The organism is Heliobacterium chlorum (assembly GCF_014502795.1).
Classification (GTDB): domain Bacteria; phylum Bacillota; class Desulfitobacteriia; order Heliobacteriales; family Heliobacteriaceae; genus Heliobacterium; species Heliobacterium chlorum.
Genome location: NZ_JACVHF010000026.1, coordinates 1 through 40,636 on the forward strand (window position 1 = coordinate 1; position 40,636 = coordinate 40,636).

44 protein-coding genes and 2 pseudogenes are annotated in these 40,636 nt (G+C 42.3%); 32 read left to right on the top strand and 14 right to left on the bottom strand.

Features of this window, described 5'->3' with window-relative positions:
- The first annotated feature begins 872 nt into the window (after positions 1–872).
- The gene (locus H1S01_RS21675; RefSeq protein ID WP_341479123.1) at positions 873–1,106 is read left to right on the top strand and encodes an RNA-directed DNA polymerase; all 234 of its coding nucleotides are present in this window, start codon (positions 873–875) and stop codon (positions 1,104–1,106) included.
- A gap of 44 nt (positions 1,107–1,150) precedes the next feature.
- On the top strand, positions 1,151–2,116 hold the full coding sequence (locus tag H1S01_RS16655; RefSeq protein WP_243237398.1) for a reverse transcriptase domain-containing protein: 966 nt from the start codon (positions 1,151–1,153) through the stop codon (positions 2,114–2,116).
- Here the strand turns inward: H1S01_RS16655 and H1S01_RS16660 are convergent.
- Both H1S01_RS16660 and H1S01_RS16665 read right to left on the bottom strand, forming a co-directional pair.
- On the bottom strand, positions 2,097–2,735 hold the full coding sequence (locus H1S01_RS16660) for a hypothetical protein (protein ID WP_188041534.1): 639 nt from the start codon (positions 2,733–2,735) through the stop codon (positions 2,097–2,099). The two genes, H1S01_RS16655 and H1S01_RS16660, sit on opposite strands and share 20 nt — an antisense overlap.
- 128 nt (positions 2,736–2,863) lie before the next feature.
- A complete protein-coding gene (locus H1S01_RS16665) occupies positions 2,864–3,343 on the bottom strand; it encodes a hypothetical protein (protein ID WP_188041535.1) in 480 nt (159 codons plus the stop codon).
- A 202-nt stretch (positions 3,344–3,545) separates the two neighbouring features.
- Here H1S01_RS16665 and H1S01_RS16670 point away from each other — a divergent pair, with 202 nt between their 5' ends.
- On the top strand, positions 3,546–4,721 hold the full coding sequence (locus H1S01_RS16670; RefSeq protein ID WP_188041536.1) for a tyrosine-type recombinase/integrase: 1,176 nt from the start codon (positions 3,546–3,548) through the stop codon (positions 4,719–4,721).
- A 46-nt stretch (positions 4,722–4,767) separates the two neighbouring features.
- On the top strand, positions 4,768–5,064 hold the full coding sequence (locus H1S01_RS16675; protein ID WP_188041537.1) for a hypothetical protein: 297 nt from the start codon (positions 4,768–4,770) through the stop codon (positions 5,062–5,064).
- Positions 5,065–5,317: 253 nt separating this feature from the next.
- On the opposite strand, the gene H1S01_RS16680 is transcribed toward H1S01_RS16675, so the two are convergent.
- Entirely contained in the window at positions 5,318–6,421 is a 1,104-nt protein-coding gene (locus H1S01_RS16680) for a DUF726 domain-containing protein (RefSeq protein ID WP_188041538.1), read from the bottom strand.
- A gap of 138 nt (positions 6,422–6,559) precedes the next feature.
- Between H1S01_RS16680 and H1S01_RS16685 the strand changes: the two genes are divergently transcribed.
- From H1S01_RS16685 to H1S01_RS16745, 13 genes are all read left to right on the top strand, one after another.
- Positions 6,560–7,015, top strand: coding sequence for a DNA methyltransferase (locus H1S01_RS16685; RefSeq protein ID WP_207732390.1), 456 nt, complete (start codon positions 6,560–6,562; stop codon positions 7,013–7,015).
- Complete coding sequence (locus H1S01_RS16690) at positions 7,015–7,230, top strand: hypothetical protein (RefSeq protein ID WP_188041540.1); 216 nt, start codon at positions 7,015–7,017, stop codon at positions 7,228–7,230. The genes H1S01_RS16685 and H1S01_RS16690 overlap by 1 nt, the downstream gene beginning before the upstream one ends.
- Positions 7,230–7,766 (top strand): AAA family ATPase, encoded by a 537-nt coding sequence (locus tag H1S01_RS16695; RefSeq protein WP_207732391.1) that lies wholly within the window; start codon positions 7,230–7,232, stop codon positions 7,764–7,766. Before H1S01_RS16690 ends, H1S01_RS16695 begins: the two co-directional genes overlap by 1 nt.
- Positions 7,767–7,778: 12 nt before the next feature.
- Complete coding sequence (locus tag H1S01_RS16700; RefSeq protein ID WP_188041541.1) at positions 7,779–8,120, top strand: sigma factor-like helix-turn-helix DNA-binding protein; 342 nt, start codon at positions 7,779–7,781, stop codon at positions 8,118–8,120.
- A gap of 2 nt (positions 8,121–8,122) precedes the next feature.
- Positions 8,123–8,488, top strand: a complete 366-nt coding sequence (locus H1S01_RS16705) for a hypothetical protein (protein WP_188041542.1) — start codon at positions 8,123–8,125, stop codon at positions 8,486–8,488.
- An 87-nt stretch (positions 8,489–8,575) separates the two neighbouring features.
- Positions 8,576–9,040 (top strand): nitrogen regulation protein NR(II), encoded by a 465-nt coding sequence (locus tag H1S01_RS16710; RefSeq protein ID WP_188041543.1) that lies wholly within the window; start codon positions 8,576–8,578, stop codon positions 9,038–9,040.
- Positions 9,041–10,125: 1,085 nt separating this feature from the next.
- Positions 10,126–10,758: a transposase gene (locus tag H1S01_RS16715; RefSeq protein ID WP_188041544.1), complete on the top strand. Its 633-nt coding sequence runs from the start codon at positions 10,126–10,128 to the stop codon at positions 10,756–10,758.
- 93 nt (positions 10,759–10,851) lie between these two features.
- On the top strand, positions 10,852–11,235 hold the full coding sequence (locus H1S01_RS16720) for a hypothetical protein (RefSeq protein ID WP_188041545.1): 384 nt from the start codon (positions 10,852–10,854) through the stop codon (positions 11,233–11,235).
- Between the two features lie 502 nt (positions 11,236–11,737).
- Positions 11,738–16,186 (top strand): S-layer homology domain-containing protein, encoded by a 4,449-nt coding sequence (locus H1S01_RS16725; protein WP_188041546.1) that lies wholly within the window; start codon positions 11,738–11,740, stop codon positions 16,184–16,186.
- A gap of 438 nt (positions 16,187–16,624) precedes the next feature.
- Positions 16,625–17,257: a transposase gene (locus H1S01_RS16730; RefSeq protein WP_188041544.1), complete on the top strand. Its 633-nt coding sequence runs from the start codon at positions 16,625–16,627 to the stop codon at positions 17,255–17,257.
- 93 nt (positions 17,258–17,350) lie between these two features.
- The gene (locus tag H1S01_RS16735) at positions 17,351–17,734 is read left to right on the top strand and encodes a hypothetical protein (protein WP_188041545.1); all 384 of its coding nucleotides are present in this window, start codon (positions 17,351–17,353) and stop codon (positions 17,732–17,734) included.
- A 419-nt stretch (positions 17,735–18,153) separates the two neighbouring features.
- Complete coding sequence (locus H1S01_RS16740; protein WP_188041547.1) at positions 18,154–18,411, top strand: hypothetical protein; 258 nt, start codon at positions 18,154–18,156, stop codon at positions 18,409–18,411.
- Positions 18,412–18,843: 432 nt separating this feature from the next.
- Positions 18,844–19,200, top strand: a complete 357-nt coding sequence (locus tag H1S01_RS16745; protein ID WP_188041548.1) for a hypothetical protein — start codon at positions 18,844–18,846, stop codon at positions 19,198–19,200.
- A 10-nt stretch (positions 19,201–19,210) separates the two neighbouring features.
- On the opposite strand, the gene H1S01_RS16750 is transcribed toward H1S01_RS16745, so the two are convergent.
- On the bottom strand, positions 19,211–19,753 hold the full coding sequence (locus H1S01_RS16750; protein ID WP_188041549.1) for a hypothetical protein: 543 nt from the start codon (positions 19,751–19,753) through the stop codon (positions 19,211–19,213).
- A 525-nt stretch (positions 19,754–20,278) separates the two neighbouring features.
- On the opposite strand from H1S01_RS16750, the gene H1S01_RS16755 reads away from it, so the two are divergent.
- The 3 genes from H1S01_RS16755 (at position 20,279) to H1S01_RS16765 (ending at position 22,483) form a co-directional block, all read left to right on the top strand.
- The gene (locus H1S01_RS16755; protein ID WP_188041550.1) at positions 20,279–21,463 is read left to right on the top strand and encodes a tyrosine-type recombinase/integrase; all 1,185 of its coding nucleotides are present in this window, start codon (positions 20,279–20,281) and stop codon (positions 21,461–21,463) included.
- 229 nt (positions 21,464–21,692) lie between these two features.
- A complete protein-coding gene (locus tag H1S01_RS16760) occupies positions 21,693–22,052 on the top strand; it encodes a DUF4829 domain-containing protein (protein WP_341479124.1) in 360 nt (119 codons plus the stop codon).
- A 38-nt stretch (positions 22,053–22,090) separates the two neighbouring features.
- Positions 22,091–22,483, top strand: coding sequence for a hypothetical protein (locus H1S01_RS16765; RefSeq protein ID WP_188041552.1), 393 nt, complete (start codon positions 22,091–22,093; stop codon positions 22,481–22,483).
- A gap of 537 nt (positions 22,484–23,020) precedes the next feature.
- On the opposite strand, the gene H1S01_RS16770 is transcribed toward H1S01_RS16765, so the two are convergent.
- Positions 23,021–23,329 (bottom strand): zinc-ribbon domain containing protein, encoded by a 309-nt coding sequence (locus tag H1S01_RS16770; RefSeq protein WP_188041553.1) that lies wholly within the window; start codon positions 23,327–23,329, stop codon positions 23,021–23,023.
- A 250-nt stretch (positions 23,330–23,579) separates the two neighbouring features.
- On the opposite strand from H1S01_RS16770, the gene H1S01_RS16775 reads away from it, so the two are divergent.
- The 3 genes and pseudogenes from H1S01_RS16775 to H1S01_RS16785 all read left to right on the top strand — a co-directional run bounded on the left by H1S01_RS16775 (position 23,580) and on the right by H1S01_RS16785 (position 25,550).
- On the top strand, positions 23,580–24,314 hold the full coding sequence (locus tag H1S01_RS16775; RefSeq protein ID WP_188041554.1) for a zinc ribbon domain-containing protein: 735 nt from the start codon (positions 23,580–23,582) through the stop codon (positions 24,312–24,314).
- Positions 24,315–24,402: 88 nt separating this feature from the next.
- Positions 24,403–24,612 (top strand): annotated as a pseudogene (locus tag H1S01_RS22580) (aldehyde dehydrogenase family protein); the annotation flags it as partial.
- A 296-nt stretch (positions 24,613–24,908) separates the two neighbouring features.
- Positions 24,909–25,550 (top strand): DNA-3-methyladenine glycosylase I, encoded by a 642-nt coding sequence (locus H1S01_RS16785; RefSeq protein WP_188041555.1) that lies wholly within the window; start codon positions 24,909–24,911, stop codon positions 25,548–25,550.
- 432 nt (positions 25,551–25,982) lie between these two features.
- Here the strand turns inward: H1S01_RS16785 and H1S01_RS16790 are convergent, their stop codons facing one another.
- Complete coding sequence (locus tag H1S01_RS16790; protein WP_188041556.1) at positions 25,983–26,600, bottom strand: CBO0543 family protein; 618 nt, start codon at positions 26,598–26,600, stop codon at positions 25,983–25,985.
- A 397-nt stretch (positions 26,601–26,997) separates the two neighbouring features.
- Here H1S01_RS16790 and H1S01_RS16795 point away from each other — a divergent pair, with 397 nt between their 5' ends.
- Positions 26,998–27,837 carry a 4Fe-4S binding protein gene (locus H1S01_RS16795; RefSeq protein ID WP_188041557.1) on the top strand — a complete coding sequence of 280 codons (840 nt, stop codon included), beginning with the start codon at positions 26,998–27,000 and terminating at the stop codon, positions 27,835–27,837.
- Positions 27,838–28,125: 288 nt separating this feature from the next.
- Here the strand turns inward: H1S01_RS16795 and H1S01_RS22585 are convergent, their stop codons facing one another.
- Both H1S01_RS22585 and H1S01_RS16800 read right to left on the bottom strand, forming a co-directional pair.
- Entirely contained in the window at positions 28,126–28,689 is a 564-nt protein-coding gene (locus tag H1S01_RS22585) for a CBO0543 family protein (RefSeq protein ID WP_423751934.1), read from the bottom strand.
- A gap of 1,605 nt (positions 28,690–30,294) precedes the next feature.
- A complete protein-coding gene (locus tag H1S01_RS16800; RefSeq protein ID WP_188041558.1) occupies positions 30,295–30,663 on the bottom strand; it encodes a winged helix-turn-helix transcriptional regulator in 369 nt (122 codons plus the stop codon).
- A gap of 224 nt (positions 30,664–30,887) precedes the next feature.
- Here H1S01_RS16800 and H1S01_RS16805 point away from each other — a divergent pair, with 224 nt between their 5' ends.
- The 7 genes from H1S01_RS16805 to H1S01_RS16835 all read left to right on the top strand — a co-directional run bounded on the left by H1S01_RS16805 (position 30,888) and on the right by H1S01_RS16835 (position 35,066).
- Positions 30,888–31,421 (top strand): NAD(P)H-dependent oxidoreductase, encoded by a 534-nt coding sequence (locus tag H1S01_RS16805; RefSeq protein WP_188041559.1) that lies wholly within the window; start codon positions 30,888–30,890, stop codon positions 31,419–31,421.
- Between the two features lie 191 nt (positions 31,422–31,612).
- Positions 31,613–31,873, top strand: a complete 261-nt coding sequence (locus H1S01_RS16810) for a hypothetical protein (RefSeq protein WP_188041560.1) — start codon at positions 31,613–31,615, stop codon at positions 31,871–31,873.
- A 390-nt stretch (positions 31,874–32,263) separates the two neighbouring features.
- On the top strand, positions 32,264–33,031 hold the full coding sequence (locus H1S01_RS21680) for an exonuclease domain-containing protein (protein WP_243237399.1): 768 nt from the start codon (positions 32,264–32,266) through the stop codon (positions 33,029–33,031).
- 115 nt (positions 33,032–33,146) lie between these two features.
- Entirely contained in the window at positions 33,147–33,485 is a 339-nt protein-coding gene (locus tag H1S01_RS16820; protein ID WP_188041561.1) for a DNA methyltransferase, read from the top strand.
- Positions 33,478–33,813 carry a DNA-methyltransferase gene (locus H1S01_RS16825; RefSeq protein ID WP_188041562.1) on the top strand — a complete coding sequence of 112 codons (336 nt, stop codon included), beginning with the start codon at positions 33,478–33,480 and terminating at the stop codon, positions 33,811–33,813. The genes H1S01_RS16820 and H1S01_RS16825 overlap by 8 nt, the downstream gene beginning before the upstream one ends.
- 112 nt (positions 33,814–33,925) lie before the next feature.
- Positions 33,926–34,177 carry a septation regulator SpoVG gene (spoVG, locus tag H1S01_RS16830; protein WP_188041563.1) on the top strand — a complete coding sequence of 84 codons (252 nt, stop codon included), beginning with the start codon at positions 33,926–33,928 and terminating at the stop codon, positions 34,175–34,177.
- A 166-nt stretch (positions 34,178–34,343) separates the two neighbouring features.
- Positions 34,344–35,066: a nucleotidyltransferase family protein gene (locus H1S01_RS16835; protein ID WP_341479125.1), complete on the top strand. Its 723-nt coding sequence runs from the start codon at positions 34,344–34,346 to the stop codon at positions 35,064–35,066.
- A 175-nt stretch (positions 35,067–35,241) separates the two neighbouring features.
- Here H1S01_RS16835 and H1S01_RS22590 read toward each other — a convergent pair whose 3' ends face one another.
- On the bottom strand, positions 35,242–35,544 hold the full coding sequence (locus tag H1S01_RS22590) for a DUF5658 family protein (protein WP_423751935.1): 303 nt from the start codon (positions 35,542–35,544) through the stop codon (positions 35,242–35,244).
- Between the two features lie 139 nt (positions 35,545–35,683).
- Between H1S01_RS22590 and H1S01_RS16840 the strand changes: the two genes are divergently transcribed.
- Positions 35,684–36,016 (top strand): hypothetical protein, encoded by a 333-nt coding sequence (locus tag H1S01_RS16840; RefSeq protein ID WP_188041565.1) that lies wholly within the window; start codon positions 35,684–35,686, stop codon positions 36,014–36,016.
- A gap of 820 nt (positions 36,017–36,836) precedes the next feature.
- Here H1S01_RS16840 and H1S01_RS16845 read toward each other — a convergent pair.
- The 5 genes and pseudogenes from H1S01_RS16845 to H1S01_RS22595 all read right to left on the bottom strand — a co-directional run bounded on the left by H1S01_RS16845 (position 36,837) and on the right by H1S01_RS22595 (position 40,633).
- On the bottom strand, positions 36,837–38,099 hold the full coding sequence (locus H1S01_RS16845; RefSeq protein WP_188041566.1) for an Nramp family divalent metal transporter: 1,263 nt from the start codon (positions 38,097–38,099) through the stop codon (positions 36,837–36,839).
- A gap of 222 nt (positions 38,100–38,321) precedes the next feature.
- Positions 38,322–38,942 carry a CBO0543 family protein gene (locus H1S01_RS16850; protein ID WP_188041567.1) on the bottom strand — a complete coding sequence of 207 codons (621 nt, stop codon included), beginning with the start codon at positions 38,940–38,942 and terminating at the stop codon, positions 38,322–38,324.
- Positions 38,929–39,564 carry a CBO0543 family protein gene (locus H1S01_RS16855; protein WP_188041568.1) on the bottom strand — a complete coding sequence of 212 codons (636 nt, stop codon included), beginning with the start codon at positions 39,562–39,564 and terminating at the stop codon, positions 38,929–38,931. The genes H1S01_RS16850 and H1S01_RS16855 overlap by 14 nt, the downstream gene beginning before the upstream one ends.
- A 446-nt stretch (positions 39,565–40,010) precedes the next feature.
- A pseudogene (locus H1S01_RS22080) lies at positions 40,011–40,331 on the bottom strand (tyrosine-type recombinase/integrase); the annotation flags it as partial.
- A complete protein-coding gene (locus H1S01_RS22595) occupies positions 40,262–40,633 on the bottom strand; it encodes a site-specific integrase (RefSeq protein WP_423751936.1) in 372 nt (123 codons plus the stop codon). The pseudogene H1S01_RS22080 and the gene H1S01_RS22595, both read right to left, overlap by 70 nt.
- Positions 40,634–40,636: the final 3 nt, after the last annotated feature.

Below are 40,636 nucleotides of genomic sequence, written 5' to 3' on the forward strand. Positions count from 1 at the left end.
TCCGTACTTCCACAGGCCAGGTATACCCGTTCTATACTTGCTGCATTCAGCATCGAACCAATAGCGTCTCTACCACTCGGCTGAGCAGCACCGGATCAAACCCGGGTTTAACCTCGATACAGGCTTTTCCTAATTGGATCACGATAGGGCTTCCTAGTCATTCCGTGAGGCTCTGGCCGCTCGATTGATAGGCAGCCACTCGTGCACCCCACTCTTTTCGCAATTCTTCTCGTGTCATATAAAAAACATCCCCGTTTCGTTTTCTGGGGATGATTATCTCATGAACCTTTTTTCCTTACTATGTGGGAACTATTAGACGCTTAGTGTGTCCTGAAGAGCGACTACGCCGAAAGGAGGGCAGACGGTAGTCAATCATGCTTTGTAAAAGATGAGGGGAGGCCCCTCAGAATCGGTATTCAGGTACAGATTCTAAACCACCATTGGGTGCTGCAATCAAAAGTTGTGGTGCTGAGCGCAAATGGAAAAGGCCAATTGATTGGTCAGGTAAGTGCCATGAAGCTGAACGAAAGTGAAGAACTGACGAAGCGTCGTTATGATAAAGTGTGGTCAAAACCAGAGGCATTAAGCGGCCGCTGGGACAAAGTCTGACGGAAACCTGATTACTGGTCAGATGACCGCCGGCGTAGAGGTTACAGGAGCATGGCGCAGGCTTTTACAAGGAACAGGAGAAGTCTGAGCCTCGATGAGAATCGAAAAACCCGAGCGCCAAAACGACGAGGGTGAAAGTAGAAATGCGAGGCCCAGATGCGGAAGAACCCATAGTAGTGATGAATCGGCTGTAATGGCCCAGGAGCGAAGGGGTTCTGTTATCCATACTTCTTTGATAGAACAACCAGAAATGGGAGGATTCCGTGGAAGAAGGAAAGTCGTTTGAGATTTCGAAACATCAAGTGCTGGCGGCGTACAAACGTGTAAAAGCGAATCAGGGAGCCCCCGGAATTGATGGAGTGGATTTTACAGAATTCGAGAAGAACCTAAAGAACAACCTCTACAAGATATGGAACAGAATGTCATCAGGGAGCTACTTTCCAGATGCGGTCAAGGGCGTAGAGATACCGAAGAAGAATGGAAAATCAGGCTTTTAGGTGTACCCACCATCGCCGATAGGGTTGCCCAAATGGTGGTACGAATGAATTTTGAACCACTAGTGGAACCGATCTTCCATGAAGATTCCTTCGGATACAGACCAGGTCGCTCAGCAACCGACGCGATCGGTATGACACGCCAACGATGCTGGAAAATGCCGTGGTTAATTGAGTTTGACATCAAAGGGTTATTCGATAACATTGACCACGAACTGATGATGAAAGCCGTCCGACGACACACCCAGAGTAAATGGATGATTCTCTACATAGAACGATTTCTCAAGGCGCCCATCAAGCTGCCAAATGGAACGGTTCAGGAGAGAACATCCGGCACGCCACAGGGAGGCGTCATTAGTTCCGTACTTGCAAATCTCTTTATGCACTACGCATTTGACCATTGGATGAAAAGGAAGAAGCCCAGAAATCCATGGGCGAGATATGCCGACGACGGGGTAGTGCACTGCTGGAAGAAAACAGAAGCCGAACAACTGCTAAAAGAACTAGAACTCCGAATGAGAGCCTGCTTACTGGAAATACACCCGGATAAGACCCGAATTGTATTTTGTGGAGCCGGAAAGGACAGAAAAGCTGATGAACACGAAGAGTTTACCTTTTTAGGCTACACTTTTCGCAGGCGGTATGTCAAAAACAGACAAGGAAAGTTGTTCATAAGCTTCACTCCAGCGGCAAGCAAAGCGGCGGGACAAGGACTAAGAGATCGCATACGGAATCTACGTATGCAAAACAAAGCCGTCTCCATAGAGATATTCGCTTGGCTAATCAACCCTGTAGTACGTGGTTGGTTCAATTACTTCTCGAAATATGCCCCTGGTGTGGCAAAAAGAATCCTTACTTACGTAAATCTCACTCTTGCCAGATGGGTAAAGTCAAAGTACAAATCGATGCATGGGAGCATGATTAAGGCAATGAAGTTTCTTAAACGTATTGCCACAAGCAATCCCAACCTTTTCTACCACTGGCAGATAGGGCTTAAGCCCGCGATTGGATAACAAGAGCCGAATGAAGGGAGACTTTCACGTTCGGTTCTGTGAGAGACCGGGGATGAAACTCCCCCGGTCTACTCGACCGAGGAACCAGTACTCGCCCATTTTCAATAATCGGTGCCACGTCCGATGTAATTTGGTTTCCATTAAACATGATTCGTATCGGTGCGTCTGGATTTACTGGTAACAGTTTTTGATTATCTAATTTAACAAGTTCTTCAACAATAGTATTGGCTTCCTGCTCTTCCAAAACCTCTTCAACAATAGTTTTTCCATTCTCAGTTCGGGTGGTTATACTGGATATGTAGGCTTTACCATCGACCACTCGTATTTGTCCGCGTGTCTCACGGACCTCCCCGTTTTTTAAGGTGGTAAGGTCTGAGGTAGGTTGGGATTTGGGTATCACATTAGACAATGATTGACCAGCACGTTTTACTTCGTCGGGCATGGTCTCCGACCATTCGTCAATCAGTGCTCCGGAGGCGTCATATTTCTTATATTGATTACCCCGTTTTTGTAGTCGTTGTAAGAATCGGTATAACCTATGCTTGCCGATTCTGCCAGTATAGGTGTTGTGACGAGGAGAATTGCTGCAATGAGGAGCATAAAAGTTCGCTTGAAACACATGGGTATTGTTTTCCCCCTTTTGTTCGGACGAAGTATTATCGGGAAACCTATCTGCTTCCTAAAAGGGCGACGGTGTTATGCGAGATTTTGAGGGGGTGGATATAAAATTATCATTCGTAAAAAGATTTATTCTGACATTTCTTTGAGTTTAAGCGATAGAAGCGTTAGATCGTTAAATTTTTTTGTTCTTGAAGCTATTTCAGTTAACTTAATTATTATATCTTCAAAATAGTATACATTAATTTTTTTTTCGGAAAATCTCTCTTCCCATTCTTGACAACAAGATCCATTCCCGAAATAGTTTTTCGTTGTAATGAATACTCTAACTAATGTAGATTTTTCTGAGAAATCTTCACCTATTATACTTTTTATTTTTTCCAATCTCTCAGAATCGTAAAAATTATCAATTATTTCATCAAACTTATTTGCGTAGATATTTGAAGTACCCGTATGGCATTTTATTTCACAATCCCAAATTTTTAGTTTCTTAGGCTTTATTGCCAATATATCAATATCGTGGTTTCTTTGACCATAATATACGTTTTTCAAACAAAAAAAATCTTTTGACTCCAACCAAGATTGAGCTATATTTTCACTTAAGTTCATGAGATTACATCCATCCTTTTTATTTTTTTTGTATTAATTCTTCTTTCAACTAAAAGTATATCAATTATATGGATGGAGTAAATACTGCCTCATAAAAATCTTATATGATTCGGACTTCACTTCCCGCCCCACTAGAGATAACCTACACCTGCTTCCTAGAAATCAGTCGATCTGAAACAGCGAAAGGAGTAGGTGTTTCTTTATGATCTCTCAACGCAACAAGCCCGGCCAGGGCTCCGTCTACCAACGCAAAGACGGCTACTTTGTAGCCCAGGTCCACATCGGTCAAGATGATAGTGGAAAAGCGAAATACGCTCGTAGAACTTTCAAAACTGAGGGCGAAGCCCTACAGTGGCGTGACCAAGCTTTAGTTGAGTACCGGCAAGGCATCTTCGTGATTCCCACCACAATAACCTTCGGCGACTGGCTGGACATCTGGCTTGAGCGATATGTAAAGCCAAACGTGCGTCCTAAGACCTGGGAATCCTATGAGTACATCACCCGGCTTCATTTGAAGCCGAAGTTGGGTAACGTGAAGGTTCAAGCCTTGCAGACAACGCAGCTTCAGAAGTTATTAAATGAAAAAAGACAGTCCGGCCTAGCGACGAGAACGGTTGAACTGATTCTCACCACCGCAAGAACTGCCATTAAACAGGCAATCCATGATGAACTAATCAACAAGAACGTTGCTGACCACGTCCGCAAACCCAAACCATCTCCTAAGCAGATCAGCGTATTCACTGTAGATCAAATGAAGGAATTTATGTTTGTTGCCGAAGAGGACAGGCTTTGGATCGCCTTCAAACTGCTGCTCGGAACGGGAATGAGGGTAGGGGAGTTGCTGGCTTTGAAGTGGGGCGATATCAATCTCGAACGTGGTCACATAGACGTTACCAAGGGGACTGTGCTAGTCAAAAACGAAAACGGCCCCAACAAGACCCATCAGATTATCCAAGAGCCCAAAACGAAAAACGGCTATCGGAGGATTCCGATAACCGAGGATTTGGTGAGGCAGTTGAAACGATGGCACTTTCTTCAATATGTAGAGAAGAGAACGGCAGAAGAGAAGTACGAGGATAGTGGTCTGGTTGTTACGACAAAAGAGGGAAGGATGGTCAGCCAACGTAATCTGGCCACAAAGTTTCATCGGTTGCTGGCCAAAGCTGAGATTCCGAAGACCAATCTGCATTCATTACGACATACCTACGCTACCCGGTTACTTGAAGCTGGTGTTCATCCGAAGATTGTGCAGGAGTTATTGGGCCACGGGAGCATTAGGATTACGCTGGACACCTATAGCCACGTGCTCCCCGACGTTAAGAAACAGGCAATTGATAAGATTGAGGGGATGTTAAGCCCGAGGAAAATGTTAGGATAGTTTTGTAATCAGAGGCATTGACTATTTAATTAGATGCGAATCAAAAGTGGCTTCTCAGACTGACGGATCTAACTACCTAGATAAATATAACGCCATTCATAAATTTTTTGGTGAAATTCTCAAAGGACGAGCTATTTTTGGAGCACAAAACGAAAGTAAACTTGAAGTTACATATGGATTTTTAATCAAAGAACCGGACTTTAACTTTTTTAATCAGTATTATCGTATTATCAAAGCTGACTGGAATATCTTCGGTAAAGCATTTAACTGTAAGTATGTTGTTATTTTTAGTGAGAAAAATAAGGAACTTCGTTTCGTTAATTGGCATAATTGCTGGAATTGAAAAGAATAATCCATTCCAACCGGCTCTGGCCCCTACAGCCTCGCCGGTTTTTTTCTTTTGCCGTGTCGGCAATGGGGAGGGCGAGAACCCCGTGTCCCGTAACGGGCCATTTCACCCAAAGTTTCACAGAGATACCCCTTCGTATAACATACTGGGTTTCATTGTGTTTATTTTATAAACGATTAAATAATGGAGTACAGATCCTTCGATTCAGTCACAAAGTGGTAAAATATTGTTTGGACAATTAAAGGTATTAAAATGTTACAGTATCTAATATTCTGCCCAGTTTTGGTTTATAATCCATGTGGCTGTTTACTATGCAAGAAACATTGTAGTTGACTACATTGCTTTTTTTACACGATATTTCTCCTAAACCTATAGGAGCACTTAGATTAGCATTGGCGGAACGATATAAAAACCTTAAAATTGAATCATTTAAAGAATAATAATTATAAATTTTGCCACTGACGGATTTTGAGAGCCTTTCCCATTCACTAGTTCGTCTCTCAACGGCACCTCCAAAAAGGTGAACTTCCTTTATATATTGTTCACTTCTCGTTGATAACGCCTGTAGTAAATAATAAATTACCCTACTTCCCAATGAGTGTCCCATTAAAATGTAACCATTGTTAGATTTGACTCTTGAAATTAAATCGGCAAGTAAAATACCGGTCATTGATGCCTTCACCATCGCACAATGCCAAGGATTAGCGATTACTTCGCCTACAATAGAAGACCACTTAAACATGTTTAAATTTGCCATTTTCGGCATCTTATTAACAAATCTTTTGAAAGTAGAGATCTTAAATGCCATCTCACCTAAGTCCTTGTTTGATTTGGACTCCCAAGTAACGAAGTAACAGGGGTTATTAGGATACTTATCTTTAATTCCGATTAACCAATCGGTACAACTTTGGTTTTTCTGGGATAGAAACCCGTTTATAAAAATTATTGCTGGACCTTCACCGTCACGCACTTTTTGGATGTTAAAGTCTTTAACGTTCCCAATATAATTGTTACTAATTATAGCGCCTTGTTTTGCTCCAAGTGCTGCACCAGTAGCAGTAATGAATGCAATTCCACCTGCAACTCCAAATCCACCGCTTGATATAGAACCGAGACCTAAGGCGGCCAAGGATGCATTCGTTAATGCTGCTCCATATAACGAGCTAATTGCTGTTCCTGTAGATGCTGTTCCTAATAATCCCGCAGAACCTAATGAAGTAGCAATAGTTGGTGCCGCTGCACCAGCACTAAGACCGAAAATAATGGCTCCACCTATTAAACAACCCGTGATAGTTATGGTCTTTTGGATATTAACTTTATCTCTCTTGAATATTATTGAATAATCTTTCAAATCAGCTAAATGACAATTAAGTTTATCAAATGTTGCAATAGAACCATCATGTTCTGCACAAAACTCGTTATTCCAACTGTTAGATGCTGATTTAAGAAACTCATGATACCAAGTGCGGTCAATATCCGAGACTGTAGAGTGCCATCAGATCAAACAGAGGAAGGTAGATTCCCGGCTAACTGCGTGACTACTGATGATGACGATTGGTACAGCCACTTCTTCAACATCACTCCCAAAGAAATTTCAAAGAAGTCCAGTAAGAAAGACCGCAACAGCGACTGGCAGGGTAACGTTATCGACCTCGAAGAACGGCGCACCTATCCCGGCACAGGCCGTGGCGTCATAAACAGCAAGTATACCATGGACGGACGTGAACGAAAGCCGGTAAAAAGTCGTAACCATCACCCGACCGTAAAGCCGGTCGAACTTATGGCATGGCTGATTAAACTGGTGACTCCGCCCGGAGGCATCGTACTTGACCCATTCGGAGGAAGTGGCAGCACTGCAGTCGCAGCTAAAAAGAACGGATTCGACTTCATCTTAATTGAACGCGAAAAAGACTATGCCGAAGTGGCAAGAGCGAGGGCGTGCTAATGGGGAACGTGATTGATTACAGAAAGGCTCTGGCGTTGGCAGAAGGGGAGGCCCAGTTGTTCGTTACTTTTATGAACAACATTGCCGCACAACGCAAAAAGCACCATTTTTCACAACAAGACATCGAGTATTATCAACGGCTGGCGAAAAGACTTAACCACCTAAAACAATGGGAGACCATCGATAAACAACATTCTGAAAGGAAGATTGCATAATGAAAATCGTTTTAACAGGAAAAATGCGTTCCGGTAAGGATGCCGCTGCCAATTACTTGGTGAATCATTATGGCTTCAAGCAGTTTGCCTTCGGTGGTGCCATTCGTAACCTCTGTAAAGAACTGTTCCCCAACGCTGATGAAGACGGAAAACCCCGTGAGCTTTATCAAAATGTCGGACAGGCATTAAGGGACATCGACCCCGATGTATGGGTGAACTATGTACTACGGCAAATCGAAAGAGAAACTGGCCCAGATGATGATATCGTTATCACCGACCTTCGCCAATGGAACGAATACTTCGCTTTACTGAAGTCAGGATTTTATGTTGGAAGAATCAATTCTTCTGCGACAACCCGTATTCAGCGGATGAAACGACTGGGCGAACAGATAGAACTAGCCCAGTTTAATCATGAAACTGAAAAGGCTGTTGATGACTTTGGCGTGAACTTCGAAATCACCAACGAAGGCTCCCTACGAGAGTTGCACTGCTTAATCGACAATGCTTTACTTCATATCAAAGAGGAGGCGGCTTAACTGGGGAAAGTAATGGATTTCTCCGCAAAGGAACGGCGACTAGACGAAGCCTACCCATTAGATAGCGAACGAGGAATCTACGCTTTGCTTACTCAACTGCATCATGTTCGGGAATCAAGATTTCTTCGTGGTGATTATGACGCAAGTTTGTTATTGCTGGATTTATCGCAATCCATTGAAGAAGCAAACTTGACTCACCGCCAGAAGCAGGCGTTGAAGCTGGTGTTCATCCACGACTTCATTCAAAAGGACGCGGCTCACTGGATGAACATCTCTCAACAGGCTGTCAGTGAACACGTTCGAGCGGCTATTCAACGGATCGCTCAGGTCAATGAAGAGAAAGAGGTGGCGTGATGATGTTCACGACAGAGGCCAATTATAAAGAGTCTTTCGCAAAAGCAGTGGCCCACCTGTCTACTCAAGATATGCCGGTTCAATGGCGGATTAAAGCAGTGGACGATCTGATTGAGGTGTATGTGAGGCAGGTCGGTGAGGTTCCCGATGGCGATCAACTGGAACGCCTGACTAACTACATCCTTCGGGATTCGAAGAACCAACCCGATAAGGTCAGCAACACAGAGTACCCGGTGTTCAGCGAATGGCAGCAGAAACATCGCTCCCGACGGGAAGTTCCATTGGAGTATGTCGGTGGGTTGCCCGTTGAAGCTAAACGAGTGGGAATCCGGTTGAAGCATCGACATAAACAAAAGAGGATCGCTTAACGGCGGTCCTCTCCCATCTAATTTCGATTATTTATCTTTTTCACATCAATACACAAATTTCTATAAATTGTAATTATAAAAGGAGGGGTGGTTATAAAACAAACAGTACAAAAGGAATTAGACCGATTAAAAGACGTTATATCCGAACAATCGAGATTTATTTCAGAAATTGAGGAAGCGGAAAGCATAAAGTTGACTATTTTAGATTCTTTGCCTATGTACATTGCCGTATTGAATAAAGACGGATATGTAACTTTTTCAAATGATGAATGGGACTCTAACGCGGGAATAAATCGTATTTGTAATCTTTTTGGGGGGATAGGAACTAATTATTTAAGAAAACTTAGAGAAGCGGTTAGCGACGGGGATCAAGAATTAGAAGCGATTTTTAATGGAATAAACTCGGTGATTAATAGAGAAAAAGAGATATTCAACCATGATTATATATGTAAGACTCCAATAGAACGTATTCAGTACAAGATAGTCGTGAGTCCACTTAAATATAATAAAGACGGAGTCGTAATGGTTCTTCATAAAATCTCTCACGATTAAAAAGCCCATCAGATAGCCAACAACAGTCCCCCGGCAACGGGGGCTGTTTCGCTCTTTGATAACTAAAAAAGCCCACGCCAAATAAGCGACGGTCGTGAGATTAAAGAACCCTCGCTTGATAAATGGTCGGACGTAGACTCTGGTATTGCTGGGAGGACTTCGCTGTTGGTCGTGAGGACAAACTGCCCCTCAGATTATCGGCTGAAGTCACCTATCGGCTGTTTGGCAGACTGGCCTCTCGACGGTATGGGCGAAGTTCACTGCTGACTTATCGGCAAAACTGCCTTGTGCGTTGGTTTAGGTAACGTGGCCGGACTTCGCCAAGTGGCACTGGACTTGTTTGCCGAACGGTAAACCTGCAATTAGTTCTAAAGACTATATTTACTTAGAGAATTTTGCAGGTTACGCTGCCATCGTGATCCTCCGGGGTTCTGCACCTATGATCACCATGGCCACCCAAGATGGAACCCATAGTCCAACCGTGAACCAACGCTACCCATATTCGATTTTCGTAGAACTGGGAGTTCCGATTATGGCCCATATATCAACCTCCCTCGTTTTGTAAGTAATGGTGGGACGATATTCTCCAGATGGGCAGACCTCCTCTGTGGAATGAACTTGATTCGTCGCTGTCTTTAATTGAGAGAACCGGCCGTCACCCGATAACACCACTCCTTATTTTCCGGCCCATCATGCACTGGACCGAGATGAAAAATATTTGAATCATATGCTTGTACGTTGTGAAATTAAATTTTTTAGTCTCAGGATCCAGTTATTCCTCGATATTCACTCCTCCTTACTGCAGGCCCGTCATGCAGCCATTATTGAGATATCTGAAGCCAATGCGTGTCGTGTTGATTTCGACAGTAAAAAATCATTTGCGGAATAATTTTTTAGTTTTTTGTTGGAGCCGGTTATTTTTCGATATTCATTCCTCCTCGGTGGGCGGTTGCCGCCTAAGTGATCCCCAGTTTAAGGAAAATCGATTTATTTTTTAGGTTACATTGAAGTTTTATGCAGGTTTCCATAGGCAGAAAATCGAATCATTCGACAAGGAATCTGTAAAATTAGGGAGAAATTGTTGAATGAATTTGATTGCATTTACTTCATTTTTAGTAAGTCAAATGATTGGGATTCGGAAGTCTCAAGTCAAAACCTTGGCTGCACTTGCGTTTGCCTTGTTTCACACCGACAATATCTCGGTCGCTGCCATGGGTAAGGCCATTCAAAACATGGTTGCCGATAAGCACAATATCAAACGAGTCGATCGTTTTTTAGGGAACCCTCGATTGAACGTCCTGTCCATGGCTGGTGCACTACTCCACATGATTTGCAGTAAGCTATCGTTGAATTCTCGCCTGCTGGTAGCCTTGGATTGGACCGATCTCCACGATGACCGTCACCAAACATTAGTATTGGCTTTGATCGTGGGCAGTCGAGAAACACCTGTTCTCTGGCGTACTGCGGTAAAAACAGACCTGAAAGACAAAATGACTCAAATGGAAATGGATTTAGTTAAAGACTTTCGAACCATCGTTCCCGATGGATATCGCGTGATTATTTTAGCAGACCGTGGGTTTGCCAAAGTTGAACTATTCAAGGTTATCCGTAGCTCACATTTTGATTTTGTTATCCGTCTACCCAAAAACAATGCATTTATTTTCAGCGATACCTATTGTGGAGCATTAAATAAATTCGCTATTTCTTATAATAGCTAAAAGGATTTCGGTCAAACGAAGTATACCGGTGAGCATCGATATCCGGTACGCATCGTGGCCATTCATGATGTATTTCAAAAAGATTCATGGATTTTGGCTACATCCCTATCCGATCCCCTTTCCGAAGTCACCCAATTTTACGGGCGGCGTTTCGAAATTGAGGAATGCTTTCGGGATATCAAAAACGAACGAAACGGTCTGTGCCTTCGTGGAACGAAGCTGTCAAGTACCGATCGATATGATCGTCTTTTCCTGGTCATCACTTGTGGGTACCTGTTTATGGTCGTTACAGGACATTGGGCGGAAGAGCGAGATCTACATCGGCCAATGATGGCAAATACCGTACCTTACCGGACTCTAGGATTATGGCGAGTTGGTCGTAACATCTTGCGTCGTCCAGAAAAATATCCATTTATTCGGGAGATCAAACCGGAGGAGTTATTCGAGCATATTCGTGAAGTGGTTCGAGTGGCATAGCCTTCGATTTCCTTAGTTGGGATTTTTCGACCGAAAGTATCGGATAAAATTCAAAATACTTTGGGTTTGCTTTGCTATGCCCTTTTATTAATGAATCAGTGTTTCCGTAATGTAACGATGCCATTTCTACTTGTAATCAACACAAATTTACCCTATTTCGTTTTGAGAAATTCACCGTTTGAGTGCTGAAAAAAACTCGAAAACTAAACCCATATAATTACATTGTTAAAAGTGGGGATAACTCAGGTTATTGTTTGCAAAAATAATCGAAATATCATATAATATGTATAAAATTAGGAACAATACAACAATCTGATTTAAGAATTAACTTCTTTTAAAGGGTGTCTGGATGTTTCTGGTTTTGTGTTCGAATAATCAAGAAAACGCATTAATACTAGAGATTAGTTCAACTACTGTGTTACTGCCCCTTAACTTTTTATGGGCAGATCCCAATATGAATCGAAAATCTCATATGAATTGACCAACGAAGAGGAGGAAGACTATGAAAAAACAAAAGTTCTTAAGTGCTCTATTAGTATTAATCATGTTGCTAGCTATGTTACCAGGGGTGACTTTGCCCGTTAGCGCAGGCAGCGCAGCAACATCCGACATCACTCTTGTTGCCAGCCCAGACTATGTATTTGGTGCTGCGACAGTGGGGTATGGAACACAAGCATTTTATTCGGTGAGTGTGCGCAGTACCGGAACAGGAGAAACAGGTGCACTGTCAGTTGCGCTTAGTGGAGATAATCCGACGGCGTTCTCACTCTCTACAGAAGCCATTGATTCTATTGCTGCAGATGCCAGCACAAGCTTTACGGTAAGGCCTATAACGGGTCTTGCACCAGGCACTTATACTGCTACTATAACTGTTTCCGGCAGTTCTGTGACTGCTAAGAGCTTTGATGTGAGCTTTACTGTGGATCCCGTCGGAACAACCTATAACGCAACAATCTATACCTATATAAATGGTTCTCAAACAGATGTTACAGGAAGTGTTGAATTTAGGAGCGGTATGCCCATGTTCAGCACTCAAATACCAAGAACTGGTGCGGGAACTTATGAGACTGCAGTTGCAAACGGTGATTATTCTCTTTATATCAACGGCATTTTCACAGGTAGAATTCTCACAATCAGTGGCGCGAACATCAACGTTACATTGGAGTACTATACAGTTGACTTCTCTGTGTCACACGATGGAACTGCAAGTGGCAGCAGTATCAACGCTGTGGTGGACGGAACTGCAATAAGCAGCGGAGACGCTGTGATGAAGGGAAAGGATATTACATTAACTGCAGCCGGTACAGGTGCTGCCAGCTATACATATGCATGGTCCGGAAGCGGCACAGGCGGTCAAACCACTGCGGAGCTGACCATTACAAATTTGAGCAGCATAGTAAATGCTGCCTGTACCATTACGGGTAGCGGATCTCCTGCGAGTACACCTGACTACAAAATCAATAATATAGGCTACAACTGGACAGGCAGTGATGAAACCATTACTCTATCTGGAGCTAATACCAGTCTGGAGCTTTTGGAAGAACCGTCTAAGGTGATTAAGATTGATGTTACCTCAAGTGATGGTTCAATAGTAACAATAAATGGGAATTCATTACCTTTTACCAATACATATATTATTGTTTATAATGATATCAATTTGAACTTAACTAATCTGGACATAGTAGCTCCGGACAACCAACAAGCATTAAAACTCAACCATGTGGAATCGGACTCTGGCGAAACTACTATCAATATCACCGGGACATGCTCACTCAAGGGAGGTCCGAGTAAAAGCGGTATATATTCCTCCACAGATCAGAAGCTCACTGTTATGGGTACAGGTACTTTGGATGTAACAGGAGGAAGTAGTACGAGTAGTTACGCCGGTGATGGTATTTGTATGATCGGTGGCGCTGTAACAGCAGAGCAGAAAGAAGGGGCAGAGCTCTCCATCATGGGAGGGGTTACAGTCAATGCAACGGGAGGCAATTCACAGGTTAGCAATGGCGGTTGCGGTGTAAAGGTAGCCTGGGGTGACCTGATAATCGACAGCGCAACATTGAATAGCTGGAGTGGAACAAGTGGAGCCGCCGCCGCTGTATCTGCGATCAACGTATTATATACTCCTTCTGACAAAACACAGCGCGGGACAATTGAGATAAAGGACGGCTCGGTAACAGCTATTGGCGCCAGTAATAACTCATTGGCTGGCGGGCGTGGTATCGATGTATTCAATAGTCTAACAATTTCAGGCAGCAGTACGGTAATTGCGCAAGGGGGTAACAGTAGCGCAAACAGCGGCGGGGTTGGTATTTTCGCCTATGAGAAGAATATATCAATCTCAGGCTGTACAGTAACGGCTAAGGGCGGTAACGGTAAATTATACGGTGGACATGCTATATACAGCGGAATGGGCACAATTACCGTTGAGAGCGGTACTAACCTCACTGCTATCGGCGGCAACGGTGAAACAAATGCCGGCGGAGTGGGATTGCGTGCCCCGGGACAGAGCAACGCGGGGAATACCGTCACTATTGCAAATAACGCCGGGGATGTTTATGTCCGCGGAGGGCATGACGCAGCGGAGGTACTTAGGGCATCCGTGATGGGCAAAGATTTGTATATCGGTACAGGCAATATAGGAAACATAGTAATGGAAGGCGCTAATCCACGCTCTATTAAAAATACTTCAACTGGCGATAATGTATATTTGGTAAATGTCACAACTAACCCTGCCGAAGCGGTAGAAATCCAATGTGTGGTAAATGGTACACTGGGAGGAAACTATACATACCGTGCTATTACGGCAGCGGATGGTACAGCCTGTATGTGGCTGCCTGAAGGTGCCCGGGTTCTCTCTTCCAACGGGTATACAAACAAAGATTTGACTGTGGTAGCTAACGATACACAAAATTCTGCCACTATGTTGAAATCATTTTTCGTTACCGTGACAGCAAATACCCTGATACCTGTGGTGGGTGTAGACGATACGATTACTCTGACAGTAAAGGATAGTTTGGGTAATACAGATACAGGCTTTGACGGAGCGAAGAACGTGACCATTACAGGAGTGGAAGCGGCACCGAACAGTACATACGGAAGCTTCAACGGAACAGCACTTGATTCCAGCTCTGCCGGAGCAGGACAGGTGATCTCTGTAACCTTTACCGACGGTGTGGCAACAGCGAACCTAAAGCTGAACAAGGCGGGCGGGCAAACTATCGGATTTAGTATTGATACAGTAACGACACCTGCAACAAATACCCTGACCATTACACCAAGCCACGGTACAGCAGCTTCCATGGCAGTGACACAGAATATCACGGCGCCTGCAAGCAATGGCGGACAGTTTGCACAGCAACCGTGCATAACGCTGAAGGATGCTTATGGCAATACCTGCACCAGTGACAATACGACCGTCGTAACAGCAGCCAAGGAAGATGTAGGAACATGGGCCTTGACTGGAACGACAACCGCAACAGCAAGCAGTGGTGTAGCAACATTCACAAACCTTGGAGCAACGAATACGACAGAGGCAACCGGCGCGCAGCTTGGCTTCACATCTGGGTCTATGACCAAGGTGACAAGTACAACCGTAACCTTACCGGCACCTGCTTCTTCTAGTAGTTCAGGTGGAGGCGGTGGTTCATCCACAACAGCTCCAGCAGGAACTGGAACTGTAAGTGTAGTAGTAAATGGTAAAACTGAAAAGGCAGGAACAGAAACAAATTCAACAGAAAACGGTAAATCAACAGTAACTGTAGAGGTAAACAACAAAGCAATTCAAAGCAAGATTGAGGAAGCTGTAAAAAGTAATACGACAGGGCAGCAAAATGTGATCCAAGTTCCAGTTGCAGATAAAAAGGCTGACGTGGTAAGAGTTGAACTTACTGGAGATATTGTAAAACAGCTAGAAACAAACACATTTGATGTATCAGTAAAACGTGATGCAGTAGAATATGTGATACCTGCAAAAGAGCTAACTATTTCAAACGTAGCAAAAGAACTAGGAGTGGCTGAAACTTCACTAAAAGATATCAAAGTGGAAGTACAGATTACTAAGCTTGATGATTCGGTAGTTGAAAAATATAACGAAGTGGCAAAGCAAAACGGAGCAACGATCGTATTCCCACCAACCGCATTTGAAGTAGTAGCAAAGACAACCAATGCAGCAGGGAAAACTGAAGATGTGAAGATCAGCAAATTCAGCAACTACGTAGAAAGAGTTATGGAAATCCCAGCAGGAGTAGACCCAAGCAAGATAACAACAGGTATAGTGTTCAATTCTGATGGAACGTACAGCCATGTACCTACTGATGTATATCAGAAAGATGGAAAGTGGTATGCAAAACTTAACTCGCTTACAAATTCAAACTACTCAGTTGTATGGAATCCAGTTACAGTTAAATCTGTAGAAAACCACTGGGCAAAGGATTCAGTCAATGACATGGCATCAAGACTAGTAATATTCAATGCAGAAACCTTTGAGCCAAATAAGGCAATAACAAGAGCAGATTTTGCAGAATATATCGTAAGAGCGCTTGGCTTATACAGACAAGGTGAACATCAGAATAAGTTTACTGATATTAATGCAAAAGGAGACAGAACACTAGCAATTTTGATAGCAAATGAGTATGGAATCGTAACAGGGTACTCTGACGGAACCTTTAGAGGAGACAATCAGATAACAAGAGAAGAAGCGATGACGATGTATCAGAGAGCAATGAAGATTACAAAGCTTACAGGAAGCGACACCAATCGAATCAATACTTATGTGGATAGCATGCAAGTAAGCAAGTGGGCCGTTTCCTATGTAACTGATGTATTGTCAGCACACGTATTCAACGGAACAACAGCAACAACTATTGCACCAAAAGCAAACTTAACTTATGCGGAAGCTGCACAGGCAATAAAGAATCTGTTGGTGGAGTCTAAGTTAATCAATAAGTAATGGTGATAAAAGGAGTACTCTATGATAAGGGTACTCCTTTTTAACAGATTACTGAAGACACCTTCAACCAACCCTTGAAGCGATAAAAATGATGACATAATATTTATGCAAAATAATGCAAGATATGCGTATGAAACAGCTATTAATACCGATAAAACGCATAAATATGCATAGAAAATGCATAAAAATTGTGGATATGTTTCCACACACACACCATGTGGAAACTGTATGCCTTTTCTCTAAATGATTAGGGGCTCATAATCCGAACCACCAAAGGAATCTTGCCCTCGCCTGTGAGGACCTAAGTGATCCCCAGTTTAAGGAAAATCGATTTATAGTTTAAATTTTTAGGTTACATTGAAGTTTTATGCAGGTTTCCATAGGCAGAAAATCGAATCATTCGACAAGGAATCTGTAAAATTAGGGAGAAATTGTTGAATGAATTTGATTGCATTTACTTCATTTTTAGTAAGTCAAATGATTGGGATTCGGAAGTCTCAAGTCAAAACCTTGGCTGCACTTGCGTTTGCCTTGTTTCACACCGACAATATCTCGGTCGCTGCCATGGGTAAGGCCATTCAAAACATGGTTGCCGATAAGCACAATATCAAACGAGTCGATCGTTTTTTAGGGAACCCTCGATTGAACGTCCTGTCCATGGCTGGTGCACTACTCCACATGATTTGCAGTAAGCTATCGTTGAATTCTCGCCTGCTGGTAGCCTTGGATTGGACCGATCTCCACGATGACCGTCACCAAACATTAGTATTGGCTTTGATCGTGGGCAGTCGAGAAACACCTGTTCTCTGGCGTACTGCGGTAAAAACAGACCTGAAAGACAAAATGACTCAAATGGAAATGGATTTAGTTAAAGACTTTCGAACCATCGTTCCCGATGGATATCGCGTGATTATTTTAGCAGACCGTGGGTTTGCCAAAGTTGAACTATTCAAGGTTATCCGTAGCTCACATTTTGATTTTGTTATCCGTCTACCCAAAAACAATGCATTTATTTTCAGCGATACCTATTGTGGAGCATTAAATAAATTCGCTATTTCTTATAATAGCTAAAAGGATTTCGGTCAAACGAAGTATACCGGTGAGCATCGATATCCGGTACGCATCGTGGCCATTCATGATGTATTTCAAAAAGATTCATGGATTTTGGCTACATCCCTATCCGATCCCCTTTCCGAAGTCACCCAATTTTACGGGCGGCGTTTCGAAATTGAGGAATGCTTTCGGGATATCAAAAACGAACGAAACGGTCTGTGCCTTCGTGGAACGAAGCTGTCAAGTACCGATCGATATGATCGTCTTTTCCTGGTCATCACTTGTGGGTACCTGTTTATGGTCGTTACAGGACATTGGGCGGAAGAGCGAGATCTACATCGGCCAATGATGGCAAATACCGTACCTTACCGGACTCTAGGATTATGGCGAGTTGGTCGTAACATCTTGCGTCGTCCAGAAAAATATCCATTTATTCGGGAGATCAAACCGGAGGAGTTATTCGAGCATATTCGTGAAGTGGTTCGAGTGGCATAGCCTTCGATTTCCTTAGTTGGGATTTTTCGACCGAAAGTATCGGATAAAATTCAAAATACTTTGGGTTTGCTTTGCTATGCCCTTTTATTAATGAATCAGTGTTTCCGTAATGTAACGATGCCATTTCTACTTGTAATCAACACAAATTTACCCTATTTCGTTTTGAGAAATTCACCGTTTGAGTGCTGAAAAAAACTCGAAAACTAAACCCATATAATTACATTGTTAAAAGTGGGGATAACTCAGGGTTGCCGCAGTGACATCATCGCTCTAGATGGGTAGGAAGTCAACGGGGAAGAGTTTAGTAAATCAGATCTGATACAAAATAGGAGAATTAGTATAGTTTGTAGAAGTTAATGACGAGTTTAAATAATATCACCCAGTTGTAGATAAGGATGAAGATAATGGAGGTACATACGATGAAGAGAAAATGGCAGAAGTGGGAAGAAGAAGATGCTGCAGTATTTTTACGAGAAAGAATCGAACATCTCGATGCGGTAAATTGGGATAAACACCAGTTAGAACGAGAACTCGATAGTCTAAATAGGGAGTACCCTGTGGAACCAACCACCGGAGAAAGACGTAGTAAATACGACGAGGAACCAGGTCATTGCTGGTTATATTGGTATGAATGGGTAGAAAAAGCTTATATGGCGAGGCGTGATCAAGAGAAGTAATTGCAGCAGAAACAAGGAGCACCCAATATCTGTTTTGCTTTCTGTAAAAAGGAGGAAATCACCCTCGCCACATCGAATAATCACTCACCAAATGTTGGAAGAGAGTGATTCCTGACGATGAAAAACGAAGCTGATCAACTTATGAAACTAATCCACAAAAAACGCCACGAAGCATCCAGGCTGCTACTGGCCCGAAAGCTAAATCAAGCCATCATGGTATCACGTGAAGTCGATCGACTTCGGGAAGAGTATGCCAAGCTGAAGCATTACACCCAATCTAATAGAAGACCGTATAATCGTAAGTTTACTGGTAATATACTTTAGAAAAAGGAAAAGCGTGGCCCCATATCGAAAGGCTCACGCTTCAGTCTGTTTATTATTGGGCAAAATAGAGTACGGATAAGTCAACGCTGTTCGAAAGGGGAAAAGAGCTTGCCCACAGTTGACACCGACATCGAACGATTATTTTTCACCGACGTAAAACAAAAGAAAACCACAGCTTCCGGCATCCGTGGCCGTGCCTCTCGTCTAGGTCGTGTTGGCAGCATGGTGATGCCGTCCGATCGGATGTCGGGTAAAGCTAAACGAGATTACCGGCGGCCAGGGCCGTTGATCACGTACTCATTATTTGAGGACTTAGTGTCCTTTGAAGTGTTTGATCGGATGAAGTACGAGCAACATGTCCAGTTGCTGCCTAAGTGGCGGAAGAAGTATGGCGATGATTATATTTGCCGGGAGTGGGGGCTGTCGAGGTTTGGGTTTGAGGTTATATTAGAGGTACTGGGCTAGATTTAAGAAGTCAAAATTTAAGACTTGTACCTTTTGGTTTTTCAGGCATCTTAACATTATACTCATATAATTCTATATTTTGTTTATTGGTAGTGCCATTGTGTTTGTATTCTTTAGATATTATACCTAAGTTTGGGATGTATGTAATAGTTATGGAATCACCTATGGTAATATTTTTCATTTCATATAATGACACGTTTTTCATCTCATTGTTTTCTTTTTGATGGATTACGTCCTTTTTGGCTACAGTCCACATGTATCGAAAGTCTGTTCTTGTGAGTGTACTTACACTGCCATATTTTTCGCCATTATACAATGGAAACTCAAACATTAGATCTGTTCTCTCTAATAATTCAATAGGGATCATACTATTTGTAGAAGTATACTGAATCATATTATCCAGATCGCTTTCATCAATATAATATACTTTGCTAGAAACCACTAATAACCCGTAGCGTTCATCAAACTGATCAAAATCAGCTAAAGGATTGCCTTTCATTTCTGCTATATAGTAATCTTTATCTTTATTTGTATAAATCTTCTTTACTTCCATTTTTATTTTATCAGATTTTTTTATAATATCGTGGTTGTCTTGATACTCTACTGAATAGTCATAAATCCAATAGTTTCCTTCTACTAATGGAAAATATGATAGTGTATCAAAATTGTCAATTTATTATAGGGACCTCTTGCCTTTCATACAGTGTAGGTTTATTAATGATGATTCCAGATGTAATAAGTGTCGTTATTAGGGTGGTTATAATAGCAGTAACAAAAGTCACGGCTTGTTGAATATACCATTTCCTAGTTTCGTTTTTCTTTTGGCCATTATCAGACACAGTACTTGACATATTGACACTCACCTTAAGCATTTGAAAATCAATACTAGATTATCACATTAGATAAAAATTAGATGTCGAAAAATGTCATTTATTCGAAAAAATTATAACCTAAATGAAAATCAAGAGATTATCTTCATAAAACTTCCCCTTCACTTCCCGCCCCACTAGAGATAACCTACACCTGCCTCCCTTGAAATCAGTCGATCTTGAACATCGAAAGGAGCAGGTGTTTCTTTATGACCTCCCAACGCAACAAACCAGGACAAGGCTCGGTATACCAACGTAAAGACGGCTACTTTGTAGCCCAAGTCCACATCGGCCAAGATGACAACGGTAAAGCGAAGTACGCTCGAAGAACTTTCAAAACAGAGGGCGAAGCCCTACAGTGGCGTGACCAAGCTCTCGTAGAGCATCGCCAAGGCATCTTCGTAATTCCCACCACGGTGACCTTCAGCGAATGGTTGGACATCTGGCTAGAACAATATGTAAAGCCCAACGTGCGTCCTAAAACTTGGGAGTCCTATGAATATATCTCCCGGCTTCATTTGAAGCCGAAGTTGGGTAACGTGAAGGTACAGGCTTTACAGACCACCCAACTGCAGAAGCTTCTGAATGAAAAACGGCAGTCCGGTCTCGCGACGAGAACAGTCGAACTGATTCTTACTACCGCAAGAACAGCTCTCAAGCAAGCTGGTCATGATGGTTTGGTCAACAAGAACGTAGCTGATCACGTCCGCAAGCCCAAACCATCTCCCAAGCAAATTAGTGTCTTCACCGTAGATCAAATGAAAGAATTTATGTTTGTCGCCGAAGAAGACCGACTCTGGATCGCCTTCAAACTGCTGCTCGGAACAGGGATGAGGGTAGGGGAACTGTTGGCTATAAAGTGGGGAGACATCAATCTAGAACGAGGCCACATCGATGTGACCAAGGGAACCGTGCTGGTCAAGAACGAACACGGCCCCAACAAAACTCACCAGATCATACAAGAGCCAAAAACGAAAAACGGCTATCGGAGGATTCCGATAACCGATGATTTGGTTAGACAGCTTAAACGCTGGCACTTCCTTCAATATGTTGAGAAGAGAACGGCAGAAGAGGAGTACGAGGACAGTGGGCTGGTCGTAACGACCAAAAAGGGGAGGATGGTCTCGCAGCGGAATTTGGCGACGAAGTTTCATCGACTGCTGGCAAAGGCTGAGATTCCGAAGACTAATCTGCATTTTCTACGTCATACTTACGCGACCCGACTTTTAGAAGCAGGTGTTCATCCGAAGGTGGTTCAAGAACTGCTGGGCCATGGCAGCATTAGGATTACGCTGGATACTTATAGTCACGTGCTTCCCGACGTAAAGAAACAAGCGATTGACAAGATAGAAGGGATGTTGAGTCCCAGGAAAATGGGGAATGGTGTAGGTTAAGCAAAAAGATCTGTAAATACAGAAACCGTCTAAAGGCTCGCTTGCCAACAGACGGTTTTTGTTACTCATTTAGAACCAATATGTTACAATGAAATAAATTTACTGGTTCTTAAAGCAAGGAGAGGATAACATATTAAAGCATTATATTTCTCTAATCATCATATTATTTCTTTCATTCGGGATACCATCAAAGATTACCCATGAAAATACTTTTGAACCCCGAGAGGTAATTGAGATGTATTTTGATTACTATAACAAACACGATAAAGAAGGATTACTTTCAGTGATGACTGAGCATCACAATTCTCCAAACGCAGTTTGGGGATTCGACGATCTGGAGTATATGAAGATTATTGAACTTGAAGATGTAACTAACTCAATCCGAGAGTATGTAGACGATTACTTAACTACTGGTCGCGGAAGTATTAATGGGGTTAAAAAAGAAAATGTAAGAGTTTTTACCTGTTTTTACGAAGTAAAGTATCGAGAGGAAACTGGCCCTCAAAATAGCGGAAAATATAAGATGAAATATATCCTAATTCGTCAAGATGAAAGATCTCCTTGGTTAATTGATGACAGAGGTTACTGAGAGAAGTATATATCATTCGTGGATGGGGTAAGGTTAAAATGTCGACGAAAAAGAAGCAACTCTTATTGGGCATAACGATGTTAATAATTACGATTCCTTATATTATTGGTATTCCTTGGGTGGTTACATATTTATCATTCTGGATGTTTATCCCTTTATTTATCAGCGTAGCATCAACGTATTTTATTAAATTCGATGACTCAAATAAAAATAAGGTCCATTACCCGTGGGTGTGTTGTTCTTCCGTAGTCGTTGTTCTATATACAATTGCATTTTTGCAACATTCGGATGCTGCCATCGGTTACGCTATAATGGCTTATCCATTCGCTATTGCAATTTTCCCTTCGTATGTACTTGCGTTATATCGGATTAAGAAACAGGGGATAGAAATAAAAGAACAACCATCGTCACCAACAACGAAAAACCTATAACTTAAAAGCGTGGCCCGTACCGGGCCTCGTTAAACCTCCATAACCCTCACCACAAAATTCCTAACGCAAACGCAAAAAACCGCCGTCAGCACACTGCCACCGTCGGTTTCCCCTGCGTACTGGGCCATTTCAACCCCATGGCTTCACCAGAGATGCCCCTCCGTAACTACCACCGTAACCACATTTTGGTTCTCTCTTCCACCTGGTGATCCTGCTAACCCGCATATGTAGTGGAGCCGGCGACAAGACTTGAACCCGCAACCTACTGATTACAAGTCAGTAGCTCTGTTGGAAGACGGTCTTTCTTTGGGTAAGATTATAGCCAATTTTTGAAAGTTTGAACAGAGAGTAAGTTATGGGATATCAGGTCGGCGTTGCTTGGGAGAAGAAGGGGATTGGTTTAAGGGGATATAGCGTTAAAAGCCCGCCAGTTAAGGCGAGCTTTTTTGGTGACAAGGGGGCAGCGTTAGGGGGAACTACAGTGGGACTACAGAAAAAGCCCGCCGATGAAGGCGAGCTTTCGTAATGGCTTAGATATTACCAGCGATTGTTGCGGGGTTGGGGCTTAAAGCAATCGCGGCAATAAACGGGCTTATCGCCACGGGGTTGGAAGGGAACAGTGGTTTCCTTCCCGCAAGCGGAGCAAGTGGCCGGGAACATCTCACGCTCTTGGCGGTAGCCACCACGGTTGTTATTGTTGTTTTGGGTTTTCCGAGCCGCACGGCACTGGGGGCAACGGCCGGGTTCGTTAGTGAATCCTTTTTCGGCGAAGAATTCTTGTTCGGAAGCGGTAAACTCAAACTCACTGCCACATTCTTTGCAGGGTAATACCTTGTCTTGAAACATTAAATGACCTACTCAAAATTTGCCATGTCTAGGGATATCCGGCAAAACTCCCTAGCCGTAGGCAATCGAGGAGTGTAGCGTCTAACCTGATCAGGACTCTTTTTGAGTTTACACAGGTGAGGAGAAAATTAGACCTATAGATATGCCAATTGAACTGTAAAAATTTTATCTATTCGACGTAAAACGACAAATTTTGCATTTATTTTAGTGTAACATAATGACGTGAATTTTCTTCAAGGAGGTTCCAGTAATGATATTATGCAGTCGTTGTGGTCATGAAAATAAAGAGGGGTCAAATGAGTGTTCTAATTGTGGTTTAAAACTTCAATCTAATATAGATTTATCGACTCAGTCTTGTAATGAAACTAATCTAGGAAATTGTATAGAACATACTACTGAATCGAATAAAAGTACAAATCAATATAAAGAAGCTCAAAATATTAACATTTCGTTAAATAAAAAAACATTAAAAATTATTGCGGGGGTTGTTGTTGCGGGACTGGTTATTGTATCAGGTACTTTATTCTCACAAAAAGAAAATCAAAAAATTAATCGAAAGGATTACATAGAAAACATAAATATTGCCGAAGAACATATTCAAACATCATACTTAACCACCAGCCTTATTAACGCGACATACTCATCAGTGTGGAGCAATGCAATCAAATCAAGTTGGCGGGATTTTAATGACGATTTAAAAGAAGCTCGTGATAAACTTAGAAAAGATAAAACATTTGATGGATTAGACGAAAAAAAAGACAAAATCGATAAAGACATTTATTGGTGCAAAATGAACTTACCGTCGGAAGATTTTAAAGCTGCCTATGATGCGTTAATTGAAGAATATGATGTATATAATCAGTCATATGAATTAGCTAAAAGTCCAAGTGGTAGCTTAATAACATTTAATCAGACTCTAAATAAGCTAGATGCAGATATGGTTAAGGCTAAAAATAGATTTAAATCCCAAGTTCCGAAAAATTGATGTGTTTACTGTATTCCTTTAATAAAGCAGTCCAGCCAATAACTGGGCTGCTTTTCATTTCATCGTCGGACGGTATTTCCAGTAGTGATTAGGTGCCGGTGTCTGGACACGTGATATGAATACCGCCTACCGGATCGGTCGTGGTATCAAAGCTGGTCGTGCGTGGGTAAACTGCTACCACATGTATCCTGCCCATGCAGCCTTTGGTGGCTACAAATAGTCCGGAATAGGTCGGGAATATCAACAAACGAAAAACCTGCTCGTAAGCTATAGTGAAAATCCACTTGGTTTTTTCTAAAAAAATCTCCATTATGATAACTCCACACAGCGACTTCGCCACCACCGGCGAGGTCGTTTTTCGTTATTTATCCCCTAAAAACCCCCACACCCCACATAAGGCCGCTGTAATGGCCCACGTTCGGTTTGAGTCCCGTTGTGGTACGAATGATATGGTTGGGAGGTTTGGAGGGTGTAGGGGGGGGGACGTGGAGGGGTGGTTTTTTGATGAATTGAGAAAATCATTTAGTAATATAGAGACTAATTGATTTTGCTTTTACGGTATAATAATAAACAAATGTTAAGGTGGTGGCGGTAATGAGAGAAAATGAATATGTTCGCTGTGAGTGGGCAAATCACAGCACACTCGAGAAGATATATCACGATCAAGAATGGGGCAGACCCGTTTGCGACGACAGGAAGCTATTTGAAATGCTTATATTAGAAGGAATGCAAGCGGGATTGAGTTGGTCAACTATATTGGCAAAGAGAGAAACCATCAAAGAGGCTTTTGACGGATTCGATCCCACGGTCATAGTGCAGTATGATGATGCTAAAGTTAATGACCTCTTAAAAAATGAAGGTATTATAAGAAACAAATTAAAAGTAAAGGCCGTAATTGTAAATGCTAAAGCCTATTTCGATGTACAAAGTCGATATGGAAGCTTGTGTAATTTCTTTTGGCGATATGTGAACCATAAACCGATTCAAAATAACTGGACAAATATCTCCCAAGTACCAGCAAGAACGGAATTGTCCGATCTTATTAGTAAAGACTTGAAAAAGCTAGGATTCAAATTCGTTGGATCAACAATTATTTACGCTTTTATGCAGGCTGTAGGCATGGTCAATGACCATCTTTCTTACTGTTTTTTGCATGAAAAAGTAATGTTTTACCTCAATGAATCAACCTTAACGGTTGGTCACACGTATCAGCTAATGAATAGATGGCCACAATAACCGAGCACAATCGCCCATTTACACTGATCTCCCAAATAAAAGCTCGTTGTTGGGAGCAGCGTGAATGGGCAGTTGTGTTTTTGTAGCTGGTGCTGTCGTAATCGGGCCAAAGATGGCATAACTGCCGTAAAAACGCCGTAAATAATCACCTAAAATCCCCCACATCCCACATAAGGCCGCTGTTATGGCCCACGCCCAGTTTAACCCCTGTGGTGGTATGAATGGTATGGTTGGGCGGTTTGAGAGGCGTAGGGGGCGATGTGGAGGGTTGGTTTTGTTGGGTAGAGAAAATTATTTTTGAAATTGCGGTCATTAGCGTTTGATCTCGTATACCCTTGGCTAAAACAATAATAAAAACCGCCCATCTTCACGGCTTTCCTTTTTTGCTCCTTTAGGGGGAGGCCAATGAGGAGGGCGGTTGTTTTTTTGTCTTCAATCCTCATCATTTTCATGAGGTCTTTTTGCGGGTACCGGAGTTAAAAACGGTAATTCGCGTTTATCTTTTATTGCTTCGGCAGAATGCTCAGCATGAATTACCCGTTCAATAACGAACTTTGAGGCAAGTGGTATTGCTAACATAACGGCATACACATAAATCAATCCAATTCCATGAAGTTCCATTATCTGCAATCTAATCAATAAGGGAATTGCCCCAAAGGCAAATAAGCCTTTTGTTACTGCGATTCCGATAAAGTACTTTCCCCAAGTTGGGAAGAACTGATATATCGTCATTGCCAACAACGGTATAACGGTAAAGTCGAAGGGGAACAGTGTCGGTATAGTCGGCATCATTTTGGTCTTGTATCCCCACAATCCCATTACCACCAAGGACAAATCAAATACAGTGTTAGATACCGCTATAAATGATCCGAATAAGAGAATATTCCGTAGGCTTTTTTTATCGACAATCAACCACCAAGCAATGTAAGAAATCACAGTAAGTCCGACAAGAAACCACCAAGAAACTGAAAAAAGTTCTTCCGATAACCACCTGCTTAGATTAACATGCCAGAGGTTAACTTGTGCCTGTAATTGGTCATTGTAGGTCATAACACACCGTCCTAAGATATGAATATCTTAGACAAGTATGCCCAAGAAAAAATATGAAGATTCACCTAATACAGAGATGGTGGAGTGGGGGCTATTGGGTGAACGGCAGCAGTTATCGCCGAATAAACACCGCAAATAATCACCTAAAAACCCCTATATCCAACTAAACCCGCTGTGATGACCCACGTCCGATTTGATTCCAGTTGTGTTATGAATGGTATGGTTGGTCGTTTTGAGAGGCGTAGGGGGCGATGTGGAGGGTCGGTTTCAAATAGGCTTCATGAAGCCTCCTCTTTTCAGTACTGTTATTTCCAAAACAAGAAGGATTTTGTGATATCTCCCACGAAACAAGAATTTTATATAGAAAGAAAATTATTGATGGGAGGAGAAGGTTACTATGGCAACCTTCATTCCATTCTTTATCGCCCTTCTGGTTACTTCAATACTGTATAAAACTGTTGGATGGTGGGGTTTCCTCGTTATTTTCCCTTGGATTGGGGCGTCAATTTCTTTGGGTAGACATCTCCAAGGAAAGCTACCTAAGGGACAAAAGGATATGGGTCGTCGTATTTCTATCTTATTGATCTCACCAGTATTCCTGCTGTTTTTGCCCATATTTAATAAGGAAAACCTGCAACTGGAGGGAATTGTATTTCTATTATTGGTCGGTTATTTTTCTAAAGGAGTTATCCATTATGCCATAGCCAAAGTATTTGGACCTCTCATTTGGGGTAGAGGTTTTTGTGGTTGGGCCTGTTGGACTGCGGCGGTACTCGATTGGTTACCAGTAAAAAAAGAAGGAAGAATCCCAGATTCTATTAAGAACTTTCGTATTGTACCATTGGTGATCTCAATAATGCTACCACTAATGCTGGTTTTTGTGTTTAGCTATGATGTGAGACGGGATTACCTATACAAACAAGAAATGCTTTGGATGATAGCCGGAAACGCTGTTTACTACGTTTTAGGCATACCGTTGGCCTTTTGGTTAAAAGATCGTCGAGCTTTTTGTAAGGTTGCCTGCCCTGTATCGTTAATTATGAAAATACCTGCTTCCGTTAGTTTGGCTCGAGTAAAACCAACAAAAAATAAATGCGTTCAGTGTGGGCAATGTAACAAGAATTGCCCAATGGATGTTGATGTGATGGGATACATAAGCCAGGGGGAAAAAGTACGAGATACGGAGTGCATTCTTTGCTTAGAATGTTCAAGGGTCTGCCCGGTAAAGGCTATCTAAAAATTAACTCACACGCGGTAACGCCCACGTTCAATTTACCCCCGTTTTGGTATGAATGGTATGGTTGGTCGTTTTGAGAGGCGTAGGGGGCGATGTGTGGGGGCGGGTTTGAAGGGTAGAGGAAATAATTAGGCAAACAAGCCGTTGAACAGGTGTTAGCCAATTCAAATATTGGTCAGAATAGAAGAATAACCGCCCCGTCTCACTGCCTTACCGATAAGCCACGTTATTGGGAGGCCAGTGTGGAGGGGCGGTTGTTATGTCGATATTTTTAGTGTGATTAAGAAATCATTTCTCGCTACTTTTACTAGTTATTCTTAGAATCCCTTTGAGCAGCCATCTATGACTAATGCCAATAAAAACATATAAAGGAAATGAATAGCTGTACTTCCAGTTAATCGGCTTATAAATGCCTATTATATTTAGTAACGGTTCAGCTACCCAAGAATAGATAGCTGCAATTATTATCAAAGTAAAAATGTATGTTTTCCAAGATTTCTTGTACTGGTACAACAGCATAAAAGTTATAGGTATTACCGTGTAGTTGATCGGAACCAATTGGGGGTACAACGGAAAGGTCTTATATGGATAATACCAAAATAAAAGCTCAGTCCCCAACTCGTCCATCCAAGATGAGGTCGCTAATACAAACATCCCGAATAGACATATTTCTGTGAGCCGCTTTTTATCAACGATACGCCACCAAAGTAACCATGGTGCTAGCATGAGAGCGATCAATAACCACCATCGCCACGACCAGAGCACTTCAGAATTCCAAGCTTCAATTCGAGCCTTACTAAACACCTCATGCATTAGCACGAGGTTAAGTAATGAGTCCGGAATATCTATCATTAAACTGCTCCATAGAAGATAGTCGAATATACCTTCAGTCAGTATTGCCCATTTCTCACCAATTAATCCTTAATTCCCAAGCTCAACATTAAATCACCCTAGCGATTATTGTTTGAGTGGCTAGGATGGTCTTTGCTTGTAAATAATATGACTATTGCGTTGATTGTACTCTCCTTTGAACTAGCTCATCAGCGCAATCCTTTCACATCATCATTCCCCGTTCCTTGAAAGAGTCCGTGTTTCACGGGCTTCTTTCGTTTTCAGGACATGTTTTCTAAGAATCAATCATAAAATGTATCGTGCTTTTGCCCTCTAAAGAGTTCCATCCATGTTGCACCCTGCGATTCGCGGGGTATTTTTTTATATTACAACAGTTATTGTCATACTTTCTAAAGACGAGCATAAATAGTATATTGTCATGTTCGGCTGTCCTGCCATTCCTTTCTCTCTATGTCTTGACCCCACAAGTTTAATGTGGGGTATTTTTTTGAAGTTAACACCGGTATTACTCAGTCAATCATGCATATAGATTTACTGGCACGGTTCACATGACCCTCTATCATTTCGCGCCTTCGCCCTGCGATTTTGTCGCAGGGTACTTTTTTGTCTTAATCACATTCCAAGGAAACTAGAATAGCTTAATATTGTCATTGCATCCCTAAACCCCAAGGCGAATTATCCCGCCCCACTTTTGTGGGGTATTTTTTTATGTCTTACAACCCAAGCTATATTTCGGTGCGCTTGACTAATAACAAGGTGGATAGTAAAAATAAGCGCAACGGAATACATTCAATTTTGTTGACTCGGTATACACTACCGGGTCGCTTATTTTTAATCAACGGTATTCCAACTAGGTTTTAACAAAAAGATGAATTATTTATGAGCAAGACGATGATTTAGATTTTGGACGCTTATACCCCAGAGCGATTGAGATTAATCACCGTGCAATGTTTTTTGGAATACGTTAAATAGAATCCCCCCTAACTAACCTATTTCTTGTTTTATCTCGTAAGATTCTTGCGGGGTATTTTTTTATCCTTCACTCGGAATCCTAAGCTCGTTGTGTTGTCTAAATAACCAACCAACCGGGTGTTTGAACAACGCAATGGGGTTACCTCCTGGCTTAGCGACCCGGAAACTGTTATCAGGGACCGGGTTTGCTTTAATCCCGGGAGCACAATCGCTCATCTGTACTGAACTCCTAAATTAACGGGGTGGTGTGGGTGAGTTTTTGTTTTTATTCCTTGGAAAACTAGCCCCAGGAGGAGCGGTAATGCCGTTATTGACACTCAAACCAGGTGGGTAAGCTGAAATTGGGTTTTCCGTTTTTCGAGTAGCAAATGCCTTAACTTATGAATAAAATATCTATGCAATCGCCCATCTTACAGTGGTCCACTAGATAAGTCACCTCCTAGTGGATTGACTGGGGATGGACGGTTTTAATTCACGTTTAGACACTCCGTATCAACGCCATAACTTTTACCCATAATAACCGAGCACAATCGCCCATTTACACTGATCTCCCAAATAAAACCTCGTTGTTGGGAGCAGCGTGAATGGGCGGTTGTTTTTTTGTGGCCGTTACCGAAGCCTTAAATTTCTAATCTATTTTTTGTCCTCCAGTGACTCATCCTCCAGCAAGACGATATCTTCTCCTCGCTGTTGTCTGATTTTAATATTTTCTTTACCCCAAGAACACATAACATCAACGATTTTATTGGCTGTAACTCCATATTCTGTGAGGCTATATTCGACTTTTGGCGGCATCTGCTGGTGCACATATCTTCTTACGAGTCCATCTTTCTCAAGTTCGCGAAGCTGCTGGATCAGAACCTTTTGTGAAATGCCGTGAATATTGCGCTGTAATTCGCTTGTTCTCTTTACACCGGACATTAACAAGCAAATGATCAAGGATTTCCACTTTCCGCCGATTATTTCAAGCGTTGCCTCTATGCCCAGATTATATCGTTTCATCGAATAACACCTCGTTCATGCTGGATCATTAAAGACAGTCTGAAAATCAATTGTTGCATATGTTTTATTACGAGTCCAGTACTTACTTTCAAGTAACTACCTTACTTTATTGTGTGTATTTTCTTTCTTTAATGCCTGCAGGATAATGATGATATTAAAGAAGATGAGGCAAGGCACTTTGAAGATATATTCTTCAATTTGGGCCTGAGAAGGGAGAGTTCATAGTGAAAACACTGGTGATTTTGGCACACCCGAACCTCGAGGTTTCAAGGGTAAACCAGCGCTGGAAAGAAGAACTGTTGCAATATCCAAACGATATTACCATTCATGAGATTTACAAGGAGTATCCTAACTGGAACATCGATGTCCCGAGAGAACAAAATCTAGTAGAGGCATATCATCATGTTATCTTGCAATTCCCGTTGTATTGGTACAGTTATCCGCCTCTATTGAAGAAGTGGTTTGACGATGTTTTTGCTTACGGATGGGCTTATGGAACAAATGGTGATAAGCTTATAGGGAAAAAGTTAGGGCTTGCCATGTCCATCGGCGATAAAAAGGAAAATTATTTGCCAGGGGGCTCTGTTTCTTTTACCGTGGATGAAGTGATTACACCTTTCAAAGCCAGTACAGGACATGTGGGCGCAGTGGCATTACCGTATTTTGCTGTCTTTGGAGCTTCATTTCAAGCAAGCGATGAGGAAATCAATCAAAGTGCGAAAGAATACATCAACTATATCTTTAAGCATCAACAATAACAAGATCTTCTGTGTTAGCTATCCAATCATAACTTTTCCGAGTAAAGCATTGGCTTACCATGTTTGCTAGAAAAAGTAATTTCTGTTTTTGTAGCTATTCTGGGCATCCTAAATCCCGAAGCTCATGCGTCTTCATCCAGGAATGGCTTGAATCTCGACGGCAGCGGAAGAGGGAAGAAGATGAGCTTGCTTTGGCTAACTTGAATGACAGGTGTGAGAGAAACGCCATTCTAGCCAAAGACCTCAAGTTTTTCCAAGATCAAATCGAAGCCGCAGGGCTTACTGTTCCGAACAGCGTCCAGGAATTATTAAAGGAAAGCCTTGAGAAATTGAGTAATCGGGCCGAGCTGTTTTGTGATCAGCGTGAACAGATGAAAAACGCGTTCATTGACCTCCCAGCGATTTCGCCGTTATTGGCGGGGTCGCTTTTTTGCTATTTACATAGCAGATGAGTTTTTTGCGGGATCAGTGGGGGAGTTTGTGGGGTTGGGAGGGGTAAGTGGCCAGAAACTCGTCTGCTATGGATATCTAAGAAGATGTGTTTTGTTTGGAAAGTAAGATTACATCAAGAAGCAGGAATAAAATATTCTACCTAGAATTATTTAGAAGTGTACGATTTTGTTTTGTCGCTTAACGTTACCTGGAATTTACGAAAAAACTCAAAGAGTTTGGGTGAGATATCGATGAAAGCGGTTTGTATTGATTTTGAAACTGCTAATAGTTTTGTTGGAAGTATTTGTTCGGTCGGAGTCGCTATTATTGAGGATGGTAAGATTGTTAACTCAAGCAATTGGCTTGTAAAGCCACATCCAGAGTACTATTAATTTGATTCGTTTAACGTTATGATTCATGGTATCTCAGAAGAAGACGTTAAAGATGCCCCCGAGTTTAATGCTGTTTTTGCTCAACTAAAACCGATGTTAGAAGACGCAATAGTTGTAGCTCATAACGCTGCATTTGACATGTCTGCGTTGCGACATGTTTTAGACCTATACGGTATTTCATATCCAGAAACTCAGTATGCTTGTACATACAAACTAGCCATGAAAACTTGGGCTGGGTTGGAAAATTATAAACTTAAAACGGTTTGTAAATTCCTTAATCATGTTTTCATCCATCATAATGCTGAAGAAGATGCTAAAGCGTGTGGGCAAGTGCTTCTTGCAGCTACGTTGAAAAATGGATTAAGTTCTTTTAATGAAATAGAATCTTCTATTGGCATGAAATTGGGAAAACTATTCATTGGTGGATATTCTCCCTGTAGCGTTAGAGCAGCAAAAAACTCTGGGATAGATTTAAAGGGCATTTTAGCAGAAACAAACGAATTTAATCCGGAACATGAATTTTTTCAAAAGAAACTTGTATTTACTGGTACGCTCTCCAGTATGTCGAGGAAAGAAGCTATGCAAAAAGTCGTAAATACCGGTGGATTTATCGGAGATGGCATTACTAAAGATACAGACTTTTTGGTTATGGGAATGCAAGACTATTTTAAGTTTGCAGATGGCAAAGAAAGTAGTAAAACAAAAAAAGCTAAAAGTTTAATAGCATCAGGTAAAAATCTACAGATAATTGATGAAGCTGAGTTTCTAAGGTTTTTACAAGGCTAAGTCCTATCTTTTCGCTTGTACTTCCTACCCCACAGCCCACCTATTAAATAGAGAGGCAGTTCAGCCCATCGCGGCCGAACTGCTTTTTCTATTTTCAAAGAGCAAGAGGTGACCAATGACAGCAAATATCGGTGAATTAAAGCTAGACACCATCCACCACATGGACATCAACGACGGCCTGAAACTGATCCCCGACAACTCCATTGATCTCATCATCGCCGACCCACCTTACGGCATTAATTACCGAAGTGGCAGCCGTAAGCGAAAGTTCACCGCAATCCGGAACGACAACATCATCATGGCCGACTGGTTGGCCGATGCTTATCGGGTGTTGAAAGATGGCGGTGCTTTTTACTGCTGGACCAGATGGGACGTCTACGCCAAATGGTACAACCGCATCGCACACCATCAAGAACTGCATCGTCTGGCAAAAGAACGGGGGAGGAATGGGTGATCTTCGTGGAGCCTACAGTCCCGCTCACGAATTTCTTATCTTCGCGGTGAAGGGACGCCACATCCTAAATGGAAAGCGAATTTCTGATGTGTGGGCTGTGCCTCGTGATCCGGCAGTGACCTACATCCACCCTACTCAAAAGCCGGTAAAGCTGGCTGAGATGATTATTGAGAAATCGTCGAAGCCGGGGGATGTTGTGCTTGTCCCGTTCTGCGGCAGTGGGGGAGACTGCGTGGCAGCAAAACAGATGGGGCGGAGGTTCATCGCGTTTGATGTGGAGAAGCAGTACGTGGAGGCTGCAAATATTAGGTTGGAGGAAGCAGCGTAAATAAAGATAATTCTCGCATAGGTGTAAAAATATCTTAACAAGTGTTGATTATTTCCAAAATTGGTTTACACTTGAACAAGTGAGTCTGAATAATTTTGGGAGAGGTTTCGGAATGGCTATCAGAGATGTTAGGATTAGAAAGATTTTTCGAACAGGTGCTATCAAAGCTATTGCATCGGTTACTATTGACGACTCTTTTGTTATCCATGATATCAAAGTAATTGAAGGGCCAAACGGGATTTTTGTAGCAATGCCGAGTCGAAATCGACCAGATGGAAGCTTTTGTGACATCTTTCATCCGATTAATCAGGAAGCCCGAAGCTTACTTTCTAACGAGGTACTTCGTGCGTTTGAAGCTGCATAATAAAATTAACAACATCTGCTAATCAATTTACAGAATCAAACGTCATAGAATAAATTACAGAGATAATCAAAACATCCTAGGCTATAATCCTGACGATCATTACCTCGTTCGTTTCAAATTAAAAAAGTGGCTTTTGCCAAGGGGAGTGCGTCGTTTTTTGAAAGCCGTGATTATGGCCGGTGGAGTGGGTTCCCGATTACGTCCGCTGACGGACACCATGCCGAAACCAATGGTTCCTGTTCATGGTCGCCCAGCGATGGAGTATGCCATTGAATTGTTGAAACAACACGGGATAACTGAAATCGCTGTAACGCTATGCTTTTACCCCGAGATAATAATGAATTATTTTGGTGACGGTTCTCGATTTGGTGTACAACTTCACTATTTCATAGAAAATGAACCACTCGGTACCGCTGGCTCCGTAAAACAGGCTCAGGAATTTCTTGATGAAACGTTTTTAGTCATTAGCGGGGATGGAATAACGAATATAAACCTATCAAAAATCATTGAGTTTCATAAGAAAAAACAAGCGTTAGCGACAATGGCATTAACCACGGTGGACGATCCGACTCAATTTGGGATAGTAATTACCGATGAGAGAGGCTTTATTCGCCGATTCATTGAAAAACCAAAGCCGGAACAAGTTTTTTCCAATACAATTAACGCAGGAATATACGCTTTTGAACCTGGCATCTTCGAATATATCCCAAGCGGTTTTTACGACTTTTCAAAGCACTTGTTCCCGCTATTACTGCAAGAAAAGTTTCATTTATTAGGGGTACACGCCAGGGGTTACTGGAAGGATATCGGCACGATGGAACAATATAAGCAGGTTCACATTGATATTAACAACGGTTTGGTGTTCAAAGAATTAATGTATGCGATCTAAATCGCATACATTAGCCAGGTTGGACGGATGTTCGCCTGGTTTTTTGCTTTGCTTCACAGTATATTAATGGGCTGCGATGCAGGGTAAGCGTAGCGGACAAGCAGATGGGGACGGTTCATTGCGTTTGGTGTTGAGAGGGATTACGTAGAGGCAGTGAGTGAAAGACTGGCGTAGCCTAACGGTACAAGACTAAACCGATCCAAAAGGCGTGGTAGATACCCACGGTCATGTAAGCACCCAAAACCAATAGAGAGATCGAAAGATAGCCCCAGTGATATTGCTTTGGACCGGAAAGTAAAAGTTTGAAAATCAGCACTAAACACGGTTGACTATTCATGACTGGGGCTACCAGTGGATTCGCTTCGTAGATATATCCACGTTGAACGCCCTCAACCGTGGCCAACCAATCCCAGACGTTTAGGACGATTACAAGGACCGGAAAGAATGCCCAATAACAGCTAACTAGCTTTACTTTCATGCTGTAAGTTTTACCGGGGCAGTTACTGGTTATCGCTGTTCAATGTTTGACCAACCGCAAGAAATTCCTGGGATAGTATTAGAACAAGTGCTTTGTAATTGGAACATGTGTGCTAAACTATTTCCAGGAGGTGGTCATTATGAACCCTAAAGTTCAACGGTTCTATGCATCTAACTCTCTTTGGCGACCAATGTTACTGCCCGAGCATCGTGACGTTACTCGCATTACCCAGAGGGAGTGGTTGAGTAACGAGGAACCAATTCCAGAACTCAACGATATCCGTGTGGAAGAAATAGCACGGGTTATCGAGTTGGCAGCGAGTGAGCAGTATGAAATCATGTTTCGAATCAAGAGCGGACAGTGGATTAACGGAATCCCTATCAAATCGAAGTCCGGTAAATTGACTATCGTATCTGATGGAAATGAACGTGAGATCCGCTGTTCCGACATCGTCGATGTTAAAGAACAATAGTATCGTTTACTAAAAATAAAACTTGCTTCCGCCCCAGGTAGCTATTGTGATTGTTGTAACAAAGTGGTATGATCAATGTGACAGAATTAATAGTTGCCTACCGCAAAGGTAAGGCATACCCTGGCTTTTATTCAAAGGCTGGGGTATTTTAATTTTGTGGAGAATTCACTTCGCCACATCCATTCCTGTTTCGACACGTGTTCCAACAGAATCCCTTGCCGATATAATTCCATTCAGATAATATCTGCGAGCCACATGTGGCCATACAGGAGGCGACGATTAACCTGCACCACTCACTATCATCATACCGTTTTTTACATACACACGAAATAGAGGGATGCTGGTGCACATCCCTGCAACTCACAACGTCACAAAAGCGATCTTTTCTCGATCGCAAAACAGCCTAGACCAACTCGGCCTGGGCTGTTATCATTTTAATAGTGGGATTGTCGGGGCTGGTTGAGCAATGATAGTTATAGTAGTACCCGCTCAAACAGCAGGCTGCACAAAGTTGGATGATTCACTTTAATGAAACTGGATTGGGAAAATGATGCTAGGAGCAAAATGGAATTGCGTGCCACAATTGTGCCACTAAAGTTCAAAACAGCTCGTTTAACAGGGGTTTTGCTAATAAACTAAATATCTATCATGGAAATATGACGTAAATAAACCCTCTCTAGTTCAGAAATTAACTGGAGAGGGTTTTTCTAGTTAAACGATCTTGATAAGATCGTTATCTTTACCCGAAGAAACAACCGCCCCGATGAAAGGGCGGTCGATTTGAGATGCCACGTAGGTCGTATGTAAAAGGATGTTTTGATTAGTTCAAGAAGCTGAACAATAGCATTATATTCAATGCCGAAACGATGATCCCAATTAGCCATAATACACTATTATGGAGCCAAGAATTTTTATATTCTCCCATTACTCGTTTGGATGATGTTAGATAGACCTGTAACAATACTGTAATCGGCAGTTGAATACTTAAAAATAACTGTGAATAGATAAGCCCTTTAAAAGGGTCGTCAATGGCAAAAATCAGCAACGTCGCTAGACCTAAAATCCCGCCGACCCCGAGCTTTGTATGGGGGTCCTTGATATCATAAGGTTCTTTAAACATTCCTGCCACTATACTTCCCCCGGCGATTGCGGCAGTGGTCGTAGAAGAAATACCCGCGAAGAGCAGTGCTATGCTAAAGACAATTGCAGCACTCTTCCCCAGTATGGGCACCAACATCTGTTGCGCTTGTTCAAGTTCAGAGACTTGTATCTGATTTTGAAAAAAGGTCGAAGCTGCCAAGATAATCATGGCACTGTTGATGGCCCAGCCGATCCCCATCGATAACAGCGTATCGGTAAACTCATATTGTAATTGTTTTTTAATGATTTCAGGGTCCGCTTTATTCCATTCCCGGCTTTGGATGATCTCTGAGTGTAGGAATAAATTATGGGGCATGACGACGGCACCTAAAATGGCCATAATGATCGGCATGGAGCCTTCTGGAAAAGTGGGAGTAATCCATCCTTTAACGGCTTCCCCCCAGTTCAAACCGACAATATTCAGTTCATAAACAAAGGATACTCCGACGATCGATACAAAGCCGATGATCCACTTTTCCAAACGCCGGTAGGAGTTAGAAAAGAGCATCCACAACACAAAGGCAAATAACAGTACCGCGCAAAGTTTTAAGGGGATATTGAACAGCAATCGCAAAGCGATAGCCCCCCCTAATATTTCTGCCATCGCCGTAGAAATGGTAGCCATGACAGCCGTGGAAAGCACAAATTGGGAAAGGCTTTGGTTCAGGTGTTTGGAGGCAGCTTCGGCCAAGCAATTACCGGTTACAATTCCTAAATGAGCTACATTGTGCTGTAAGATGATCAGCATGATCGTTGATAAGGTAGCTATCCAAAGCAGCTTATAACCGTACTCCGAACCAGCGGTAATATTAGAGGCCCAGTTTCCCGGGTCAATAAAACCAACGGTAACCAATAGACCCGGGCCGATATATTTTATGATCTCCTTCATGCCTAGTATGGGATTATGTAGTTTTGTATTTAACTGTTGCTTAAGCCAATTCATAGGATGCACCCCTGTATGGAGAATAACTATCTTATGTTTTTATGTTCGTCAAAAACAAAAGATTTCCTTCACAATCACTTGCTTATCTGAACTCTTAAACTAAAGGGAGTCAGGATAATGGGAGGAAGTCAACAAGTTGTGAATGTCACCAGCATGGTTAAACCATCTGATTGAATTTAAAAAGCGTCCGGCCACATTACTGCCAAACGCTTTATGTTATAACTACTCTTTTTCAGGAGGATCTATTGGTCTTGTAGCTGGTTGTAGGACGGGGCTTATTAAATGCTTGCTTGAAACGCCCTCTGCGGAGAACTGCCTCTTAATTACTGCTAACAAAACGAATCTAGCCAGGTTTGAAATCGTAAGTAGTATGATGAAGTGGTAATAGTGCCTCCAGTGCTCAATGTGCATGATTCCCATCCAGACCAATAGTGGACTAAACGCAAAGGAATACACAGCAGATACTATTGTGGAAGTGATAAAATATGACTTCCAAGATGTGGTGTGTTGATAGGTAAGTAAGTGGAGAATTGGAATTAACGTGTAATCAAAAGGGAAGAGAGACGGAACAACAGGAACTAGCTTATATTTATATCCCCAGAGACCTATGGTTGTACCGAAACCTTCCACGAAAGTAACTGATACCGCTATAAAAGAGCCAAATAAAAGGAGTTCCATAAGCCGATTTTTGTCTATGAGTTTCCACCAAACGACGTAGGTTCCGATCAAGATTGCCAGTAAAAACCACCAGTTGAAGGAAAACAATTCGTCAGAGAGATATCTAATAACCACTAATTGTCCAAGTGTTTCTCTAGTTTGTTGAATAATCTCAAAGTTGTCCATCTGGTTCTTTTTCCTTGTCCAATGGTCTCATCGAAGGAGCTAATCTCGGGCTAAGAAGTCGATCCGGTTTCTCTACGCCCTCTTCGTTAAGCTGCCGTTTAATTATCGCCAGAATAAGGTATCTTGCAAATAGGCTAGCTACTACAACCATGAAAAAGTAAGTGTAAAGATGAAAATTATAGTGATGCTTGATATTTAAGCTAGTCATAATCGGAAAGATTATCGCCGTTAAAAGCCCACTTGCAATTGATATACCAACCAGGAAAGAACGCCAACTATTCGTATACTGATAGGCTAGCATAGAGAGGATCGGCACAACCGAGTAGTCGATGGGAAATGGACCTGGACTAAGAGGAACAAGACGAGTGAAGTACATCCAACGGCTCGCACTGGTCCCAATATTGTCCATGAAGGCGTTTGATACAGCCATAAAAGAGCCAAATAGTAAGATTTCCATGAATCTGCTCTTATCAAGGAGTCTCCACCATGTGTAGTAGAGAACCAACAGCATCGCTACGATAAACCACCAGCCTCTAGAAAATACCTCGGCTTGTAAGTAATGCTGTAAAGATAGTTGGTTAAACAAGATTCGTGCGTCCAATAGCATTGCATCGGTGACCATCTTAACCCTACCTTCATCAAAGACTGTACTAGAAAGGTTCCCCTGCGTAACCAATGTCATACGTGGATAATCAAAGCAAAAAGGCCCAGGACATCTAATCCTGGACCAATACTGTTCATCATTTAATTTTTGCTGTGGTATAAAACGTTCATCTAATCGTCAGATGTCACCGCAGATCCATCCTCATTGTTGAAACGAACCCAATAACAACCCCAGCTGCTTCATGGTCGTGCGACAGAAATCGAACCTGCGGCCTCTTGGTCCCGAACCAAGCACGCTACCAGAGTGCGAGTTTACTTAAGGGCTGTACACCTATTCTAACCCGGTCAGACCGCACCGTCAATGGTTTCTCCGCTAAAACCCACTGGCGTTATAATAGCGTGAAGTTCTCCGTGGCGTCACCCGTAGGCGTCAGTTTGAGGCGTCACCTGTTTTTCTGGGTTTTTTCATGATGAAACCGGCTTTTCTAGAGTTTCACAAGAACTTTTTTTAGTCAAGAGAACTCCGTTCATTTGTGCGAGGGCTTTGGCCATCTCGTCAACACCGATGTGGTCGAGGTAGATGTCGACCGTAGTCTGAATGGTCGTATGTCCCAAGACTTCCTGTACGACTTTCATGGATTTTGTGGCATCCAGAATGAACAACCCGGCCGTATGCCGTAAGCTGTGGAAGGTCGTCTTCGGCAGACCAGCTTTGTCTAACAGCTTCTCGAACATCCGGGTGAACGATGTGGGATCGAGTGGCCGTCCATCGTTAGAACAGAAGACGAGGTCATAATTAAGGTACTTGTCGCCACAATTTCTTTGTCCTGATCCACGCTAAGTTTGTGTTTATGTATGTCTATCATTAAATCAGCCGGTATCGGTAGAGGCCGTTTGCTCCGTTGAGTCTTTGGCGTCTGGAAGATCAGATGTGTCTTCTTTCCTTTATCATCGGGTTTTTGAATACGCTGCAAGGTCTGCCGGACGTACAGTATCCGCCGATCAAAATCAATATCTTGCCAGCGGAGGCCCAACAGTTCCCCTCGACGTAAGCCCAACCGTAACTCCAATAGAAAAGCAGCGTACAATCT

Excerpts from the sequence above, each read along its gene's own strand:
- H1S01_RS16655 (WP_243237398.1), top strand. The coding sequence starts at position 1,151 with ATGAATTTTGAACCACTAGTGGAACCGATCTTCCATGAAGATTCCTTC.
- H1S01_RS16665 (WP_188041535.1), bottom strand. The coding sequence starts at position 3,343 with ATGAACTTAAGTGAAAATATAGCTCAATCTTGGTTGGAGTCAAAAGAT.
- H1S01_RS16670 (WP_188041536.1), top strand. The coding sequence starts at position 3,546 with ATGATCTCTCAACGCAACAAGCCCGGCCAGGGCTCCGTCTACCAACGC.
- H1S01_RS16690 (WP_188041540.1), top strand. The coding sequence starts at position 7,015 with ATGGGGAACGTGATTGATTACAGAAAGGCTCTGGCGTTGGCAGAAGGG.
- H1S01_RS16695 (WP_207732391.1), top strand. The coding sequence starts at position 7,230 with ATGAAAATCGTTTTAACAGGAAAAATGCGTTCCGGTAAGGATGCCGCT.
- H1S01_RS16700 (WP_188041541.1), top strand. The coding sequence starts at position 7,779 with ATGGATTTCTCCGCAAAGGAACGGCGACTAGACGAAGCCTACCCATTA.
- H1S01_RS16705 (WP_188041542.1), top strand. The coding sequence starts at position 8,123 with ATGTTCACGACAGAGGCCAATTATAAAGAGTCTTTCGCAAAAGCAGTG.
- H1S01_RS16715 (WP_188041544.1), top strand. The coding sequence starts at position 10,126 with ATGAATTTGATTGCATTTACTTCATTTTTAGTAAGTCAAATGATTGGG.
- H1S01_RS16725 (WP_188041546.1), top strand. The coding sequence starts at position 11,738 with ATGAAAAAACAAAAGTTCTTAAGTGCTCTATTAGTATTAATCATGTTG.
- H1S01_RS16730 (WP_188041544.1), top strand. The coding sequence starts at position 16,625 with ATGAATTTGATTGCATTTACTTCATTTTTAGTAAGTCAAATGATTGGG.
- H1S01_RS16740 (WP_188041547.1), top strand. The coding sequence starts at position 18,154 with ATGAAGAGAAAATGGCAGAAGTGGGAAGAAGAAGATGCTGCAGTATTT.
- H1S01_RS16750 (WP_188041549.1), bottom strand. The coding sequence starts at position 19,753 with ATGGAAGTAAAGAAGATTTATACAAATAAAGATAAAGATTACTATATA.
- H1S01_RS16755 (WP_188041550.1), top strand. The coding sequence starts at position 20,279 with ATGACCTCCCAACGCAACAAACCAGGACAAGGCTCGGTATACCAACGT.
- H1S01_RS16765 (WP_188041552.1), top strand. The coding sequence starts at position 22,091 with ATGTCGACGAAAAAGAAGCAACTCTTATTGGGCATAACGATGTTAATA.
- H1S01_RS16770 (WP_188041553.1), bottom strand. The coding sequence starts at position 23,329 with ATGTTTCAAGACAAGGTATTACCCTGCAAAGAATGTGGCAGTGAGTTT.
- H1S01_RS16775 (WP_188041554.1), top strand. The coding sequence starts at position 23,580 with ATGATATTATGCAGTCGTTGTGGTCATGAAAATAAAGAGGGGTCAAAT.
- H1S01_RS16785 (WP_188041555.1), top strand. The coding sequence starts at position 24,909 with ATGAGAGAAAATGAATATGTTCGCTGTGAGTGGGCAAATCACAGCACA.
- H1S01_RS16790 (WP_188041556.1), bottom strand. The coding sequence starts at position 26,600 with ATGACCTACAATGACCAATTACAGGCACAAGTTAACCTCTGGCATGTT.
- H1S01_RS16795 (WP_188041557.1), top strand. The coding sequence starts at position 26,998 with ATGGCAACCTTCATTCCATTCTTTATCGCCCTTCTGGTTACTTCAATA.
- H1S01_RS22585 (WP_423751934.1), bottom strand. The coding sequence starts at position 28,689 with ATGATAGATATTCCGGACTCATTACTTAACCTCGTGCTAATGCATGAG.
- H1S01_RS16800 (WP_188041558.1), bottom strand. The coding sequence starts at position 30,663 with ATGAAACGATATAATCTGGGCATAGAGGCAACGCTTGAAATAATCGGC.
- H1S01_RS21680 (WP_243237399.1), top strand. The coding sequence starts at position 32,264 with ATGATTCATGGTATCTCAGAAGAAGACGTTAAAGATGCCCCCGAGTTT.
- H1S01_RS16820 (WP_188041561.1), top strand. The coding sequence starts at position 33,147 with ATGACAGCAAATATCGGTGAATTAAAGCTAGACACCATCCACCACATG.
- H1S01_RS16825 (WP_188041562.1), top strand. The coding sequence starts at position 33,478 with ATGGGTGATCTTCGTGGAGCCTACAGTCCCGCTCACGAATTTCTTATC.
- spoVG (WP_188041563.1), top strand. The coding sequence starts at position 33,926 with ATGGCTATCAGAGATGTTAGGATTAGAAAGATTTTTCGAACAGGTGCT.
- H1S01_RS22590 (WP_423751935.1), bottom strand. The coding sequence starts at position 35,544 with ATGAAAGTAAAGCTAGTTAGCTGTTATTGGGCATTCTTTCCGGTCCTT.
- H1S01_RS16840 (WP_188041565.1), top strand. The coding sequence starts at position 35,684 with ATGAACCCTAAAGTTCAACGGTTCTATGCATCTAACTCTCTTTGGCGA.
- H1S01_RS16845 (WP_188041566.1), bottom strand. The coding sequence starts at position 38,099 with ATGAATTGGCTTAAGCAACAGTTAAATACAAAACTACATAATCCCATA.
- H1S01_RS16850 (WP_188041567.1), bottom strand. The coding sequence starts at position 38,942 with ATGGACAACTTTGAGATTATTCAACAAACTAGAGAAACACTTGGACAA.
- H1S01_RS16855 (WP_188041568.1), bottom strand. The coding sequence starts at position 39,564 with ATGGTCACCGATGCAATGCTATTGGACGCACGAATCTTGTTTAACCAA.